This window comes from Hyphomonas sp. UBA3195, assembly GCF_002366485.1.
Classification (GTDB): domain Bacteria; phylum Pseudomonadota; class Alphaproteobacteria; order Caulobacterales; family Hyphomonadaceae; genus Hyphomonas.
In genome coordinates this window covers 1-56,076 of the sequence record NZ_DEXB01000019.1, presented here as the reverse complement: position 1 = coordinate 56,076, position 56,076 = coordinate 1, and the positions used below count along the sequence as shown (strand labels likewise).

The window sequence follows — 56,076 nt, the reverse complement described above, 5'->3', positions numbered from 1 at the left end:
ACCTTGTCTCCGGTATTGGCATCATAAGCCGAAAGATAACCGCGCACACCGAGCTCGGCACCGCCATTGCCAATCAACACTTTGCCATTCACCACACGCGGCGCACCGGTGATCGTATAGGGCTTGGACTGATCAACGGTGACCTTGCTCCAGACAACTTCGCCCGTTTCGGCATCAAGCGCTTCGAGCCGCCCATCAATCACGCCTACGAAGACCTTGCCGTCATAAACAGCCACGCCACGGTTTACGACATCGCAACAGGCTTTCACGCCGACGGCGCGGTCCACATCCGGATCGTAAACCCACAATTCCTCACCCGTCTTGGCATCAAGCGCATAGACCAGCGACCAGGCAGAGGTGACGTACATCACGCCGTCCACGACAATCGGCGTCGATTCCACGCCGCGATTGGTGGCAAGGTCATAAGTCCACGCGACGCCCAGGTCTGCGACGGTTTCCTTGTTCACATCTATCAGGCTCGAATGGCGCTGCTCGTCATAAGTCCCACCATATGTCAGCCATTCGTCAGCTGCGCTCGCGGTACTTATCCGGTTCGTGTCGACCGCCGCAAAGGCTTCCGGTTCCGAAAGTGTCTCAGTGTCTGCTGTTTTTGCCTGCCCGCAGGCGGCAAGGATTGCGAAGGATGCTCCCGCAATCAAGGTGGACTGCCAGTTCGCCATGGCCGTTTCACTCCCCTGTCTGTTTCCTCAAAACGGTCTTACGCCGCGCTCAGAGGAAAGAGTAGATGAGGCAGGCCGATTGTCGAGGCCTGTCTTAAGGTCAGCCCGACGCTACAGGCACGCGTCCGGCATGCATGGAGAGATCGGTCTGAGCAGCTTCAATGGCGGCCACAATAAGCGCGTGCCAGTCGGCTTGGCTTTCTACGGTGTCTGATCCGGCCGGGAATGTGACGGAACGCGATGCATTCACGACGCCGCCTTCGAGGCGATTTGAAACCGCCTTGAATCCCGCAAGCGCATCTTCGGCCCCGCCGCCCTGCGCGCCATAGCCCGGCACCAGAAACAGCGCGTCCGGCGCGAGCTGTCGCAATTGGCGGGCCTCATCCGGGCCCGTCGCGCCCGCCACCAGCATCAGGCTGGACCATTCGCCCGCCCCCTTCAGGCGCTGGATCGCCGGGGCGAGCGCCTCAACGACGCGTGCATAGAGTGGGGCGCCCTCAAGATCTTTCGCCTGAAAATCGGCTGAGCCGGGATTCGACGTGCGCGCGAGCACGACGACCCCCTTGCCGTTTGCCTCGGCCTCTTCGAGGAAGGGCTCCAACGTATCGAGGCCCATATAAGGGTTTACCGTCACGGCATCGGAGGGGAACGGCGCCGCTTCTGACAAGTATGCGGCTGCATAGCCTCTGGCTGTTGTCCCGATGTCGCCGCGCTTGGCATCCGCGAGAACAAGAAGGCCCGCCTCTCTTGAAGCTTCGCAGACGCGTTGCAATGCGCGCATTCCGTCAGGCCCGTGCCGCTCAAACAGGCCGACTTGCGGCTTGACCACGCAGGCGCGTCCGGCCGCCGCCGCCACGACTGCTTCGCCCCAAGCGGCCACCCCTTCGGGCGTGTCCCCGCCGAACAGGTCCGGGATACGGCCAGGATGCGGGTCGATACCCACGCAGAGTGGGCCCAACTGGCGCGCGCCAGCGATGAGGCGAGAGGCAAAGCTGGTCATGGGGTGACCCGGCAGGCCACTTTCACGACCTGAAGACGGCGGCGGGCATTGTCTGACATCGGGCCGTAAGTCTCCTCGGCAAAAATCTCGGTCGGGCCATCCTCGCGTTCCACGCTCAGGCTGGTCAGGAAGGCATCTATAGATGTCGGCGCAGCCGTATAGATACGCCCGCGCCGCGGGCTCTCGGCCACGATCACGCCGCGCACAGTTCCCCCCGCATCAAAGACCGGTCCGCCAGAAATTCCCCCCAACGAACCGTTCAAGCCACGCGTCCGGCCAATCTCGGCCCAGGCAAGAATAGGTTCAGCGCCTTCCCGGCGCCCGCGCGTGATGAGTTTCGAGCGGGACATGAGTTTCGTGGCCACTTCTCCCGGTCGTCCCTGAGGGTAGCCAACATGATAACCATGCGTGCCGATGCGAAGCGGAGATACGAGATCAAGTTTTACCGAGTTGGGGCTGCGACCTGTTGAAAGAAGGGCAAGGTCATGATCCGGATCAACGACGATGCTGTCGACCGGCACATATTGCCCGGGCGCCACCAGCAGGCCGACAGAGTTGCAACCGTCCACGACATGCCGGGCCGTGATCCACTGACCATTCTTGTTCACGGCAAAAGCAGTGCCGATCCCGTCCTTGGGCTCGCTGACCTGGACAAGCACCTGTTCGTCCAATGGCGACGGCGGCGGCAGGGTCGGACCTTCGGATTCCAGGACGGTTGGCGGCGGCTCAGGTGCGTCAGCTTTTGGATCCTGCGAAAACATGGTCCAGACGACGACGCCCAGAACCAATGCATAGATCACCCAGTCAAACGAACGCATCACTGCCTGAGTACCTCCGTTAGAACCTCTGCAGGACCGGGTCCCAGAGACCCGCTGCAATGATCAGGGCTGATGCCAGCTTTGCCGCAACAAGGACGACGGCTGCGCCAGCCTCCTCCTTTTCGATCCGTTTGGGAATATCGGTGAGCAAGACATCGACGAGACGGTAGACGAGGAGCTGGATCAGGAGTGAGACGACACCCCAGATGGCCAAGTCTATCAGGGTGACACTGGAGGCCAGACAGGAGGCAATGGGGATCGCAAGACCAACAATGGCCCCGGCCAATGCAAATCCTGCGGCCGAATTGCCTTCCTTTACGAGCGCCAGCTCCTTCCACGGGGTCAGCAGCACGTATATGGTGCTGGCGATGGCAAGCATCGCGCCAGCCGCTGCTGTCCACAACAGAAAGCGTGGGAATGCCTCGACAAAGGCAAGAGTTTCACCGCCCATAAACGCTCACTATTTCCTCTAATATCAATCGGCTCTATCAGAGCCAGACCTATTCCTACCCATAGCACGCCACAGCCTCAAGGAGACATATTCATGATCAAGGGGAAAACCGCCCTCGTTACCGGCTCCACCAGCGGGATCGGGAAGGCTATTGCAGACCGTCTTGCACAGGAAGGCTGCAATGTCGTGCTGAACGGATTTGGCGACGCCGATGAGATCAAGGCCCTGCAGGCTGAAATGGGAAAGGAACACGGCGTACAGATCGGCTATTCAGGCGCTGACCTGACCAATCCGGACGCGATTGAAGAGATGATGGCCTATGTGACAACCGATTTTGGCGGTACCGATATTCTGGTCAACAATGCCGGCACGCAATTTGTGTCACCCCTCGAAGAATTCCCAGTGGCCAAATGGGATCTGATCATGGCGCTGAACTTGTCAGCTGCCTTTCACACGACCCGGATGGCGATTGGACCCATGAAAGAAAAAGGCTGGGGCCGCATCATCAATACCGGCAGCGCCCACGCCAAGGTCGCCTCCCCGTTCAAATCAGCCTATGTCGCGGCCAAGCATGGGCTTTCCGGCCTGACCAAGGTGACGGCTCTGGAGGGTGCGGAACACGGCGTACGGTGCAATCTGGTCTGTCCCGGCTATGTCCACACGCCGCTGGTCGATGGCCAGATCGACGATACGGCAAAGGCGCGCGGCATGACGCGTGATGAAGTTGTGAAAAACGTGCTGCTCGCCGCACAGCCAACCAAGGAATTCGTGACTGCCGAGCAGATTGGCGGCTTCGTTGCCTTCCTCTGCTCGCCGGATGCTGACCAGATCAATGGTGCCGACCTCTCCATGGACGGCGGCTGGGTGGCACAATAGCTCACTGAAAGGTCATTTGACGGCGCAGCTATCGTGCGAGATAGAAAACGACGATGTTCCAAAGGATCGCCCTTCTTTGCCTCAGCCTGTTGCTGATCGCATCCGGTACGGCAAGCGCCGCGCAGGACAGCTGTCCTGCATCGGATGCGGGCCAGATGACGCATGTGATGCCTGCAATGAATGGGGATTGCGACATGGGGATGGGGTCCATGGACCACTCCCAGCCAAAAGATCAGGACGGGCCATCGCACGATACGGCTTGTTGCTGTCCGGCCATCGTTGCGGCGCTGCCGAGTGCTGCTGCCCCTGAAGGCCATAGCGACCTTTACCCGCCCCTGTTCAACATTCCTCTGGATGCGACGCCAATCTCGGTCGCATCCGTTCCGGAGCCGCCTCCTCCCCGGGCCTGATGATCCTCTCATAATCTCAGGATCAACCCGGAACAAAGGAGAAGGCCTTGTCCTTCCTTTCCCGCGCCGCGCCTTTCGCGGCCTGTCTAACATGGGCGGCGCTCGCTCCCATGGCAGAGGCCCGTCCCGTCTCCTACCCAGGCGGCTGGACGGTCATGCAGATGAACAATGGGGATTCCTCCTCACTGCATGCACACTATTCACCCACCGCATCGGACTCGATCGGGTTCTATGCAGAGCGTAACTGGGCCGAAGACGTCCAGTTCACCGGCCTACAATACAACCGGCTGCTGAAACGCTGGAACGGCCCTTCAAGCCAGGCGAACACCTATTTGAAATTGGGTGTGGGTCAGGCCGATCCGTTCGGGAGTGAGTCTCCTGAACTGTCCGGTTTTGCCGCTTTCGCCGCGGACTGGGAGACCCGCCGCTGGTTCACCTCCTATGAGGCAAAAGCCACCGACTATGCCGGCAACAAGAGCGTGCGCCATAGCGGCCGCGTCGGCGTTGCCCCGTATATCGGCGACTATGGCGACCTTCACACATGGTTGATGCTGCAGGTGGATAACCACCCCGAAAGCAATGAGCCCGTTACCACAACCCCCCTCGTCCGGTTCTTCAAGGGCGTCCAGATGGTCGAGCTCGGCTACACGCTGGAAACCGAAGAGCTGCTCGCGAACTGGATCGTCCGGTTCTGACTTTCAAAGGATACTACTCATGAAACTGATTAAACCCGCTTTCGCGTCCCTCGCTTTTTGCCTGCTCGCCGCTCCGGCACTGGCTGATGAAACGATGGATCATTCCAAGATGGACCATTCCAAGATGGATCATTCGGCGCATGCCGACATGGTCGCTGAACCCAATACCGATGCCGACCCGGCCGCTTCAGCCCAGACCGTCACCGCCAAGGTGAACGGCCTCGTCTGCGATTTTTGCGCACAGGCCGTCCGCAAGGTGTTCAAGAAGCAGGACGCCGTCGAAAGCGTCAATGTCGACCTGGACAATGGCGAAATCGTCCTTGGCCTGAAGGCTGGCGCGACGATGGATGATCAAACGATCGAAAAGCTGATCCGCAAGTCCGGTTATTCGCTCGTCAGCATCGACCGTGGTGGCGACGCATGAGCGAAGACGTAAAATCTCCCAGCACCCTGCCTGCCTTCCTGTCGCTGTTCACTTCAACCGGAACACTGATCTGCTGCGCCCTACCGGCCCTGCTGGTCAGCATCGGCGCCGGCGCGGTGATGGCAGGCCTGATCGAGGCCGTGCCGCAGATCACCTGGCTCGGCAAGAACAAGGGTCTCGTGTTCGGCATCGCAGCGTTGATGATCGCGTTGGCTGGGGCCTGGCAATGGCATGCAAGGTCGCTGCCCTGTCCAATTGACCCGGTGAAGGCACGGGCGTGTACGCGCGCGCGCCAGCTCAGTTGGGTCGTCTGGTGGGTCAGCGTTGTCGCATTTCTGGTTGGCGGGTTCTTCGCCTTCTTCGCGGCAAGCCTGTTCATCTAAGAGGTTCAGGGCCCGGCTGGAAAAGTCGGGCCCTTCAGCCTAGTCCTGCAGGATCTCTTCGAGACAGGCCGAGATGGTTTCAGCCGTGTCTTCATGCGTGAAGAAGGTCTTCAACTGCCAGTTCTCATCCATCAGATAGAGCAGCGACGTATGGTCCATTGTGTATTCGGACTGGCTTTCAGATTGCTCTACGCGAGAAAAGTCCGACAGGAACTCATCCGCGGCCGCGCGAACTTCCTCTGGCGTGCCCGTCAGGCCGACGAGGTTTTTCGGAAAGCGCGGCGCCTTCACATAGCTAGCCAGAACTTCGGGCGTGTCCCGTTCCGGATCCACCGAAATGAGCAATGTCTGCGGCGGCTCAACACTTTCGGGCAGCTGCTCATAGGCGCGCTCCACATTGACGAGCGTCATCGGGCAGACGTCCGGGCAATAGGTGAACCCGAAATAGATCAGCGTCGGACGACCTTTGAAATCGGCTTCCGTCACGCGCGCCCCGGAATCGGAGACGAGTGAGATCGGCCCGCCAATCTCCGGATAGGCACGGCTGAGGCAACTGGCCTGCGCACCTCCGGACTTTACCGCTCCGGCGGAGTCTTTCTCCGGCGCGCTGGCGGGAGAGCAGGCGGCCAATACGGCGGAGGCGAGCAGGGCGGATGACGTTGCAATCGATCTGAGCATCATAGGGGGGATATGCGCCGCAAGCGGCGCTTGGCGCAAGCGTCACGCTGCCGCATAAGGCGCTAATGGATGATTTGGCCCGCGACGGACACATAGATCTCGACGATGCGATCTTCACCCTTCCCCCAGAAGGGTTGGGTTCGGCGCAATCCGCCCTCGGGCGCACGCGCCTGCGCACGTTCATCACGCTGCGCTGGCTGGCCGTGGCCGGGCAAACGGCAGCGGTATTGTTCGTGGCGTTCGGACTTGGCTTCGACATGCCGCTTGCGCTCTGCCTGTCGATCATTGCGGCATCGGCCTGGCTGAACGTGTTCCTGTCTTTTGCCTTCCAGAGCCAGCGCCTGACGCGCGGGTGGGAGGCGACCCTGCAATTGGCATTCGATACGGTACAATTGGCTGCGCTGATCGCCGCGACGGGTGGACTGTCAAACCCGTTCCTGTTGCTTCTGGTTGCCCCCGTAACTGTTGCTGCGCTCAGTCTCAGCTCGTTCAGGGCCTCCCTTATCGCTTTGCTTGCCTTGGTATTGGCGGCCCTGATGCCGCTTATTCACATGCCCCTGCCCTGGGGTGTGGCGAACTCTTCGATTGCGCTGCCGCCTCTGTTCCAGCTTGGCCAGTTCGCAGCCCTTGCTGTCGGTGTGGTCTTCTTTGCCTTGTCAGCGGCGCGGGTCAGTCAGGATGAGGCCCGGCTCGTGCGCGCGCTCGATGCAGCGGGGGTCGTCATGGCGCGCGAGCAACGCCTGTCCGCGCTCGGTGCAATGTCTGCAATGACCACACATGAGTTGGGAACCCCGCTTGCCACGATCCATCTCGTCGCGAAGGAATTGCAGGCGGATCTCGACCCCGAGGATCCGCGCGCCGAGGACATTATCCTGATTGCCGAACAGGCCGACCGGTGCCGCGCGATCCTCGCCACGATCCGTGAAGCGCGCGAAGCAACCGACATCGTGCATGCGCGAATCCCGCTGGATGCGCTGGTGGCCGAGGCCGCTGCGCCCTTCAAGGGGTTGGGCGTGGATCTGACCGTCCGGGCGGAACCTGCTGAAGATGGCACACCACGTGCGCCGACCCTGAAACGCAGCCCGGAAGTTTTGCACGCGCTGGGTGCCTTCATCGAAAATGCGGTGAGTTTCGCCGATACGCGCGTGAACGTCGTGGCGACTTGGACTGCAGACCAGATCATGATCACAATCAGCGATGACGGCCCCGGCTTTGCCGCCGAAGTGCTGCCGAAACTGGGCGAGCCCTATGTCTCGCAACGCGGCGAGGCGCATCTGGGCGGGGGTGACATGGGGCTTGGATTCTTCATCGCAAAAACGCTTATTGAGCGCACCGGCGGCCGCATCGCGACCCGAAACAGGACCCCGCCGAAAAAGGGCGCGGTCGTCCAGACTCTATGGCCCCTTGGCATTTTGCAGGCGCCTGACTTGGATTAATGACCGGTTCAGACCTATATGACGGTTGTTACATCAAGGAAAAGCCAATGGAACGGCCCATCACTGTGAATTTGCACGAGAGCCTCAAGGATGTTGAGGATCGCTCATGTCTCGTAATGGACGATGATGGTCCGTTTGTGCAACGCATGGCCCGCGCGCTCGCCCAGCGCGGTTTCGTAGTCTCTGCCGTCTCGACCGTGTCCGAAGGCAAGGATATTGCCCGCCTGAACCCACCGGCCTTTGCCGTTCTGGACCTGCGCCTGGAAGATGGCAGCGGGCTGGATGTGGTGGAAGTACTGCACAAGCACCGCCCGGATGCCCGCGCTGTTATCCTGACCGGGTATGGCGCCATTGCGACAGCCGTCGCCGCTGTCAAAGCTGGCGCTGTGGACTATTTGTCGAAGCCTGCAGATGTGGAAGACATCATTCGCGCGCTCGCCGCATCACCTGACGAAAAGCCCGCTCCGCCAGAAAATCCAATGTCGGCCGACCGGGTTCGCTGGGAGCATATTCAGCGCGTCTATGAGCTGTGCAATCACAACGTTTCGGAAACCGCGCGCCGCCTGAACATGCACCGCCGGACGCTGCAACGCATCCTTGCAAAACGCGCCCCGCGCTAAACCTGTATCCTGTAATAGTGTTGCCAGAATACGTCGCTTTGGCTGACGCAGCCTCGGCATCAGCTAAATGCAGTTGCGTCGCATTCTGAACGGCTGGTAATCGCCGCTCATGAAAAAATTTCAGTGCTCAGTCGCCCCGCTCGCCCTCCTCGCTTTTGCCCTCCCAGCCGCGGCCCAGTCCGATGACCCGGTGAACCGGCTGGACACGATCGTCACCACCGCCACCCCGAGCGCCACGCCTCTGACAGACATTCCGATGTCCGTCAGCGTGATTGATACCAGGGATCTGTCGCTGGCGGATGCTTATGTCAGTGCCGAGGACATGACTGACCTGCTGACCGGGGTTGAGGCCGCTGTCGCAAACGGTACGCAGGTCGCCTTCCAGATTCGCGGCATCGGCGCGGTTGACCATCAGGCCCTGACGCCCACCGCCGCTGCGGTCTATTCCGATGGCGTCTATCTGGCGACCAACGTCCAGACGGGCCTGATGCTGTATGATCTTGCCCGTGTGGAAGTTCTGAAAGGCCCGCAAGGCACGCTGTATGGCCGCAACGCGTCCGGGGGCGCGATCAATTTCATCTCCGCGAAACCTGGCGAGGACCAGCGCCGGTATGTTCGGGCGGGCTATGGCAACCTGAATCGCGCTGACCTGGATGGCGCCTATGGGGAGCACTACGATAATGGCTTCAGCTATCGCCTCGCCGGGCGGTACCTGTCGCGCGACGCCGCACTCGACAATGTTGCCGGCCCGGAAGATGCGGGCGGTGTGCGGGATGAATTCGGTTTGCGCCTCGGCCTCAATTGGGACAAGGCGTTTGGTGGGTCCCTGCTCGTGCGCACGCACTATGAGGAAGACAATGGCGTCAATGCCGCGCCGCGCAATGATACGCTTGACCTTAACGACCATGAGATCGCGGTGGGCCGTGACGGCGTTCAGGATACCGACAATGAATTCTATGGCGTCTCGGCCCAATATGAGCGCGCTGTCGGGCGGTGGACGCTGACATCTCTCACGGCCTTCGAGGGGTACAATCAGGATTACGGGTTTGATTTTGACGGGGCTGTCGCCCTGTTCGACAATCCGAACTTCAACGCCAACCTCGCCTATATCCGCGACTTCCGGCAGTTCTCGCAGGAATTCCGCCTGCAGACAGACTGGGACGGCGCCAGCACCATGATCGGTGTATCGGGATCGCTGGAAGATTTCAGCCAGACCTATACGATCTGGTGCGGCGACCTGGATGCCGACACGCTGCTCGGCACCTGTCCTTATGTCGGCGCCGCCAGCCGGGCAGGGCCAACCCCGACCTCAGATGCACGCGCGATGACTCTGGTCACAGATATCAGGCAGGACCGTTCGGCTCTGGCCGCCTTCACCTATAATGAATTCGACCTCTCTGATCGGTTGACCGCTACACTCGGCGCGCGGGTAACGCATGAGCGGATTGAGGGTCAGGGAAGCGGCCGTCACATCTTTGAGGATGGCACGATTGGCTTCAATAATGTCGGGGGTCTCGGCCTGGCGGCAGGCGCGAACGAGATCGAAGAGACGCGGCTTTCGGGCAACGCGGCCCTCTCCTACGAACTCGGCCAAGGCAACGCTTATGTCTCGGTTTCCAACAGCTACAAATCGGGCGGCTTCAATGGCGAAGTCCAGAATAACGCCACTCATTTCGCTGATGCGGGCTTGTTCGACGCAGAGACCGTCACAGCCTATGAGGTCGGCTACAAGAGCCGACCAGACGATACGTTCACTTACAGCATCGCTGCATTTCTTCAGGATTATCAAGACCCGCAGGCGCGCATCTTCGTGAACTTCGCCTTGCCCGACGGTTCAAGCATTACGTCCAACTCGCTGTCCAATCTCGATGAAGCGACATCCTACGGGGTGGAAGTCGATTTGGCATGGCAGGCTACGGAGCAACTTTCGCTGGATGGTGGCTTGACGCTTCTGGAAACCGAGATTGATCAGTCGTCCGACATTGGCGGAAATGCCGACACATTTGACGGCAACCCCCTCCCCTTCGCACCAGATGTCTCCGCCACCCTCGGCGGACGCTACGAGTTCGCGGTTACGGAAACGATCGAGGCCAGCCTCGCCGCACACGCCAAGTATCGCGGTGATTACTATCTCGACCCAGAGGGCCTGGACAGCCGCATGCAGGACGGCTTCACGACCCTGCAGGCAGAGGCGAACTTCGTGTTTACAGATACCGGTCTCAGCTTGACCGTATGGGGACGGAACTTGACCGATGAAGACTATGCCGTCTCAGGCTATGGCTTTATCGGGTATGACACATTCCGTTCCGACCCGCGCACCTATGGCGTGCGGATCGGCTACGAGTTCTAGAAATCAACCTGGGCAGTCGCCATAATCGAAGCGGAGGACCCGGAAATTGACCGGGTCCCCGTTCGAATAATTCAACGCATAGTAAGGCTCGGTCTCGGTGACACAGAGGCGCATCTGGTCGGCCTGAGCGCGCAAATGGCGGATCTCGTCTTCGATCGGCGGCTCGGCCTTGCGATCCTCGAAATTGACGAGATAGACAACCGGATAAGCGGACGGGTCTTGAGGCAGGTCGAGCGGGGTTTCCGGCGGGTGGAGATTCTGCGTGCCAAGGGTCAGCACATAGGAGGGCTCGGCATAGCCAAGCGCCAGGATGCGTTCCGGCGGCTGCCAGTCACACGCCTCGCCCGGCACACCGCAGACATCCTCCAGCGCCAACCGCGCCGTTTCGGTCGGCTGCACCCAGACCTGGCTCGGCAGCATGAAGATGCGGATATGCCAGCCGATTGCGACGGCCGCATAGATGGCGAACATGGCAGCATTGCACTCATGGCGCCGACTGAACTCGATGATGGCAACTCCACAAAGGCCAAAGCCGATCCACCAGAACCAAAGTGGGAACGCCCGATAATCCGCCCATGATGCGAGCACGTCTTCGGGAAAGGCTGTCGAGAAATCGCCCGCCGTTTCCGCCATGAAATAGGTTGTCACACCGGGGAATGAGGCGGCAAGTAAGAGGATCGCCCCCAACGCGAACAGGATCAGGGACGCCCATCGCGTGACGGGCCACAATTCCCCTTCCATCATTTTAGCCGCTGCATAGCCTGCGAGCAGTCCGAAGGCAGGATAGGCCGGAAGGATGTAGTGACTGAGTAGGGTCGGCATCAGTTCGAAGAAGGCATAGGTCAGGACCGCCCAGGCCACAAGCATGCGGACCGCGCGCGTCTCGTCAGGTATGATCGCTTCTCCGACCGGATGCTTCGCCATCCATGTGTCGCGCCCCGACACCCACCAGAAATAGGCGAGCAAGACTGCTGGCCATGCTGGCAGCGGCTTGAGGGTGGCAATTGTGTTCAGCGCTTGTGCTGCCAGTCCCGTTCCTGCCGGGCGCGGCAGGAAGGGCAGCAGATAACTCAAGATCAACAAGACCGCGAACAATGCCGCGCCCACCAACAAAACGTGCTTCAGCCATGCCGCGCCTTGCGGCTTGATGGGCTTCAACGTCTTCCACGCCGCCACAAAGCCGGGAATGATGAACAGGGTCGCCGGGAAGAACCAGGCCGGAATATGGGTAAGATGGTAGAATGGCCAGCCACCATGCCCCTCAGAGGCGCCGGTGAACTTGTCTTTCAGATCCTTGCCGACCGCGCCCTTGATGTATTGCCCATCAGTCGCAGCCTGAATCCAGAGAAACCAGGGCAGCACCATTGCCACGAAAATCGCTGGCCCCGGCCACCAGAGCAAAACGCGCCACCAGTCGCCTCCCTTACCATCTGTCGCCTTGGCCCAAACCCATGCCCCGATCCCGGCATAGGCGGCCACCATCGGCGTCACTGGCCCCTTGATCAGGAAGCTGGTGCCCATGCAAAACCAGAAGAGCAGCGCCATCTTTTTCGACTGGTCACGGCGCATATAAAGGCGCGCAAGCGCACCTATGCTGAGCGTTGTCAGGAAAACGAGCATTCCGTCTGTTTTCGAGATGTGCGCTTCCGATGTCAGAAGGAGCGTCGCGCCGAACAGGGCTGAGCCGACAAAGCTGGCCCTTCGCCCAACCAGGACCAGTCCGGCCCAGAAACAGGCAAGCGTTCCGAAGGCGGCCCCCAACCAGCTCGGCACGCGATAGGTCCAGATCTGCTTTGCCTCGGGCCCCGTAAACACTGCCGTCGAGGCGGCCTGCAGCCAGTGAATGCCTGCCGGCTTCTTGTTGCGGAGCTCATCCTGATACTGGATGCGGATATAATCCTGCTCCTCCAGCATTTCCTTCGAGGCCTGCGCAAACCGGCTCTCATCCCTGTCGAGGGCAGGCAAATTGAACACGCCGGGCGCAGCAGCGCCGAATGTGAGGATGAACAGGACGAACCAGGGTTTCCAGCCGGTGGAAAGTCGATCAAGCAAAGTCATGATTGCCATTTACCTTGTTCATGTCCGCGCGTCTTCAGGGTTTTGCGCTGAGATTCCTAGCGTGACAAATGCGCCGCAGGGCTCGCCTTGCGTCAAATCGCTTTGTATGAGCGTGCGAAACCTGCCTCGCGCGCTCGCGAGCCCCTGCCTGAAAGGTGCCAGCCGTGGCCCAGTCGCTTGAATTTTCCATCGTTGTTCCGGTTCATAATGAATCCGGCAATGTCGAATCCCTGATCACCGAGATTCACCGCGCGCTCGATGGGCGCGCATTCGAAATGGTGTTCGTCGATGATGCGTCGACCGATGACACGCGGGCACGCCTGATCGAACTGAAGGAGCGCTTTCCGATGTTGCGCGTGATCGGGCACCGCAACAATGCCGGGCAGAGCCGGGCCATCCGTTCCGGAATAATGGCGGCGCGCGCGCCGGTGATTGGCACGCTGGATGGCGATGGACAGAACGATCCAGCCGATCTGCCAGACCTGTACCGCCAGCTGACGCGGGCAGATGCGCCGGAATCGCTGAAAATGGTTATGGGCCGCCGCACCAAGCGTAAAGACACTGCCTGGAAGCGGTTTGGCAGCAGTTTTGCCAACAAGATCCGCAAACGCCTGCTGCGGGATGATTGCGACGATGCCGGCTGTGGCGTGAAGGCGATCTATCGGGAAGCCTTCCTGAGGTTGCCCTATTTCGATCATATCCATCGCTACGTCCCTGCCCTGATGCAGGCCGAAGGCTTCGATGTGGAATATCGCGACGTGAATCATCGCGAGCGTCGTAGCGGAACATCGAACTATACGAATTTTGGCCGATTGGCCGATGCCCTGTCCGATTTGCGGGGCGTTATGTGGTTGGTCCGCCGTCGGCGCAATCCGGGCGGCATGGACGAGCTTTAGCCGTAGGTCGCGACAGCGATACAGATTTCGCCATCCTCATCGAAAATAAAAGTTTCAGCCGCGTTCTGGCCGCGATGGTTGGTGTAAAGCAACGTGATCGCGTCTGATCCGGTCAACACGTCTTCCAGTTCAAAATACAGATCACTCGCGCTGGCCATTGCGGCCTGCCAGTATTTGCGCAGCCCCGCTTTTCCAGTCAGGAAATCCTCATCCGTCCCCATCACCAGCGCAATGCGCGGCGAATGGAACACGACCCCGTCGGCATAGTGCGACAGCACAGCGTCGAGGTCGTGATCATTCCAGGCTGCTACCCATTCACGGGCAAACGAATCAGCGTCCGGTCTGGCCATACGGCCTGTTACTAGGCTTGGCCGTTTACCGCCAGAACATCTTCAACCGTTCGGAGACCCGGCTTTGGTGAGGTCACCAGAACAGCCATGTTTCCAGGCAGATGCTTGTTGTCCAGCATCTTGTCGTGCGCGGCCGGAATGTCTTCCCACGGGAAGACTTCGGACATGCCCGGATCAATGCGCCGGTTGATCACCAATTGGTTCGCGGCGCTTGCCTGTTTCAGGTTTGCGAAATGGCTGCCCTGTACCCGCTTCTGCCGCATCCAGAGGAAGCGCGCATCCATGGTCAGGTTGAAGCCGGTCGTGCCGGCGCAGATGACGACCATGCCGCCACGCTTCACAACGAACACAGACACAGGGAAAGTCGACTCACCCGGATGTTCGAAGACGATGTCGACATCCTTCTTGTCAGTGAGTTCCCAGATCGCCTTGCCGAACTTTCGGCTCTCTTTCATATAGTCATTGAATTCCGGACCATTCACCGTTGGCAGCTGCCCCCAGCAATTGAAGTCCTTGCGGTTGAGCACGCCTTTGGCACCGAGACTGAGCACATGCTCTTTCTTGTCATCGCTTCCGACGACCCCAATCGCGTTCGCCCCCGTGACAGCACAAAGCTGGACACCGAAGCTGCCAAGGCCGCCCGAGGCGCCCCAGACAAGGACATTGTCTGCCGGCTTCACGATGTGCGGGCGGTGGCCGAACAGCATGCGGTAGGCTGTGGCAAGCGTCAGTGTGTAGCAGGCGCTCTCTTCCCAGGTCAGATGCTTGGGGCGCGGCATGCATTGGCGCGCCTGCACGCGGCAGAATTGGGCGAAGGAGCCGTCTGGAGTTTCGTAGCCCCAGATACGCTGACTGGGCGAGAACATCGGGTCGCCGCCATTACATTCCTCGTCGTCGCCATCATCCTGGTTGCAGTGGATGACCACTTCGTCACCCGGCTTCACGCGTGTCACTTTGCGACCGACAGCCCATACGATCCCGGACGCGTCGGACCCTGCAACGTGGAAATCCTGCTTGTGAACGTCGAATACGGACATCGGCTCGCCAAGTGCGGCCCAGATGCCATTATAGTTCACGCCAGCTGCCATCACGAGCACCAGCACTTCGTCGGAATCGATTTCCGGAACCGGAACCTGCTCCAGTTGCATCGCCGTTGATGGACGTCCGTGACGGTCCCGGCGGATCGCCCAAGCGTGCATCATCTTCGGAACGTGGAACTCCGGCGGGATCTCGCCGAGCTCGTAAATATCTTTGGTTTCCCTTGCCATGGCAGGGGGGCCCTCCTCCTTGATTACATTTCCGGGATGGTCTGGCGCACAATTATTCGTGGCTTCACAAACCACCCGGTTCCCGCCACCTTGGCCGCTGAACGAAGAGCTTGCAAGAATTTTGTTGCGCTGCACAAATTTCGAAAAAGGGGCGTTGCAATCATGTCTATCGGCGACACGGTTTATCTGAACGGAGTCTTCACCCAGCGGAAAGACGCCCTGATCTCCCCGCTGGACCGGGGATTCCTGTTTTCCCACGCAGCCTATGAAGTGACCGCTGTTTACGGCGGAAAACTGATCGATTTCGAAGGTCATGTGTCGCGCCTCGGCAACACGCTGGAAGCAATTTCGATCCCTAACCCACATGACGCGGCCGCGTGGGAGGACATTCACAGCCAGTTGATCGCCCGCAACGGCCTTTCAGAGGGACTGATCTATCTCGAAGTTTCAGCAGGCGCCTACGACTCCCGGGATTTTGCTGGCCCGGAGACCTTCACACCCACAATTTTCCTGTATGCGGATCATCGCCCCCTGATCAGTGAGAAAGCCGAGCAGGGCATTCGCGCCATCTTCCTGAACGACATTCGCTGGCGTCGGCGCGATATCAAGACAACTCAACTCCTGTCGCAGGCCCTCGCCTACCGCGCTGCGCGCGAAGCCGGCGCCGAAACCGCGTTCATGGTCGAGGACGGCCACGTCACCGAAGCGGCCTCAGCCAATACATGGATCGTGACCGAGGAGGGCCGGATCATCACGCGCAATCTGTCCAGCGACATACTGCCCGGAATTACGCGCGCCCATGTCATTGCCCGGCTTCGCAATCAGGGACTGGATATCGAGGAGCGCGCCTTCACACCGGATGAGGCATACGCTGCCAAGGAGATTTTCACGACCTCAGCGGGGGCTATGATTGCGCCTGTCATACAGCTGGAGGATCGACCGGTCGGCACCGGCAAGCCGGGCGCTGTTACGCGGCAAGTACAGCGCCTCTATTATGAGGCGATTGGCGCTGATGTGGAAAAGGTCGCGGCTTGGGCTTTGGCCTGAAGCGAGTGACGCACTTTGAGGGCCAGGATCATACTGGCCAACAGCAGCGTAACGCTATTGGCCACGATCATGGGGAGCGATCCCAACAGAATGCCATAGACCAGCCAACCTGCGACGCCGGTAGTGAACATCGCATACATGATCAGCGAAATCCCATCAGTCCTTCCGGTGCGAATGACCATCAGGGCCTGAGGCAGGAAAGACAGGGTCGTCAGAGCTGCGGCCATCAGGCCAATCATGTCAGACATTGAGGGGAAATTCCTTTAGAGCCCGCGCCGTATAGCCGATTTGCAGCCCTCACGAAACCGCTTGGAATCGCATGGTGCTCATGAATGTTTGCGGTAACGAGACCATACCCGTTTCAGTCGCGGTCGATCACTTCGCCTTCGATGATTTCACCCGGCCCTTCGCCAGCCTGAGACGCCCCGCCCGGCGGCGTGATATTGGCGTTCATCTGGGCCACGACACTCGACACTTCCCGGGTCGCCATGCGCGCGCTGATGGCATTGGCCAGCAGAGCAACGCCAGCCACGGCAGAAAAAAGACCAAGATCAGTCAGACCGAGCCCCCGCGCCAGAATGGTCTCACGAAACAGAGCGAGCACGCCAAGGCTGACAATGAACAGGCCAGCCAGAAAGCCTGCTCGCACAGCAAAGCCGGGCCATAATCCCGTGATGGCGGGGTACCCCTCATTCCCGGACAACCGGTGCAGTCGAAACCGCTCGACCCAGCTGACCGCCAACATGCCCGCTGCGAGCAAGGCGACCATGAGCACACTACGCTCCATCAGCGCTGCAATCACCACACCGACCGGAAAGGCCAGGATAGCGACAATCCGCAAAAGCAGGGCAGTCTGGATCACATTGGTCGGTGGGTTCACGGCAATCTCCTCTCGCCTACATCTGGTTGTTCAGACATCCTGACGCAAGCAGCAGCGCTTGCCTTGTGACGTTGCACGCGGCATGCTGCGCCGCAACATAACAAGGGGAGAATTCCGTGGCAGACATGGATAAAGCATACCAGCACGCACCGGACCGCCCGTGGATTTTCCGGACCTATGCCGGACATTCAACGGCAACAAAATCCAACGAACTGTATCGCGGCAACCTCGCCAAGGGTCAGACAGGCTTGTCGATTGCCTTCGACCTGCCCACCCAGACCGCGTATGACGCAGACCACATCCTCTCCAAGGGCGAAGTTGGCAAAGTGGGCGTGCCGGTCAAGCATCTCGGCGACATGCGCCTCCTGTTCGACCAGCTGCCGCTGGAAGAGATGAACACATCAATGACGATCAATGCGCCAGCCGCCTGGATGCTGGCGCTGTATGTGGCACTGGCGGATGAGCGCGGAGATGATCGCAAGAAACTGCGCGGCACCACTCAGAATGACATTGTGAAGGAATACCTCTCGCGCGGCACCTATGTATTCCCGCCGGAACCGAGCCTGCGTCTGATCTCGGATATGGTCAGCTGGTGCTACACCGAGGTCCCGAAATGGAATCCGATGAATGTCTGCTCTTACCATTTGCAGGAAGCGGGCGCGACGCCGGAACAGGAACTCGCCTATGCTTTGGCCACGGCAATCTCGGTGCTGGATACCGTAAAAGCCGGAGGGCAGGTTCCGGAATCAGACTTTGAAACGGTCTTCGGTCGAATTTCCTTCTTCGTGAACGCCGGAGTTCGTTTCGTTACGGAACTTTGTAAGATGCGTGCCTTTGTGGAACTCTGGGAAGAGATTGGCCGCGAACGCTATGGCGTGACCAGTCCGAAGGCGCTGCTATTCCGCTATGGCGTGCAGGTGAACTCGCTTGGCCTGACCGAGCCGCAGCCTGAAAACAATGTCTATCGCATCCTGATCGAGGCAATGGCCGTCACCCTGTCGAAGAAGGCTCGCTGCCGGGCCCTGCAGCTGCCGGCCTGGAATGAGGCGCTGGGCCTGCCACGCCCGTGGGACCAGCAATGGTCGCTGCGTCTGCAGCAGATCCTCGCCTATGAAACAGACCTCCTGGAATACGAAGACATCTTCGACGGCAGCCATGTCATCGCATCCAAAACAGAAGAGCTGAAGGCGCTGGCCCGGGATACGCTGGCTGACCTCGATGCGCGGGGCGGCGCAATCCAGTCCATCGACCATATGAAGGAGAGCCTCGTCGGCGCACATATTGATCGCATCAAGGCGATTGAGAGCGGTGATCTGACCGTGGTTGGCGTCAACCGCTATGTCGAGACGGCGGAGAGCCCACTCGCAGGCGGCGACGGATCGATCCAGACGGTCGACCCGGCAGAGGAATCCGCTCAGGTTCGCGACCTGAAAGAATGGCGCAGCAAACGCGATGCAAGCGCCGTTGAAAATGTGCTCGCAGCGCTGAAGCAAGCCGCACAGGACGGGACCAATATCATGGAGCCCTCGATTGCCTGCGCGAAGGCCGGCGTCACGACAGGTGAATGGGGTACGGCAATGCGGGACGTGTTTGGCGAATTCCGAGCACCCACGGGCGTCGCCATGGTTATCAAGACCGATGGCGAGGAAGATGCGGCCGCTGTCCGCAAGGACGTCGAGCGTGTTTCCGAAGCGCTCGGGCGCCAGCTGACCTATGTGCTCGGCAAGCCGGGCCTCGACGGCCATTCCAACGGCGCCGAACAGATCGCGGCACGGGGCCGGGAAGTCGGCATGAATGTCGTCTATGAGGGCATCCGGTTCACGCCGTCGGAGATTGCTGCGCAGGCCAAAGAAGCGAATGCACATGTCGTTGGGCTGTCCATTCTCTCTGGCAGCCACCTTGATCTGGTACGCGAAACAATTGCCGAGCTGCGCGCGGTCGGCCTCGGAGACGTGCCGGTCGTCATCGGCGGCATCATTCCGCCGGAAGATGCCCGTGCCCTGCGCCAGATGGGCATTGCCCGTGTCTACACGCCCAAGGATTTCAAGATCACCGAAATCATGGGCGACGTGGTCGGAATCGTCGAGAAAGCCTGGCTGGTCGAAGGCTGATCCGCTGCGTTCTGCGGATAAGAGATTGAATACCTGCCGGTTCACCTTTATCGGGCGCGAACTGGCAGGAAGGCTTTCATAATGTCGCAATCAGACCCGTTCCAACTCGGCTGGGAAGAGTGGCTGACTCTGCCCGATCTCGGCTTGCCCGCGATCAAGGCGAAGGTGGATACCGGCGCGCGCACGTCTGCGCTGCACGCCAGCGTCATTGAGCCATTCGGGCCTGCCGATGCACCACAGGTGAGATTCCTGATCCAACCGGACCCGAGTGATCCGGGCTTGGAAATCACATGTTCCGCGCCGGTTGTAGACCGCCGCGACGTGACCAGCTCCAATGGGGACACCGAGCTGCGTTATGTGATCCAGACCGATGTCGAGATGGGCGGACGCCGCTGGCCGATCCAGCTGACGCTGACCAATCGCGAGAGCATGACCTACCGCATGCTGTTCGGCCGCGGCGCGATTCAGCCGGACATGATCGTCAACGCAAACGCGTCTTTCCTTCAGCCGAAACTCGACTTTGCAGCCTATGCGGGCCTGCCAAAAAAGAAGCCCGTCAAACGTCCATTGCGCATTGCGTTGCTCACGCGCGAGCCGCGGAATTATTCAAGTCTGCGCCTCATCGAAGCGGCACAGGAGCGAGGCCACGTGATCGAGGCCATCGATACCGCACGCTGTTACATGCAGATTGGCACGACACATCCGCAAGTCCACTATGATGGCAAGGCACTGCCCCGCTATGACGCGGTGATTCCGCGCATCGGGGCAGGGATTACAGATTACGGCTTGGCCGTGCTGCGACAGTTCACCAATACCGGCGCATTCTGCTTGAACAGTGCCAGTGCGATCGGCCATTCGCGCGACAAGCTGATGGCGCACCAACTGCTTGCCCGCGCCAAGATCGACATGCCGGTCACGGCCTTTGCGCACAGTCCGAAAGACACCAAGGATCTGATCTCGCTGGCGGGAGGCGCGCCTGTGGTGGTGAAATTGCTCTCATCCACGCAAGGCAAGGGCGTCGTGCTCGCCGAGACCCGCAAGGCTGCGGAAAGCCTGATTGATGCCTTCCGGGGTCTGGAAGCAAACTTTCTGGTACAGGAATTCGTCGAAGAAGCTGCAGGCACCGATGTTCGGGCGTTCGTCGTCGGCAACAAAGTGGTCGGCGCAATGAAGCGCCAGGCCCAGAAGGGCGAGTTCCGCTCAAACCTCCATCGCGGCGGAACAGCCTCAACCATCAGGCTGTCCCGCACCGAACGCGACACGGCCCGGGAGGCCGCCAAAGTACTGGGTTTGCGCGTCGCAGGTGTCGACCTGCTGCAAACCGAAAAAGGCCCCAAAGTGCTGGAAGTAAACTCTTCGCCGGGTCTCGAAGGCATCGAATCGGCCAGCGGCAAAGACATTGCCGGCCTGATCATCGAGCATCTGGAAAGCCAGGTTCGGCCCTTGTCTCGCATTCGCGAACCGGCCGCCCGAAAGCGCCGGCAAGCCAAGCTCAGCGAGAGCTGAACAATTTGCCCTTCTCGGTGATCAATACGATCACGAGCGAGCCCACCCCAAGACACGCAAACCCGAGAACGAGCGGCACCGTCGTGCCATTGTAGTAGCTTCCGATCAGAATTCCGAGAATGCTCGAAACTGTCGTCGTGGCGAAGCCGTAAGCTGCGGAAGCCGTGCCTGCAATCTTGCCTAACGGCTCCATGGCGAGCGCCGAGAAGTTTGCACCCATCAGGCCAAAACAGGCAAATGTCATCGCGAACATCGGGAAAAACCATAACAGGCTCTCGCCGAAGAAATGCGTCACCAGCGCCAGCGACGTCGACATGATGATGAAGAACACCATTGCGGCATGACTGATGCGGCGCATGCCAATTCTTTCAACCACGCGGGAGTTGAACAGATTTGCGCATGCGAGCGCACCTGCCACACCAGCAAACCAGAACGCGAATGTTTCTTCCTGGCCGAAGACATCCCGAAAGATCTGCTCTGAAGATCCGATAAATGAGAACAATGCGCCGAATATGACACCGGAAGCGCACATGTAACCGAACGTGATGCGACTACGTATGACTGCCATATAGCTGCTGGCGGCAGACGAAACATTCAGAGGATTGCGCGCCTCGGGCGCCAGGGTTTCTGGCAAGCGCAACCATGTCCATGCAAGCAAAAGCCCGCCGAACAAGGCAAGGACGCCGAATATCCATTGCCAGGGGGCGACGAACAGGATCAGCTGACCCATGGCAGGCGCGATCATGGGCACAACCATGAAAATGGTCATGACCAATGACATGAAACCCGCCATACGCCGGCCTGCATAAAGATCACGGACGACCGAAACAGCCACAAGCCGGGCGCCTGAAGCAAAAACGCCCTGCAGGAAACGCGCAGCAAGCAGCGCATGAAAATCCTTTAGCGCGATACAGAGTAGCGCAGTCAGCGAGTAACCAACCAATCCGACGAACAAGGGGACGCGCCGACCGAAGCGGTCGGAGATCGGCCCCCAAACGAGTTGAGGCGCGCCGAAGCCCAATACATAGGAAAACACAATCATCTGCTGACGATTGGCATCCTCCGGGGAAGCACCTGTCAGACCGATCGAATCCGCGATCTCACCCAGTGCAGGCAGCATGATGTCAATGGCGAGCGCGTTAAGCGCCATCAGCGCCGCAACCATGACGACCATCTCCGTGCGCCCCGGCACAGGTCGACCATGGGCACCTTGCAAGGTGCGCGGCTCAGGAACGGGCATTTCAGAGTCCGGCATGGGTTCGACAGGCTTTCTTGAGATTCTCAAGGGCCCTATCTGGGCCTCCTGCAAAGGAATGGCCAGTGTCCAGACCAGAAAAAAGCCCCGCCAAATGGCGGGGCTGCAATGCGAATTCGCGGGTCGACGACTATTTCAGCTCCGGTCTCATGATGTTTGGGCTGAGATTGAAGACAACTTGCTCTGCATCAAAATAGGCGGCATCGGCGGGCTTTTCGCCCTTACCCATAAGGATTTCTGCAGACGCGACATAGCTCGTCCGCTCACGGTATTCCCGTGGGCCGCCCCAATAAGCGTCATAAGGTCCAAACGCAGAATAGCGAGACCGACGGAATGGGTCATGATAGTAGGCCGCATAAGGGCCGAAGTATCTGTAATTCAGGTGGAAATGGTCGTAATAGGGCGAGCCTCCGCCAACCGGCACAAGGCGGCTTTCAGAATCTGTGTCGCGGCGTACGACCCGGAAGTGGTCATACCCGTTCAGTCGGGTCAGCTCCGCAGCCCGGTAGAGCAAATAGGTCTCTACGGTCTTTCGATCTGTCAGGGAGTTTCCGGAAAACTCGACCTGGAACCGATTGTCCTCGATCTTCATTTCCGAATAGCCGCGATCGCCATCCAGAGCGGCCTGATATGGCGTTGCGGTCGCGCAGGCGCCGAGCACGGCCAAGGCAGCGATTGCACCTGTAAGCTTGAATTTGGGCATGGAATATCACCCTCCAAAGCGATGTTTCCTGTAATGTATGGGGGAAGTTAGCTGAACACTAGTTGAATTGGCTTCACAATTCAGAGAGCCGCCTGATCGATGTCAATCAGGCAAACAAAAAGGGCGACCCGAAGGCCGCCCCATAATATTTTCAGCCGTGAAACCGACTAGGCGGCCTTGTAGCCCATGACTGCCTTGACTTCGAGAAACTCCTCAAAGCCATGCTCGCCCCATTCCCGGCCGTTGCCGGATTGGCCGTAGCCACCGAATGGTGCCGTGAAGTCTGGCCGCGCACCATTGACCTGAATCTGACCGGCACGAATGCGGTTGGCCACTTTGCGGGCTTCATCTTCAGCGCCCTGCACATAGCCTGCCAGGCCATAGACTGTGTCATTGGCCATTTCGACAGCGTCATCCACATCCTCATATGGGATCATGACGAGCACTGGCCCGAAGATTTCCTCACGCGCAATGGTCATGTCATTGGTGACATTCGCAAACACGGTTGGACGCGCGAAATAGCCCTTGTTGAAGCCTTCCGGACGGCCTGGTCCACCGGCGACCAGCGTCGCGCCTTCCTTGATGCCGGTCTCGATCAGATCCTGAACCTTCTGGTACTGGTTGCCGTTCGAAATCGGACCGATAGCGCCCGGTGAGGCTTCACCTGGCATCATCACTTTTACCGATTCAGCCGCTGCCTTTGCGATCGCAATCGCCTGGTCCTGCTGGTCCTTCTGGACGAACATGCGCGATGGCGCGTTACAGGACTGACCCGTATTCGTCATCATCTGCATAACACCGCCACCGACAGCCTTCTCGAGGTCTGCGGATGGCAGGATAATATTCGGGCTCTTGCCGCCGAGTTCCTGTGCGACGCGCTTTACGGTCGGCGCAGCCGCCTGAGCCACAAGCACACCTGCGCGTGTGGAACCGGTGAAGCTCATCATGTCGACGTCAGGGTGTGAGGACAGCGCCGAACCGACACCCGGACCATCTCCGTTGACGAGGTTGAATACGCCCTTCGGCACACCGGCCTCGTGCATGATTTCCGTCAGGATCATCGCGTCGAGCGGCGCGATTTCGGACGGCTTGAGCACCATGGTGCACCCTGCAGCAATTGCCGGAGCAACCTTGCAGGCGATCTGGTTCAGCGGCCAGTTCCAAGGCGTGATGAATCCGCAAACGCCGATTGGCTCCTTGCGAAGCAGCGTCGTACCCTTCAGCTCCTCGAACTGATAATCACGCAGAATGGCTGCAGTGGTCGCAAAATGCCCCATACCGGCAGGCACTTGCGCCGCATTGGCAAGCCACATCGGCGCGCCCATCTCGTTCGAGATCGCTTCTGCCATTTCCGGCATACGCGCCTGAATGCCTGCAGCGATCTTTTCGAGCAGCTCGGCGCGGTATTCCACGCTGGTCTGCGAAAATGCCGGGAAAGCCTTCCGAGCTGCGGCAACGGCCTTATCGACATCGGCCTTGGAACCAATCGAAATGACCGCGAAGTTTTCTTCAGTGGCTGGGTTCTCGATTTCCAACGTGCGCGGCTCAACGGGATCAACCCATGCACCGTCGATATAGAACTGCTTGTATTCCTTCATGCCGTTCGGGCCTCCCTGTGGTCCATATGCTTGGTATGACTATAGGTGAGCCACTCGCCGCCTGCGAGTCCTGACGCTGGGGAATTTCGTGACGATGACGTTAGCCGCCGTGCACGTGATCCACATCAAAGGCCGCAATCGTTGCGAGGTTCACAATGTCACCGACCGTTGCGCCGAGCGATGCAATCTGTACCGGCTTTTCTAGACCCAGCAGCATTGGCCCAATCACCGTGGCGCGGCTCATCGATTCCAGAAGCTTGGTCGAGATAGATGCGGCGTGAATGGCTGGCATGACCAACACATTTGCCGGACCAGTCAGGCGCGAGAATGGGTAGAGCAGCTTGTGGCTGGTGTTCAACGCAACATCCGCGCTCATGTCACCTTCATATTCGAAGTCGACATCCTTCATGCCATCCAAGATGGCAACGGCATCGCGCACCTTTTCGCCGCGCTCGCCCATCGGGTTGCCGAAGGTCGAATAGGACAGGAATGCCACGCGCGGCGAGAAGCCAAGTGAGCGGACGCCTCGGGCGGCCTCTATGGCGATATTGGCAAGGTCTTCGCCCTGCGGCAGCTCGGTGACGCTAGTGTCTGCGATGAAGACCGTCCGCCCCCGGTTAATCACCATCGACATGCCAATTATGGCCTGTCCCGGTATCGGATCGAGCACCAGCAGCGAGTCGTTCAAGGCGACGTCATAGTTACGGGTCACACCCGTGACCATGCCATCAGCGTCGCCATTCTTCAGCATGCAACAGCCGAAGACATTGCGGTCCTGGTTCACGAGACGCTGGGCATCCCGCTTCAAATAGCCGTCGCGCTGGAGGCGAGCATACAGCATGTCCGTGTAGACCGGATTGTTGTCAGACAGGCGCGCATTTAGAATCTCAAGTGTACCGGGCTGGATACCCATCTGCTCCATGGCGCGCTCGACCTGAGCCTCGCGACCAATCAGGATCGGATGACCAAGCCCCTGGTTCTTGAAGCTGAACGCGGCGCGAACGACGGCGGGCTCTTCACCCTCAGCAAACACGATGCGGCGCTGCAGCTCCTTACAGCGAGCCTGAACCCCCTGAATGAAGGAAGCGGACGGATCCGCGCGGCGGGCCAGCGAATGCCGGTAGGCTTCCATGTCATCAATCGGTTTGCGAGCCACGCCGGTATCCATGGCGGCCTGCGCCACGAAAGGCGGAATGAAGCTGATCAGGCGCGGATCAAACGGGGTTGGGATAATGTATTCACGCCCGAAGCTTGGGCGCGCGCCATGGTATGCAGCCGCCACTTCATCCGGCACGTCTTCGCGCGCCAGCTCAGCGATTGCCCGTGCAGCTGCAACCTTCATCTCTTCATTGATGCCACGCGCACGCACGTCCAGCGCGCCGCGGAAGATGTACGGGAAACCCAGAACATTGTTGACCTGATTGGGATAATCCGACCGGCCGGTGGCAATGATCGCATCATCACGAACCGACTTGATATCTTCCGGCGTGATTTCAGGGTCGGGATTGGCCATGGCGAAGATGATCGGGTCCTTGGCCATCGACTTGACCATCTCTTTCGAGACAGCGCCCTTCGCGGACAGGCCCAACAGCACGTCAGCGCCTTCGATTGCTTCTGCGAGCGTTCGCTTTGTGGTTTTTACGGCAAAGGCGGACTTGAACTGGTCCATCTTCTCGGTGCGTCCCTCATAGACAACACCGCTGGAGTCACACATCAGGATATTCTCAGGCTTCACGCCGAGATGGCGAATCAGTCCTGCACAGGAAAGACCGGCGGCCCCTGCCCCCGAGACGGCGACTTTCAGATCTTTCAGTTCCCGACCCGTAATGTGGCAGGCATTGATAAGGCCGGCCGCGGCAATAATCGCCGTGCCGTGCTGGTCATCATGAAACACCGGAATGTCGAGGTCTTCGCGCAGACGGCTCTCGATGATGAAACAGTCCGGAGACGAGATATCTTCCAGGTTGATGCCGCCCCACGTGGAACCGATGTTCCGGACCGTCATGATGAACTCTTCGACGTCTGTCGTGCTGACCTCGACGTCGAAACTGTCGATATCGGCAAACCGTTTGAACAGGACAGACTTGCCTTCCATCACCGGTTTGGACGCCATCGGCCCAAGATTGCCGAGGCCGAGGATGGCAGTACCGTTGGAAATGACCGCGACCAGATTGCCCTTGGCGGTATAATCGTAGGCCCGGTCTTCGTCTTCCGCGATGGCAAGCACGGGCACCGCAACGCCGGGACTATAGGCCAAAGACAGGTCACGCTGCGTACCCATAGGCTTGGTCGGCGCCATGGAGATCTTGCCGGCGTGTGGCTGCGAGTGAAAATCGAGGGCTTCCTGGTCTGTGAAGCTCGGCCGTTTAGTGGTCATCGCGCGGCAAATCCGTTTTTGCAAAAAGTTTCAATTGAGGCGGCAAACTAGGCCGGTGCGAAAGCCATGCCAACCGTAAAACGGGCCATTCGGTGCGATATGATCACTTTGTCGCGCGCAAGCTGGTGCGAGGCTTTGCGAATCTCCGGCACTGACGATAGCGTCCCGGCCCATGGCCGACACTTCTGCTCCCTCGAAACCCACTCCTGCGCCAAGCCCGTTCATGGCGCAATACCTGTCGATCAAGGCGCGGCATGAAGATGCCATGCTCTTCTTCCGGATGGGCGACTTTTACGAACTGTTCTTCGACGACGCGGTTCAGGCCTCGAAAGTGCTCGGCATAACGCTGACGTCACGAGGCGAGTACGAAGGCAAACCCATCCCCATGGCAGGCGTGCCCTATCATGCCGCCGAGGGTTATCTGGCGCGCCTGATCAAGGCCGGATGCCGGGTTGCCGTTTGCGAGCAGACAGAGAGCCCCGCAGAGGCCAAGAAGCGCGGATCGAAATCCATCGTAAACCGGGACATCGTCCGCATTGTTACGCCCGGAACGCTGACCGAAGACGCCCTACTGCCCGCTAATCAGGATCAGGCGCTGGCCGCGATTGCCATAGGAGGCGGCGGAGCCGAAGCGGCCATCGCCGTCTGCGATGTCTCCACCGGACGATTTGATGTCTCCGCGCTCGCAGCGAACACGCTTGCTGACAGCCTGATGGCTTATCCATTGTCTGAACTGTTGGTGTCCGAGGGCGATATCGACAAACCTGCCATCGCAAATGCGACTGCGCTCTCCACCGCACCAGTGACCTTCCGGCCCGCCCGCAGCGCGACGTACAAATCAGGCGAAGCCCTTCTCAAAGAAACATTCGGAATCGCTGCGCTGGAAGCGCTCGGCGACTTCGGCCGCGCAGAACTCGCAGCAATCGGCCTATTGCTGGATTACGTGAAGCTCACCCAAGCAGGCAGCGACATCCGATTGGACCCACCCATTCGAGCACGCGCAGAGGGCTATCTAGCGATTGATCCAGCAACCCGCACGAGCCTGGAGATCGACCGATCCATGCGCGGCGACCGCGACGGATCCCTGCTGGGCACAATCGACCGGACCGTCACCGCACCGGGCGCGCGGCTTCTGGCCTCGCGTCTTTCGCGTCCCTGTGTCGACCGGGTGGAGATTGATGCGCGGTATGACGCTGTGGCTTGGTTTGCGGATGATCGCGACGCGGTGGAATCCGTCCGTGCCAGCTTGAAGGCTGCGCCGGATCTGGAACGTGCGCGGACACGGTTGCGCCTCGGTCGGGGTGGGCCGCGCGACCTCGCCGCGATCGGGCGCGCACTGACTGCCGCACATGAAGCGGCAAGCCAACTGACAGCCAGCTCTGCGGGCCTGCCGCACAAAATCGATGAGGCTGTTGCCGCACTCGACCTGAGCAAGGACGAAGACCTCGCCACACTCGCGCGGGATTTGGAGACAGCCCTTTCGGAAAACCCACCCACGCTCGCCCGAGATGGCGGGTTCGTTGCACCCGGCTGGGACGAGGCGCTCGATGAAGCCCGTGGCCTGCGCGATGACAGCCGCCAGATCATCGCAGCGCTACAGGCTCGCTACGCTGACGAAACCGGCATCACCGCGTTGAAGATCAAGTTTAACAATGTGCTTGGCTATTTCGTCGATGTCCCGGCCCGCTATGGCGACCCGTTGATGAAGCCGCCTCTGTCCGAAACCTTCATCCATCGTCAGACCCTGGCCAGCAATGTGCGCTTCTCTACGCAGGAACTTTCTGAACTCGCGGGCAGGCTTTCCCGCGCAGAAGACGAAGCAAAAGCGCGTGAAATGTCCGTCTTCGAAGGGTTTTGTGAGCGAATCGATGCACTAAACTCGCCTCTATCCCGCACTGCAGGCGCCATTGCGGACCTCGATGTCGCGGCAGCCTCAGCAGAATGGGCGTTTGAGGTCGACGCGATCAGACCCGTACTGACAGAAGAAACCACATTTCACGCCACGGGGCTGCGCCACCCGGTGGTCGAAGCTGCGCTCAAGAAAGATGGCAAGGGATTTACCGCCAACGACCTGGGACTAAGTGCCGAGGGCGATTTCGGAACGCGCCTCCTGCTCGTGACTGGTCCGAACATGGCCGGTAAGTCCACCTATCTAAGACAAGCCGCGCTGGCCGTTATCCTGGCGCAAGCAGGGCTCTTCGTGCCTGCGCGATCCCTGACATTGGGCTTGGTCGATCGGATCTTTTCGCGCGTCGGCGCGTCCGACGATCTGGCACGCGGGCGATCCACCTTCATGGTGGAAATGGTTGAGACCGCCGCCATTCTCAATCAGGCTACGGAGCGCAGTTTCGTCATCATGGACGAGGTCGGCCGGGGCACATCAACCTGGGACGGTCTCGCCATCGCCTGGGCGGCAGTCGAGCACCTTCATTCGGTCAACAAGGCCCGGGCCCTGTTTGCCACTCACTATCATGAGCTGACCAAACTGGTTGAGGACTTGCCCGGTGCGGCCAACGCTTCGCTCCGCGCCAAGGAATGGAAAGATGACCTTGTCTTCCTGCATGAAGTTCAGGCCGGGCCGGCTGACAAGTCTTACGGCGTACAAGTGGCCAAGCTTGCAGGCCTTCCAAAGAAGGCCGTCAAACGGGCGGCGCAAATCCTGAAGCAGCTTGAGGCTGAACCTGACGCGCCCGAAAACCTGCCCCTCTTTGCTGCCGCATCTCTTGCGCCGATCACGGACGAGGACACTGCGGATCAGATAATTGGACCATCAGAATCCGACCTGTTGCTGCAACAGATTGACCCGGACTCCCTGACACCGCGTGAGGCGCTTGACTTGCTGTACCGCCTCAAATCACTCGGCAGTGAATGATACATCGCCAGCCTTGAGCCCAAGCCTGTTGAGCGGCCTGCCCATTCCACCCGACACCATGGCGGCGAGCACTTTCGGTGCGGGCGGTATCTTGCTGATCGGGGCCGCCAGCCAATCGCGTAACCATGCAAGCATCGTGGAATCGGACTGGTAGACCGGCGTGAAAAGCCAGCTCATAGTCTGGAACATTCTGACGTGTCCTGAGCGCATTGAAGTGTAGTGGCGCAATTGCCTGTCCAGATCGTCGTGGACGCACAATGCCCGCGACAGCGCATAAGCATCAAGCAAGGCCATGTTGGCCCCCTGGCCCAGTTGCGGGCTGGCCGCATGCCAGCTGTCGCCGATGTGCACCAGCCGCTGGTTTACGGCAGGCGCGTGTGTGCGATGGTCATATTCTGCATAGGTTAGCTGAGCGTGACTCTTCAACTGGTCCAGCAAGACAGCCGTTTCCGGCCAGAGCGCGACCGCCTCTGCTTTCCAAGCTGACAAGGAAGCCTGCTTCCATGCCTGATACTGATCCGTTCGGATGGACCAGAAATAGGTGAGCGTGTCCACGCCCTCTTCCTCTGAGCGGCCTGATGGCATAACCCCCGCCATCTGACGGGCCTGCCGGTAGCGTTGTGCCAAGGCGTTCCGCTCAAACCCATGTCCCTCCTGCCACGGAAGGGTTGCCCAGAGCGCGCCATATGCGAGCTGGCTGCGCGGACGAGATGAGAGCGGGGAGCGCACACCGAGTGCATCAACCACAAGATCAAACGGCCCCAACGTCTTTCCGTCCCCTGTGGTCAGGTAACCTCCCACGGCCTGAGCCGCGATGATCCGTGTGGACGGGACAATATTCGCGCCTGCCTCTCTGGCTGCTTGATACACCAGGTCAAACAGGACGGGACGCTGGATGGATATGCCCCGAAGGCTGGGCCGGATGGCATCATATCGGACATCCAACACGGTGCGCCCGGAATTGACCGCCTGACCATGCAGGCGCCGAATAGGCGCGCCCAGCGTTTCGGCTCGCTCACGCAAGCCGAGCTCGCCCAATATCGTCAGCCCCGTTTCTTGCAGGATCAGGCCAGACCCAACAGGTCCTGGCGCATCGAACTGGTCATAGACGGTGACGTCGTGGCCAGCTCGGGCAAGCAGAGCTGCCGCGGCCAGTCCCCCAATGCCGGCACCGGCAATGGCTATCTTTCGCAATGAAGTCATGTCAGCCGGCAACCTTCACCGGATTTCGCTCACGCACCAGTTGCTTGACGAACTCGACATGACTGCGAAGCCGGTAAAGATCGTCCGTATAGGAAAGCGGCACTTCAACGGCACCGATTTCTGCCTGCAGGGTTTCGAGTTCCTCCTGCACCTTGTCACGTTCCGCCTTGTTGTCCGTCGAACGTCCACGCTCTTCGAGCGCACGCAAGTCTTCATACCAGACATAGATTTTCCGGCGCACACGCCAGCGATAGATGGGGGGTGCGACCCGGACCAACGGGAAGAGCAAGGTCAGCAACGGGATTGCAAGCACCCAGGCCCTGTCCAGAAAATTCGCGACGTCGAACGAAAAGTAACGGCGCAGGAATGACGGACCGTCCTTGTAGTATCGACGTGCCTGTTCGCTGATGGGCAGATCGATCAGGTCCGGATCAGGATACTCCCCCGCCGGGGCCAGCAGCGTACCTTGGGAATGAATCGCCGTTGCAGCATCTATGAGAAGCGCTTCGATGGCCGGGTGCAAGTCCTTGCGGACGACGAGTTGAGCGACAGGTGCGACCAGGGGGATGTCTGTTGCTGGCAGATTCTTGCCGATATCCACAACGCCTCTCAGAAGGACAATATCTGACAGCGCCTCGTGTCGGCGCGCCAGGGCCGGAGCGCGGTCAAACGGAAGCAGTCGGACAACATCCGGACTGTTCAGCAATCGGTCCACATAAGATGCCTCCACCGAGGCAGAGAAAGCAGCAGCGTCCAGACTCCCGGACAGCAGGGCGTCCGCCGCCGCATTGCCCGAAAGCGGCAGCCGAGACGTTTCATCCCATTCGCCCCCGTAATCGGCCTCTAGCTCCAGGGCGAGCATGCGCGTGCCTGACCCGGCACCGCCAACTGCCATTCGAGCATCGTGAAGATCGCCCAACGTGTCAGCGGGAACATCATTCCGGACAAACACCCAGAAAGGCTCCGGAAACAGTCCTCCAATTGAGCGCAACTCTTCCTCATCGGACACAGTTGAGAGTCCGCCCTGCACAAGGCCGACATCAACCTCGGAATCATCCAGCAGGCGCAGATTGTCGATTGAGCCCTGCGTCTCCACCAGCACAACCTCCACCCCCTCTTCAGCGAGAAGACGCTGATAGCGTTCTGCAAAGGCATGATAGGCACCGCCCGGGCTGCCAGCGGCGAACCGGATGGTTTTCGGTGGCGCAGGGTCCATCAGCACCAGAGCCAGGAGCACGCCCGCAAAGGCAACGACGACCAGAGGCCAATAGACTTTCAGGAAGTCCTTCAATCCCGACATGGTAACCGCCTCCCACCGCGCTAGTTCGGTCGACTACTGCTCTAGGCCGGGAAATTGCAAGGATCAACAAAGTGTAAGGCTCTGCCCTGAAATCGCCTCATGCGTGCCGCGCATGGAACCTATTCCGTTACAAGAGTGTTCATCAATGTATCGAGGCACCATCTGGAGCCCAAGCGACCAGAAAGGACGATCCCGTGAGCCATCCCATATCCATCACACGACTATTGTCTGTTGCCGTTTTAGGGGTAATCGCGGCCGTAACATTTGCCATGGTCCTGATGCCACAGCCTTCACTCTACGCAGGTTGAGCCTTAATCCTTGTGATAAGGCGTCCCGGCGAGGATCGATACAGCGCGGTAAACCTGCTCTGTCACCATCACCCTGACAAAACGATGTGGCCAGGTCTGGGGTCCAAAAGCCAGAGTATCCGGAACGGCTGACTTCACCGCGTCGCCATAGCCCTCGGCTCCCCCAATCAGGAAAACGAGGTCAGGCACGCCCTGATCGCGCCATTTGGCGAGATTTTCAGAAAATTCGCGAGATCTTTGTGCCCGTCCGAACTCGTCCAGTCGGATACATTTGGCACCTGACGGTAGTTTGGCGAGAATCCGGTCCGCTTCAGCGTCCAGTCCGCCGCCGCTGGGCACTTCGATCTCTTCAATGCCGCGAAAGCCGAGGGATCGTGCGATCGGCCCTGCACGCTTGATATATTCATCGACAAGTTCGCGTTCCGGCCCGGCCTTTAGCCGCCCGACGACCAGAAAGATGATCCGCATGGTCGCCCGCTAATTGGCTGGCGCACGATGGGCATTGTCAGATGCCCAGATCTTTTCGAGATTATAGAATTCCCGGACTTCCGGGCGGAACAGGTGGACGATGACATCCCCGGTATCGATCAGCACCCAATCTGCATTCGGCATACCTTCGACACTGGCCGGGCGACCGGTCAGTTTCTTTACGTCTTGTGCAAGATGGTCTGCGAGAGCCGCAACATGCCGGCCGGAACGACCGGATGCGATGATCATGAAATCTGCGAGCGAAGATCTTCCATCAAGGTCAATGAAGAGAATGTCTTCAGCCTTGTCATCCTCAAGGGCCTTGGCGAGGGCTTCGGCCACATTACGGATTTCTTCGAGCGTGGCCTGCTGGGCGGGCTGGAGCCGCGGGGCGCTGGGGGTCAGGGGTCCGGTTCCTTCTTGTTACGTCCTCTTCAGATAATAGCATCTACGGGGCCGAACAACCAGCCATTAAAGGTCTGTCGCCGTCATATCGAGTCTGAATTCGCACCAAATTGCACCTTATGCGCAGTTTGCCAGATTTTCGCCGCATGTTCAGGGCATATTCCGACGTCATTCTTGTTGCTGATGGAGTAGAGTTTCATGCGCATGCAATTTGCTGCTGCCGCCGTTTTGTTTGCTTTGCCGCTCGGGGGTTGCGCCGTTGCAGCGCTTGGCACCGCCGGGGCCGTTGGCGTTGCCGCCGCCCAGGAGAAATCGCTCGGTGAAGCTGTGGACGATGCCACCGCGTCGAATGAGATCAAGAGTAAACTCCTGTCTGAAAGCGCAAACAAGTTTGGAGAGGTCGATGTGGAGGTCACCGGGGGACTCGTCCTGCTCTCCGGCCGCGTAAACACTCCGGAAGAGCGTGTGAAAGCCGAAGGTATCGCCTGGACCTCTCACCTCACGCGCGATGTCGCCAATGAAATTCGTATCCAGCCTCCGGGCGGTTTCCTCGCAAATGTCTCCGATGAAGTCATCACGGGTCGGGTCCGCGCACGCCTGGTTGGGTCCAGCACGGTCAAAAGCCTCAACTTCAACATCGAAACCTATAATGGCGTTGTCTACCTTATGGGCATCGCGCGGTCGGCCGAGGAGTTGAAGCGCGCAGCCGAGGAGGCCAGTGTGGTGGGCGGCGTGAAACAGGTGGTTTCCTATGTCCGCATTCGTGACAATACCCGCACCCAACAAGCCGCGCCAACGACGCAGGGCACGCCCCCTTATCAAACAGCACCCGATGCCTCATATGACTATCAGGCCGACGGGGAACTGATCGGCGCCAATTACTAGCCGGGTCAGGTCGCGCGGGCGGCGGCCCATGAAGGGAGCCGCCTCATGAGCCTTCGCGTTGCGATCCAGATGGATCCGCTCGAATCCGTCAATATCGACGGAGACACCACTTTTGCCCTGGCCGAAGTCGCACAAGCGCGCGGCATGGAGCTTTTCGTCTACGGTCCCGATGACATGAGCATCGAGCAAGGCCGCGTAACGGCCTTGGTTCGACCCGCGCGCGTTCAACGTGTGAAGGACGCACCCGGCCTGTTTGATGCGCCCGTTCGGCTGGATCTTGCAAAAGACGTTGACGTCATCTTGATGCGTCAGGACCCACCCTTTGACATGAGCTATATCACGGCCTGCCATCTGCTTGAGGAAATCGCAGATGAAACCCTCGTCGTGAACGACCCGGCTGGCGTCCGATCCAGTCCAGAAAAGATTTTCCCGCTAATGTATCCAGACCTGATGCCGCCAACCCTTATGTCGCGCGACTTGTCTGTCATCGAAGCCTTCCGCGCAGAGCACAAGGACATCATCATCAAGCCGCTCTATGGGCATGGCGGCGCAGGCGTGTTTCGCCTGAAGCAGGACGATTCCAATTTCGACTCGTTGACTGAGCTCTTCTTCAGTCGCTCGCGTGAACCGGTCATGGTTCAGGCATTTCTGCCGGCCGTCAGTGAGGGCGACAAGCGCATCATCTTGATCGATGGCAAAGCCGCCGGCGCGCTCAACCGGCGCCCCAAGGAAGGTCAGGTCCGATCGAACCTCGTTGTCGGCGGTACGGCCGAGGAGACAGATATGAGCGACGCGGATATGCGGATTTGCGAAGCCATCGGGCCGGAATTGAAACGTCGCGGACTCGTCCTGACGGGCATCGACGTGATTGGCGGGCGTCTTACCGAGGTGAATGTCACCTCCCCCACCGGTGTTCAGGCCATCAAGAAACTCAGCGGCATTGATATCGCTGCCGATTTCTGGAACGTTGTGCAAGACAAGCTTGCGAGCCGCTGAAGCTCCCGGCAAGAATGGGGACATGATCATGAAACTGACAACGTCTATCGCCATCGTGTCTTTCTGTCTGGCAGGGACGGCCTGTTCTGAAAATTCCAGCAGTGAAGACGCAGCTGTCGTCGCTACCGAGACCGCCCAGGTCGAGGACGAATATACGGGCTCCCTCAATCTGAACCTGCCAAGTTCATCAGCGGCTCAGGACACTGGCAGCGGTACGCTGAATTTGCGAATTGGGCAGTCGGACGAAGATGATGGTCTGCTGATCGGGTCCGGCGGTTTTGGCGGAGGCCAGTTCGAGGATGCTCCTTCGCTTGGCCTGTCCCTTCCCGACGATACTGCAGAGCCGGCATCGTCAGAAGACGACGTCATTCGGCTTGATCCGAAATAGTCGTCGGCCCAATTGATCATCCTGCATGAGGATGTTGGCTCTGGCCGCCTCGAAAGATAAAGCACAACTCGACACACAATCGCAAGTTGCGTGCGGGCATTCTTTGGGCTTGAAAACCACTCAGGATTGAATATTGTCAGCCCCTGATTTCAATGGGTGCGCGGCGCATTGCGTCAGACACCCGGCCTCAGGGACCCAGGATGCCGCATGCCCCATCTCCCCAGGACGTAAGAAAACCCACAGATGCAGACCGCTTTATCGGTCGGCAAGTCCGACAGGCGCGTCGTGAAGTGGGAATGACGCAAGAGGCGTTGTCCGAAAAGTTGGGCCTTACTTTTCAGCAGGTTCAGAAGTATGAGGCCGGCCGCAGTCGTTTGTCAGCTGGCAGGTTGAGGGACGTGGCCATCGCCCTCGGTAAGCCGATCAACTATTTCTACGAGCCATTTCCTGCGGCACCCGAGGTCCGCGACCTTGAGCATGCAAAGATAGGTTTGCTGAAGCGGGAGGCGAAAAAACTCGTCGACTCCCTTGTACGGGCAGATGATCTGGAAACAGCCATTCAGATTCTGGCCGCGCTGGGGCCATCTCGTCCCTAGCGTTGGCAGGCACTACAGAAGAAACTCGACCTACCTGATTGGACGATGCGTTGGATCGGCTTGGTGCAGTTGCGGCAAGAGTCCCCTTCCCGGTCATAGACGGCGAAAGTGTGCTGGAAATAGCCAAGCTCCCCACTCGCGCTGGCGAAATCTGAGATGGATGAGCCGCCTGCCGCTATAGCTTCGGCTATAACGTCATTGATCGCTGGCACGAGGCGTGCGGCGCGCTGGCCCGGCACGGTCGCTGCACTCCGGCGCGGGGATACACCCGCACGCCACAACGCTTCGCACACATAGATATTACCGAGCCCGGCAATCACCGACTGGTCGAGCAGCGCCGATTTGATCGGCGTCTTGCGCCCCCGCAGAACTGTATTCAGATACGCCTCGGAAAACCCATTGGAAAGTGGCTCCGGCCCCATCGCCATTAACCTTGGATACGCCTGAAACTGCTGCGCGGGCCAGAGTTCCATGAAACCAAATCGACGCGGATCATTATAGGTTACGCGCGCGCCGCTTTCGAGCTGGAAGACAACATGGTCATGGCGTGGGTCTGTGCCGGTCTCGTGATGGAACGCACCGAGTTTGTCGTCCGCCACCGTGAACCGTCCAGTCATGCCGAGATGCATGACGAGGACCTCATCCGTCGACAGGGCAAGCGTCAGGAACTTCGCCTTGCGGCCCAGATGGGTGATACGCGCACCGCTGAGGCGTTCGGCGAACCGGTCGGGGAAGGGAAACCGTAGATCAGCCCGGTTGTGGACAAGACGCTCAATACGCTGGCCCTCCATGACTGGCGCAAGTCCGCGGCGAACTGTCTCGACTTCGGGTAATTCAGGCATGGCTATGGCATATAGCCTAGGGTGATCGAGGCAACTATGGTGGCGCGCATGTCTGCAGATAGAGATACGGAACGCAAGGTGTCGTTCGGCTTCGAAGAGGTCACCGAGACGGAGAAGGTCGCCCGCGTGAAAGGCGTCTTCCGCTCTGTCGCGTCCCGCTACGACCTGATGAACGATCTCATGTCCGCAGGCGTCCACCGCCTCTGGAAGCATGATGCGATGAATCAGGTGAACCCACAGCCCGGCGAGCGCCATCTGGATGTTGCTGGCGGCACCGGCGAATTGGCACGCGCCTTCCTCACCTTGGCTGACAAGGCGGGCAAGCGCAGGAGCATCGACACGCCCGCCACCGCAATCGTGTCCGACATCAATGATGCCATGCTGGACGCAGGCAAAGCCCGTGCGGACAATGCTAAATGGGAAGGTCGGCTAGACTGGATTTGCGCCGACGGCCAGAAATTGCCCTATCCCGACCGAGTATTCGATGCCGTCACCGTGTCGTTCGGAATTCGCAATTTTGCGGATCGTCTGGAAGGATTACGGGAGTTCCGCCGCGTGTTGAAACCGGGCGGCAGATTGGCCGTTCTGGAGTTCAGTCATATGACGGTCCCTGCCCTGCAGGCCGCATACGACACATACAGTTTCAATGTGATCCCGCGCCTCGGCAGCCTGATTGCGGGAGATGCCGATAGTTATCAGTATCTTGTTGAATCAATACGGAAATTTCCCACACAGGACGCCTTCCGCAAAGAAATCGAAGATTCAGGCTTTTCTCGTGTGAGTGTCACGAATTATTCGGGAGGCATCGCCGCCCTGCACTTCGGCTGGGCGGTCTGATGCGGGTCAGCTTGGGCTCGAATCCGGCGTCAGACTGGAGCGCTGTGCAGGGTCCAGCAACAGCTGGTCTGGGGCTTGGCTCGGCTCGGCATAATAGATCGCCGCAGCAATCATTGCAGCCACAAGCAGTCCACTCGTCACAAAGTATAGAGTTCCTTTGTTTTTTGGTGCTTTTTTAGTGGCCATGACAGCCTCCTCTGTAAACATATCTTCCCTCATCAAACGCCGTCCGGGCCTGCCGGTTCCCGTTGGCGCGCGGAGCATGGCATGGGACTGATTGGAGATTATCGCCGCCTGATGCGCGCTGGCATAGCACTCGCGCGACACGATGTGATCCTGCCGGGCGCTTACCAGACCCGCCTGCCTCTGCCTGCCCGCATCGCCGGGCGGGTGCTACGTGTCTTTGGTGGCGGCGCGCGGGGACGCCCCGGCGAGCGCCTCGCCCGCGCGTTGGAAAAGCTGGGACCGGCCTATATCAAGCTTGGGCAGTTTCTGGCCACGCGCCCGGATGTGTTCGGCGCTGAAGTCACCCAGGATCTGGGCCGTCTGAAGGACAAGCTGCCGCCCTTTTCGATGAAAGCGGCGCGCGCCGCCCTTGCGGAAGAGTTTGGTGAGGCTGACGCCGCGCGCCTGTTTGCCGAATTGTCAGACCCGGTTGCGGCCGCGTCCATCGCGCAGGTCCACAAGATGTCCCTGCCGGAAGGCGAACGCGCCGTGAAAATCCTGCGGCCGGGAATTGAGCACAAATTGATGGTGGAGCTTTCTGCCATGAAACGCGCTGCGCGCACCATCGAAGGCATCTCAGCCGAGAGCCAGCGTCTGAAACCTGTGGCTTTCACTGAAACCATTGCGAATGCCATGATGCGCGAAACCGACCTGCGCCTCGAAGCAGGCGGCGCAGACGAAATGCACGAAATCAGCCAGAAATCCGGCCATTTCGTCATTCCCTCCGTCGATTGGGACCGCACCGGTCGCCGGGTTCTTACCATCGACTGGATCGACGGAGTTTCTCTCACCGATCCAAAAGCGCTGGACCGTCCCGGCATCGACCGCAAGAAATTGGCGAACGACATCACGCAGGGCTTCCTGACCCATGCGATCGAATACGGCGTGTTCCATGCGGACATGCATGAAGGCAATCTCATCATCACGCCGGAAGGCAAGGTGGCCCTGGTGGATTTCGGAATCATTGGCCGGATCGGCCTGGTCGAGCGCCGCTTCCTCGCCGAAATCCTTTGGGGCTTCCTGAAGCGCGATTACCGCCGTGTTGCCGAAGTCCATTTCGAGGCCGGTTATGTACCGGCCAACCAGTCCATCGGGGAGTTCGCACAAGCTCTCCGTTCCATCGGCGAACCCGTACATGGCAAACCGGCCGAAGAAGTCTCGATGGGTCGCGTCCTGCTTCAATTGTTCGACTATACGCACACATTCGGAATGTCCCTGCGTCCGGAACTTGTCCTGCTCCAGAAGACCATGGTCCAAGTGGAAGGCGTCGCCCGCGCGATCGACCCGTCGCACAATATATGGTTTGCGTCCGAACCCGTGGTCGGCACGTGGATCCGGCGCAGCTTTGGTCCAGAGGGCGCCGCAAAACTTGTCGCAGGCAATGTGAAAGAGATCACCAACCGGTTGAAGCGTCTGCCAGAAGTCATGGACAGATTTGAGGCCTCACTACTCGAACCGGTTTCGCCCCCGCCGCTTCCACGCCGGTTTGCGCCTTGGTGGGGCTGGTTTGGCTTCATCGCGGTCTTGGTTGCGCTGGGCATCTGGGCAGCGAAATAGCGAGTTTCGGGCATTTCCCTGCTGAAACCCGCGAAAACCTTAACCGAGCCGCCAAGTTCACAGGGATTTCATGGGGTAACGGCAAGAAATTTGCGATAAGACACGCGTAACAAACAGAGCCCGGCCCATGACGCAAAAACGCATCCTTTTGATCATTTCCGGCGGTATTGCCGCCTATAAGAGCCTGGAACTGATCCGGGAGTTGCGCCGGCGCGACATTGCCTGTCGGTGCATCGTGACGAAGGGCGGCCAGGAATTCGTCACCCCTCTCTCGGTCTCCGCCCTGTCCGGCGACAAGGTCTATACCGAGCTGTTCAACCTCAGTGACGAAGCGGAAATGGGCCATATTGAGCTTTCCCGCTCGGCCGATCTCGTCGTTGTCTGCCCGGCTACCGCAGACCTGATGGCCAAGGCCGCAGGTGGCCTCGCCAATGATCTTGCCTCCACCACACTTCTGGCGACTGACAAACCTGTCCTGGTCGTGCCCGCCATGAATGTGCGCATGTGGCAGCACCCAGCCACGGTGCGGAATGTCGAAACGCTCCGCGCGGATGGCGTGACGGTGATGGAGCCGGACGAAGGCGCGATGGCCTGCGGTGAATTCGGTCCTGGCCGCCTTCCGGAACTTCCGGTCATCGCCGAAGAAATCGAACGCATGCTGGCAGGAGACGCCACCGGCGCACTGGCGGGAACCCACGCGCTTGTCACAGCAGGCCCGACACGCGAACCGCTGGATCCTGTTCGGTTCTTGTCCAACCATTCTTCCGGCAAGCAAGGCTATGCGATTGCCGAAGCGCTCGCGCGTCTGGGTGCGCAGGTCACTTTGGTCTCCGGTCCGGTCGCCCTGCCCGCACCACGGGGAGTGAATTTCGTACCGGTCGAGACTGCCCGCCAGATGTTGAAGGCCTGCGAGGACGCTCTGCCTGCTGATGTATTCGTTTCTGTGGCCGCGGTTGCTGACTGGCGCCCGGCACGGGCCGCAACCAAGAAGCTGAAGATCAAGGGCGCAGGCAGCGAACATCCGTCCATGGAACTGACCGAAAACCCGGATATCCTCAAGACGCTGGCCAACAAACGCAAGAACCGACCCGCCCTGGTGATCGGCTTCGCCGCAGAGACGCATGATGTCGAGGAACACGCTGAAGCGAAGCTCGCCCGCAAGAATTGTGACTGGATCGTCGCCAATGATGTCTCCGGGGATGTGATGGGCGGCTCGGAAAACGAGATTGCCCTGATCACCCGGAACGGATCCGAACGCTGGCCCCGCATGGGCAAGACCGAAGTGGCGCGCCGACTGGCGCACAAGGTCGCTGAAACGCTGAATGATGAAGGCGACGGGCTGAAACTCGCCGCAGAATAGGGATTAGGCGGGCGGCTCACCATTCTGCGCGAGCACCTCCCCTGCCAGATACAGAGATCCGCAAATCAGGATCCGGTCGACGCCGGTTGTCGCCGCAGCCTTGAGCGCCGCTTCGAGACTGTCGTACGCGGCAGCTTTCAGCCCCGCATTGGTGGCCGCTTCCGCCAAGGCCTGAGGCTCGGCGCCCTGATGACCCGGCGCATTCGGCAAGGTGAAGACCTCAGGTCGCACCTGCCGGAACGGCATGAAATAGCCGGTCGCATCCTTGGAGGCGAGCATGGCTGCGACCAGTGCGGTACGCCCGGGCATGTTGTTCAGCTGTCTCGCAATGGCGCGGGCCGCATGCGGATTGTGTCCGCCATCCAGCCAGATTTCCTGATCGGGAGCGAGCGCCGTAAGCGGCCCGTCTTTCAGGCGCTGCATACGCGCAGGCCACACCACGTTGCGGGCGCCTTCGAAGATCGCATTCTGGTCGATGATTGTGGAATTCCCGAACAGCTGCACGGCCATGGCGGCCAGAGCCGCATTGGCCCGCTGGTGTTCGCCCAACAGGCCAAGGTCTTCCGGCATTGCATCAATGAAGTGCACTTTCAGGCGATAGAGCGGCGCGCCAACATCTTCGGCCCGTTTTACGATGACATTGTCACAGATCTTGCGCTGGATCGCGGTCAGCGCCGGGCGACCGGACTTAATGATTCCCGCTTTCTCACCCGCAATCTTGCGAATATCCGAGCCGAGAAAGGCCTTGTGATCAAAGTCGATCGGCGTAATGACGCTCAGCGCGGGCTGGTCGATCACATTGGTCGCATCATAGCTGCCACCAAGTCCGACTTCGAGAATCAGTACATCAGCCGGCACTTCCGAGAAGGCGAGCAGGGCCGTGGCCGTCGTCGCTTCGAATTGTGTGATCTCCTGCCCCTTGATCGCGTCATGGGTTCGCTCCAGCCAGTCGATCAGGCGCGCATCATCCACGATCTCACCGGCGAGCCGGATACGCTCGTTGAAACGCACGAGGTGCGGACTGGTAAAGACATGAACGCTAAGGCCCGCTGCTTCCATCATGGCCCGCATGAAGGCGCAGGTGGACCCTTTGCCGTTGGTTCCGGCCACATGTATCACGGGCGGCAGCCTGTCTTGCGGCCGCCCAAGCAACTCAAGCGCATTCAAGACGCGCCCGAGCGATAGTTCAATCGTGTCTGGATATAGCCCTTCGAACCGCCCCAGCGCCTCGGCCAGGGCCGAACTGTCACCGATCAAGCAGAGCTGCCCTTACTCTTGTTTGGGGTCTTGGCGGCATGCGTTTTGGGTGGCGTCAGAGAAACCGGCAGGCGATCTTCAGCGCGCCGCACATTTGGCATCAGCATCGACAGGACATTTGAGATCGTGTCCTTCAGCTTGCGCCGGTCGCAGACAATGTCCACCTGACCCTTTTCGCGCAGGAATTCGGATCGCTGGAACCCTTTCGGCAGGCTTTCGCGAATGGTTTGTTCAATCACACGCGGGCCGGAAAAGGCGATCATTGCGCCAGGTTCGGCAATATGGATATCGCCAAGCATCGCATAAGATGCCGACACGCCGCCCGACGTCGGATCAGTCAGCAGCACAATATAAGGTAGTTTGGCTTCGGCCAGTTCATTGATCGCGAGCGTCGTGCGCGGCATCTGCATCAGGCTCAGCGTGCCCTCCTGCATGCGAGCGCCACCGGACGCCGTGCACACAACAAAGCCCGCCTTGCGGGCCAACGCCATCTGCGCAGCCGCTACAAAGCCTTCCCCTGCCGCCATGCCCAAGGATCCGCCCATAAAGGCAAAATCCTGAACCAATACGACCGTGGGCACGCCGCCGATCTTTCCATAGGCCGCCACCATACAGTCTTCCTGGATGATCGGTGCGCCACCATTTTCGGACTCTTTCTTGTCCCGGGCCGCAATCTTGGCCTTCGCAGCCTTCAGGCGCGACGGATAAGGCTTGTCATCCTTGAATTTCAGGGGGTCATGCGGAACCGATGGCAGGGCCAAAGGCTCCCAGCGCTCATCATCGAACAGGAGGCGCAGGCGGGTGCGCGGGCTGATCCGCAGATGCGCGCCAGCAGGTGTGACATGCCAGTTTTCTTCCAGATCGGTCTTGTAGACCAGTTCGCCGGACAGAGGACATTTCACCCACAAATCGTCGGGCGTGTCCTTCTTCGCGAGCATGGTCTTCAGGCCCGGCGGGGTGACCTTGGTAATCCAGTTCATGCCAGAACCTCCTCGGCGGCAATCAACACTTAAGGCTTGGTGATCGTTCTGATCGCCGAGCTCAACTCCTTCGCCAACGCGCCCATTCCCCGCGGTGCACTGGCAAAATCCCCCGATTCGTGGGCCTTTTCTGCATGCTCCACGAAAGCGGAGCCTACGACAACCCCATCGGCAATTTTAGCCATTTCTGCAGCTTGAGCGCCAGTTTTGACGCCAAAACCCACACAGACCGGCAATCCTGAAACACGTTTGGCCATTTCAATGTTGCCGGCAATCGCCTGCGGATCCGCGCTGCCAGCGCCTGTAACGCCTGTCACAGCGACGAAATAGAGGAATCCGCTGGCGCCTTCGGCAACTTTTTTCATGCGGTTTTCATGGGTGGTGGGTGTCGCAAGCCGAATCACGGAAAGATCGTATTGCGCATAGGCCTCGCGCAGTTCGCCATCTTCTTCCGGCGGCAAATCTACCAGGATCGTTCCGTCGACACCGGCCGCATGAGCCGCCTTGGCAAACTCAACATATCCCATGCGGAACACAGGATTGGCATATCCCATGATAATGACAGGCGTTGTCTGGTCCTCGGCGCGAAACCGGGCCGCCAGCGCCAGCGTGTCAGCGAGCTTTGTTTTATTGGCGAGCGCGCGCAAGCCCGCCTTCTGAATGGATGCCCCATCGGCCATCGGGTCGGTAAAGGGCGCGCCAAGCTCAATGATATCGGCGCCGTTGTCGCGCAGCGCGCACATGGCAGCATAGCTCGTCTCAAGGTCGGGGTCGCCGGCCATAAGGTAGGAAACCAGAACGGCGCGGGATTCGCCGCTTGCGCGGGCGAAGGTGTCTGTAATGCGGGAAGTTGGCATCAGGTGTCCGTATTCTCGTGAACCCATGCCTCATAAGGCGCATTCGCCTGAATGCAAGGCAATGCGACCATAGCGGGTACTTCATAGGGATGGTGCGTCAGGACGAGGGCTTCGATCCGATCCCAATTCGCTTTCGGCGCTTTCAGCCACAACACGAATTCGAAGGCCTGCTCCACCACACTCTTCCAGCGATAGGTGGACGAGACCGGCCCTTCGAGATTGGCGCAGGCAGCAAGGCGGTGCTCGATGGCCGCATCGCCAATTTCCTCGGCCACGCGGCGGGAGGGACAGGTGACTCGAATGAGAAGGAGATCAGTCAATTTACTCTCTCGACAAAAGATAAAGTGAAGGCGCAGGGGAACATTTTCTAGCCGCCTCGTCCATCAGGATCGTGGCAAACGATGCAAATCTTGTTTCCATCGAGATCTCGGAAATATGCCCCGTAATAATTCGCGTGATATTGCGGGCGCAGGCACGGGGTACCCTCATCCTGAGCGCCGCGAGAGATGGCAATTGCGTGCGCCTCATCTACGCTTGGCCGGTCGGGTGCGAGCAGGGCGAGCATCTGGCCATTGCCCGGCTCGTGTCGCTGGTCATTGAACGGCCGCACCAAAGCGACCAGCGGGCGGTCATCGCCCGGACGCCGCCACATGATAAACGGATCAGACCGCTCGAATGGTACACGCGGATTCCCAAGCGCCTGCATGATCGGCTCGTAAAAGGCAGCTGCATTTTCCAGATCATTCGTGCCCAAGGTCACATGCGAGATCATCGGCCTCTTCCCTACATATCGACGCCGAGGGCCTTGGCGACCGAGAAAACGTCCTTGTCGCCGCGACCACACATGTTCAGGATCATCAGCCCATCCTTGCCGAGTGCCTGAGCGACCTCACCTACGCGCGCGATGGCGTGTGAGGGCTCGAGCGCCGGAATAATACCCTCAAGCCGCGTGCACAGTTGGAAAGCTGCAAGCGCCTCCTTATCCGTGCACGACAAGTATTCAGCGCGACCGGAATCTCTCAGGAAAGCGTGCTCTGGCCCGATGCCCGGATAGTCCAGTCCCGCCGAGATCGAATGCGCATCGATGATCTGGCCGTCATCGGTTTGAAGGAGATAGGTCTTGTTCCCATGCAGGATGCCCGGCTTGCCGCCATTCAGCGCGGCAGCATGCTCTCCTGTCTCAATTCCGTGGCCAGCGGCCTCGACGCCGATCAGGCGAACGCCCTCATCTTCAAGGAAAGGGTGAAACAGGCCAATCGCGTTCGAACCACCGCCGATACAGGCCATGACCGCGTCGGGCAGGCGCCCTTCCCGCTCAAGCATCTGGGCGCGAGCCTCCTTGCCGATAATGCTCTGGAAGTCGCGGACAAGCTCCGGATACGGATGGGGCCCCGCAGCCGTGCCAATGCAGTAGAAGGTGTCTTCGACATTGGTGACCCAGTCACGCAGTGCTTCATTCATTGCGTCTTTCAGGGTGCCTGTGCCGGAAGAGACCGGGACGATCTCTGCGCCGAGCAGTTTCATGCGGAAAACGTTCGGCTTCTGGCGCTCGACATCCGTCTCGCCCATGAAGACAACGCAATCCAGTCCGAAGCGCGCGCAGATTGTCGCCGTGGCAACACCATGCTGACCGGCGCCCGTTTCGGCGATGATGCGGGTCTTGCCCATACGCCTGGCGAGCAGGACCTGGCCGAGGCAATTATTGATCTTGTGCGCGCCCGTATGGTTCAGCTCATCGCGCTTGAAATAGATTTTCGCGCCATCGAAATGCTCGGTCAGCCGCTCCGCAAAATATAGAGGCGATGGACGCCCGACATAATGGGCCCACAAATCGTCCATTTCCGCCTTGAAAGCTGGATCTTCCTTGGCCTTGCGGTATTCGGCCTCAAGTTCGAGGATCAATGGCATCAATGTCTCGGCGACATAGCGCCCACCAAAGTCTCCAAAGCGGCCATTCGCATCTGGCCATTGATCCCATGTGTTCCGCAAATCCATCGTCCTGCTTTCCTTGCACTACCGGCCCGTATCTAGACCGAAGGACGTGCCAAGGAAAGCGCGACGATGCGCTCGGCCCCGTGACGCGTCAGCCCATGGGGGAATAGAAAAATTCCTCTCGAACGATCTTCCCGTCCTTGACCGTATACACGCCAACCTCCTTGGCTTGCATCCGCTCGCCGGACTCCTTGTTGGTGACATCCATGTCGAAGACGAGAGAAAATTGGTCATCCCCAAACAGGAACGGCCCCTCGGCGCTGACCTGGTGCACATCGTGCGCACCATACCACCAGTCGTGCTTGCCCTTGATGGCGTCGAGCCCCTGAGCTTCGCGGCCCGCATCGCCCATTGCAAGCGCTTCGACCGACACACAATCTTGTGCGTAAAGTGTCTCCAGCGCTTCGGCCTCGCGGCCAGAATTGCAGCATTCCGCCAACTTGCCAGCGACACTCGTCAGTTCTTCTGGAAACATGACACGTCCTCCCATTGCCAATAGGAGCCATATTAGCACAGAACAAAAACGGAACAATCGGTTTGTTATGAATTTTTTGAGGCGTCGATGAATGTCTTTACCAGTACCCGGTCCTTCAGGCCGCGAACACGCTCTACGCCTGAAGAGACATCCACTGCTGGCGCACCGGTCAGACGCACGGCATCGGAGACATTGTCCGGTGTCAGCCCCCCAGCAAGAATCCAGGGTGCCGGTCTCTGCCAGCCTTTCAGCAAATTCCAGTCAAATGACAATCCGTGCCCGCCTGTCCGATCAGCGCCCTTAGGCGGTTTCGCGTCCACCAGAAGCCGATCGGCTGCCGTGTAGGCCTCAGCCCGCTTCAGATCGTCTGAATCGTCAATTCCCACGGCTTTCCAGATCTCCAGACGCGTCCGCGCCTTGACTTCGGCGACGCGCTCAGGGGATTCCGAACCGTGCAATTGCAATATCGGAAACCCCAGCGCCACGATCCGGTCGATCTGCGCGTCGTCCGGGTCAACCAGCAAGGCCACCGGCGTGGCGGACCCTACCTGCATCAAAAGGTTGGCCGCCGCTGCTTCCGTTACGTGCCGCGGGCTGGCCTCGGCAAACACGAACCCAATCCAGTCTGCCCCGGCTTGCGCGGTATAGCGCACGAGGTCGGGATCGGTCAGGCCGCAGATTTTTACGAGTGTCATGCCGCAGGCGTTACGCTAACGGCCTTGCGTCCGTCAATTCAGGGGCTGACGGGACGCGTATTTTCCTTGAGGACCGCCGCAAAGAAAATCTTGCCTGAATCTTTCGGACCAATCTCACGATTGAAGGTCCAGCGCATATGCGTGATCTCTTCCGGCATGGGCACGCTCACCGGCTGGATCTCATCGAGACCGGATTCCGCGATCAGTTTTTCACGCGGCACGTATGTCGCCCCACCGTCCATGGAGAAATCAACAGAGGCCTGATCATATTCGGCCATGGCAGAATCTTCGAGCAGGCTCACATCTGCCGGCACTGGCAAGGTCAGAACAGCGTCCCTTGCCGGGGTTTCGCCCGGGTTTGAATATGTCACGGAATAAAACAACTGCTCACCCGGCTTCACTTCCTCAGCAGGCAGCAGCTCCATTTCCAATCCGCCCTCTTCGTCTTCGATGACGATCACACGTTCAACCTGTTGCTCGACGATGAGTTCCTGGGCGAACGCCGGAAGTCCGATGAGGAGAGTTCCGGCAAGAGTGGCAGCTGCGCGTATCAGCATGGCGTTAATCCTTGGCAGGGACGGTTAAAGGTTCAGCGTCAAGAATTGCGACAATTAGTTAACATTCGCTCAAAATCCATAAAGCATTTGCAGAGTTTCCAGTCTGACATTGCCAGATCCTCAACACGCGCCTTAGTGTCGCCACAGAGGCGCCAATCCGGGGACACCGATGTTGCACACCGACACCATTTCCCGGGGAGCTGACAAACCCTCGGCACAGGGATCTCCTAATCATGGTGAACCACGCATTCTCAGGATCAGGACTCATCCCATGCTGAATAAAAAGTTGAAAACCCTCCTCGCTATCGGCCTCGTATCCAGCGCAGCCGCATTCGGGCCCATCGCCTCTGCCCAGGCCCCGCGCGAAAATCCGCAAAGCGCCGCCAGCCATCATGGCATCCGCTATGTGAAAGCGGAAGCTGTAAACGTGCGCGGCGGCCCTGGAGTCAGTAACCCTATCATCACTGTACTGAACCTTGGTGCGGAAGTGTCCATGTATGTCACCAAAGGTGACTGGGCGCGGATCTCTGGCCCGGGTCAGCCGGAGAATTGGATTTACGCGCCACTTCTGCAGGACAACAAACCCCAACCGGTGAAGGCGGCAAAAAAGCAAACAGCGGACCGGCCAACGCAGAAAGCATCCGCCAAGCCTGACAGTCACCAGACGCACGAGCCTGAAGCGTCCCCTTCAAAGAAGGTAGAACATCCGACGGCTCAGAAGGAAAAGCAGGACGCACGGCCTGCACGGTAGACTGCCGCAACTTCACCTCGGCGACGCGCGGGAACGACAGTTGGTGGATTCAGGGCCTTAAGGGAACATCTTGTTGATGAAACCTATAACCAATTCGACGGCTTGCAGTTCAGAGACTCCGAATAAGCTCGAATGGAATTCACTTTCCGATCCCTTGATTGAAAATTCACATTCCCACGCCGCCTTCTCTTCCGAAAAGGTAGGCGACCGTATGATAACGTTGGCACCGGCAGCAACCCCGATGTTCAGGTAATCTTTCCCGGCTGGCTCCAAGCTTAATTCTAACAATGTCGATGTCGCCTGAAAGCAACCGGATATCAAGACAATTCAAAAGGGATTACAATCTACTTATTGGATTCTTGTGCGCTCAGCATATCGCCGACGACAGTAGAGTCCTGAACGCCCTCAGCCTTGACGAACGCATCGTTTGGACCTGGGATCTGCTGGCGGTGAGACAGGGATTCGAACCCTGGAGACTATTGCTAGCCTACACACTTTCCAGGCGTGCGCCTTCGACCACTCGGCCACCTCACCGTACTCAGCAGAGGGGAGCCAATAACCGAAGGCCTGCAAGATCGCAAGACTGTGATTGCCGTTCCCGGCAGACAAACCCATATGAGACACAGAAAGGGAGACCCCTCATGTTGTTCTCGAAGAAAAAACTGACCATCCCGGATGCCGAGAGCGCCCTGCCCGGCCGCCCCGATCCGATCCCGACCGCCACCACGCATTATGTATTCGACCGTGACCTGCAGGGCCCCGTTCCGGCGGGATACGAAACGGCCGTATTCGCCCTCGGCTGCTTCTGGGGCGCTGAGCGTGTATTCTGGCAGCAGGATGGCGTTTGGCTGACCCGGGTAGGTTATGCTGGCGGATCGACCCCGAACCCGACCTATGAAGAAGTCTGCTCAGGCGGGACCGGGCACACGGAAATCGTTGAAGTGGTTTTCAACCCTGCCGAAGTGACCTTCGCCGCACTCGTGAAACTGTTCCTCGAAAGCCATGACCCAACCCAGGGAATGCGTCAGGGAAATGACATCGGCACGCAATACCGCTCGGCAATATACACGATATCCGAGGCACAAGCCGAAACTGCGCGTGAGATGATCGCAGTATATGAGAAGTCGCTTGCCCAGAGCGGTCATGCCAGCCAGATCACAACGGAGCTTGCGCCGCTGGACAAGGTTTATCTCGCCGAGGAATACCATCAGCAATACCTTGCAAAAAACCCGAACGGGTATTGCGGGATTGGAGGCACGGGCGTGTCCTGCCCAATCGGCCTGGGTGTGTCGACCTGATCGCGAAAGCTGGCGCTAGCCGCCGAAATTCACGGCAAACCTTTTGCGTGTCTCAAGCAGGTTCTGCGCCTTGTACATGGCGTCAGAAGCGGCTTGGGCGCGCTTTATGGTCGGGTCTGCCTGCAAGGCCTCAATCACTTTGGTGAGGTGACTGATCGCCTCCTCGACGGTCTTGCGATCGAACTGGTTTGTCGCGCGCGCCAGCAGGGCCCGGCCGAGATCCATGTGCGCCTGAACGGCCCGCGATGTGTCGCCATCACTCTTGATATCCTGGAGATGGATTCTCCGAAGCGTGATCACGTGGTCGAGCGCATCCATATCTCCAGACTGTTCGGCAACGTGCACCAGAGACGCGCAAAAATCGGCTTCGATACGGCTGCGCAGAGCGACCGGAAGCGTAGGCGAGTCCTCAAGGATTTCAGCCAGCGCATTAGACAGGATCTTTATCTTTTCGGGCCGGAAGGATTGCGGATTGGCCAGCGCAGGCTGCAATTCCCGCGCAAGGAAGTAAGCGGCCACGCGTGGCATCTGCCCCTCAAGGTCGATCATCTTTCCGGGCATTAGCAGCGTGAACAGCTTCGCTTCCGTGGCTGTCAGGCCACCACCGCGGCTTAGGCCGTGAATGACAAAGCCATCTTCGCGCCGACCCGTCCTGTCTGCCCAGACCAGCATGTCCGCATCTGCCACTTCCAGTCGCCGACGGGCACGCTGGACCGCGCGCGTTTCGATGCCGCCGTGAATAGTGCCCGTGCGGAACACTTTCAGGGGCGCACCGAAATTGAATTCGGAGAGGTGGGAATTGAGCGCCGAGAGCAGCCATTTCCATGCGCGACCCGAGCCTTTGCCAGCCGGGCGGGCGACAAGCACGCGGTATCCGGGCGACTTGTCATTGCGCGCAGCCCGGGCCCCGGACGCATTGCGCAAAGTCTTCAACAGCGAACCCAGCAGGCTGAACATCAGGACGACCAGTGCAACGAGCAGGACACACAGCATCACGAATCCAAACGTGGCGAGCTCTGTCGCATCCACCACATTTGTTTCGAACCAGCGCTCGGCTGTTGTGAACCAAGTATCCACAGGCATTCGAGATGACCTCCTGTATGTCTGTGCGATACGGTTCCTGCCCTGTGCTTGCAACAGCTAAACGCTGTTCAGCCTGTGCGGGGGATGGTTAGATTGCCTGAGAGACAAGCTGATTCAGGGGGTCGCATGGGTGCCGGGGAATTTGTCACGCGGTTCGCACCGTCCCCCACCGGGCATTTGCATCTCGGTCACGCGCTCTCGGCTTTCCATGTCTGGGACACTGCCCGCGCCCATGATGGAAAGGTGCTGTTGCGGATTGAAGACATTGACCAGACTCGATGCCGTCCAGAGTACGAAACCTCCATTCTCGCCGATCTTGAATGGCTCGGACTGGACTGGGATGGCCCCGTGCGACGCCAGTCCGACCACTTCGCGGAATATGAGTCCGCGCTCAACTCCCTGAAGGCGCGCGGGCTGGTTTATCGATGCTTCAAGACCCGTCGAGAGATCGCCGCCGCGCTGCCTGCCGGGGCCAGTCCCGATACGGCCGGCTTCACTGGCAAGTCGCTCCCTGCGGACAAGGAGCGGGAACTGCTGGACCGGGGACACGCCTATGCGTGGCGGCTATCCCTCTCGGCTGCCCGCGCCCAACTCGGCCCTGTATATGATGCGTTGAGCTATACGGTTTTCTCAAAGTGCGGCCAGCACAGGGTGAAAGCTGACCCCGCACCCTTTGGCGACGTGGTGCTGGCGCGCAAGGATACGCCAACAAGCTATCACCTCGCCTGCTGCTACGACGATGCCTTGCAGGGGATCACGCATGTCATACGCGGCGAAGACATCCGGGAGATGACATCGGTACATGTCCTGCTGCAGGCGCTGATGGACTGGCCACAGCCTCTTTATACGTTTCATCCGCTCGTTTTGGGGGCAGATGGCAAGAAATTGTCCAAGCGCGCGGGGGACCGGGGATTGCGCGCATGGCGTGAAGACGGCAAGACGCCTGAAGACATTCGCGCCATGACGGGCCTCATTTAATGACATCCACAGAAATGACAGCGCCGGCACGCCGGGAATGGCTCGGCGTGCTTATGTTGGTTGGCGGCGCGGTTGCGATCGGATTTGCGCCGATTGGCTTGCGCTTGGGTCTCGACGACCTCGGCCCGCAGGCCATTGCTTTCTGGCGCTACACATTTGCCCTGCCCGTGCTGACTGCGCTCGTCTTGCTGGTCGAGCGGCGCGCTCCGCGCAAACCGAACATATATGTCATCCTGGCCGGGATCTGTTTCGCTGTGGACATTGGCTTCTGGCACTGGTCCCTCACCCTGACCAGTGTGTCCAATGCCACCTTCATCGTGAATCTCGGAAACGTCTGCGTCGGCTTCCTCGCATGGCTGTTCCTGAAGGAGCGCCCCGCGCCGATGTGGTTCTTCGCCGTAATCCTGGCGATTGGCGGCGCATCGGCCCTGTCACTCGGCGGTACCGCCGAAGGGGGAGCCAGTTTTGTCGGGGATCGGATTGCGATCATCGCGGCGATCAGCGTATCGGGGTATTTCCTCTGCTCGAAGCTCGCCCGGCGAACACTGAACGGTCTGGAGACTTTGTTCTGGCTGACACTTGTGGAAGTGATTGTCGGAGCCATCATGGTCATGGCTTTCGGCGAAAACTTCCTGCCGGAGAAATTGTCGGGTTTCGCCGTGCCCCTGTTCCTCGGGATCGTGATCCACGTCGTCGGTCAGGGTTTGATCATCACCGGGCTTGGCAGCACGCCAACCTCCATCGCGGGTGTCATCATCCTGATCCAGCCCGTCATGGCTGCCGCGATTTCTTGGCATCTCTTTCAGGAACCTCTCACAACCTTGCAGGCAGGCGGCGGTATGCTCATTCTTGTCGCGGTCTGGCTGGCCCAGCGCGGCCACAAGGTGGATCCAATCGACTGAGTGCAGCAATAGTGTCACGAACTCAGTCTATGCCCGCCCCAGACCTGATATTCCGGAGACTAATCATGCGCCGCGCTGCTCTATCCCTTGCTTCACTCACCGTCCTTGCTGTCGCGGGCTGTTCAGCGCCGTCTGATACCGCCGTGGCACAAAGCGAAGCTTCATCGGCGCCGCTACGCGAAGGCACGACACCCATCCAGGCAAGTGATTCCTATTATCAATCTGCCGCTGAAGCCGTAGAAACACGCATTCAGGAGCGCGGCGTAAAATCGGCGAAGAACATCATCCTCTTCGTTGGCGATGGCATGAGCATTCCGACCATCACCGCCGCCCGCATCTATGCTGGCCAACAACGTGGACTCGACGGCGAGTCCTATACGCTGGCCATGGACACGCTGCCGTACATGGCCCTGTCCAAAACCTACAGTCACGACTATCAGGTTTCCGACTCCGCTTCGACGGCAACTGCGATGGTGACCGGTGCCAAGGTCAATTCACGAACGCTCGGCATCCTCAAGGAAGCCGGCTTCGGCAATTGCGCCAGCGTCGAAGGGCGCACGACAGAGTCAATTTTCGAACTGGCCGAACGGTCAGGCCTCGCAACGGGTCTCGTTTCCACCGCCCGCCTGACCCATGCAACGCCGGCGTCCACCTTCGCCAAGACCCCCAGCCGCGACTGGGAAGCTGACAGCGATCTGAAAGGCGGAGACGCAGGCGACTGCAAGGATATTGCCCGCCAATTCATCGAGTGGTCGGAAGGCGACGGATTTGAAGTGGCAATGGCCGGAGGCCGCGCGCCCTTCACAACGACCGAACAGTCAGATGCCGAGGACGCCAATCGCACCGGAAGCCGCACGGATGGTCGCGACCTGACCGCCGAATGGACCGCAAAGTCCGCCGACCATGTCTATGTCACCGACAAGGCTGGTTTCGAGACCATCGACTTCGCCTCGAATGCAAAAGTACTCGGCCTGTTTGAAGGCTCGCACATGAAATTCGCGCTCGATCGGGATGAAGACCCAGCTGGCGAACCTTCTCTGGTCGATCTGACAAAGGCGGCTATCACGCGCCTGTCCCAGGATGAGGACGGTTTTGTACTGATGGTCGAAGGCGGCCGAATTGACCATGGCCATCATGGCGTCAGTGCCGCCCGGGCCCTGTCGGAAACCGATGAACTGGACCAGGCCCTCGCCGCAGCACTGGAAATGACCGATGCGGACGAGACGCTGATCATCGTGACGGCGGACCATTCACACACGATGACGATTTCTGGCTATCCAAAGCGCGGCAATCCGATCCTCGGCAAAGTCGTCAGCGGGCTGGATAACGCGCCGATGAAGGCACAGGACGGCAAACCCTACACAACGCTCTCCTATGCCAGCGGCATGACCGCGTGTCATTTGGTCGACGGCGAACCGGATTGCACCCGAGAAGACCTCTCCGAGATCGACACGACCGAAAAGAACTTCCAGCAACCCTCCCTCGTCTTCATGCCGTCGGAAACGCATGGGGGTGATGATGTGGCCATCTTCGCAACCGGCCCTGGGTCGGAACTGGTCTCCGGTGTGATGGAGCAGAACGAGATCTTCCACGTCATGGGTCGCGCTTCCGGTCTTGTGGCCGCGCCCACCGAATAACCCCTGCCCCTGCGTAGGGCCTGTTCAGGCAGCGCATTCTGAGGGACACTTCCTCCCATATTCGGTCATCTGCGCCAGCAAGAGCGCGGAGACCGGGCCAAAGGAGGAAGACCCATGAAGGCTGCTGTCATGCGCGCGCCCAATGCGCCGCTATCCATCGAAGATGTCACGATTTCCAAGCCCGGACCGCGCGAAGTGCTGGTCCGGCTGAAGGCGGTCGGCGTCTGCCATTCGGACGTGCATTTCTGGGACGGGAACTTCCCCGCCGAATTGCCGGTCATCCTCGGGCATGAAAGCGCCGGCATCGTGGAAGAAGTCGGCTCCATGGTCTCAGCGGTCAAGCCGGGCGACCATGTAATCTCGATCCTGTCGCCCTTCTGCGGCACCTGCGAGTACTGCCTGACAGGCCACATGTCCGTCTGTCACACGGTGAACAAGGAGCAGTTCCAACGCCAGCCCACCGAAGCGCCTCGCCTGTCCATCAAAGGCGAGAAAGTCGGCCAGTTCCTGAACCTCTCTTCCTTCGCCGAACAGATCCTCGTCCATGAGAACGCGCTATGCGCAGTCGACAAGGATATGCCAATGGACAAGGCCTGCCTGATCGGGTGCGGCGTCATTACCGGTGTCGGGTCAGTCTTTCATTCCGCCAAGGTCGAGCCGGGTTCCACGGTTGCCGTCCTCGGCTGTGGCGGCGTCGGGCTTGCCGCGATCAATGGCGCAGCCATCGCAGGCGCCAGCCGTATCATCGCGGTAGACCTGTCAGACGAGAAACTCCAGATGGCTGTCCGTTTCGGCGCGACCGACACCGTCAATCCAGGCAAGGTCAATGCGATTGAGGCCGTCAAGGAACTCACCAAGGGCGGCGTCCACTACTCCTTCGAATGCGTCGGCCTGAAACAGACGGCTGAACAGGCCTACCACATGCTGCGGCCACGCGGCGTGGCAACCGTGATCGGCATGATTTCGCCCGGCGTTAACATCGAGATCCCCGGCATTGAATTGCTTGCGACAGAAAAACGCCTGCAGGGGGCGATCATGGGGTCTAACCGGTTCCGGGTGGATTTCCCGCGCCTGATCGAACTGTACAGACAGGGCAAGCTGCACCTTGATGATCTTGTCTCTGACCGGATCGGTCTTGAGGGGATCACCGGCGCCCTCCAGAACCTCAAGGACAACAAGGGCACGGTCGCGCGGCAGGTGGTCGTGTTCGACTAGGCTTCGGAACTGCCCGGCTCGCCCGGCATTGTTGTGATCACTGAGCATGATCACAACAGAAAGCGGGCCTTGATGTCGGAGAGTTTGGAATGGATCGCAATGGGCACCGGCATTGTCGCGGCCATCATGGTGTCGGCCGATCTTGGGCGACGCATTACCGGCTTCGCCTTTATCGTGTTTGCGGTCTCTTCCACATGCTGGGTCATGATCGGCCTCTCGGATGACGAGGCCCCGCTCATGTACCAGAACATTGTCCTGACCGTGATCAACTTCATCGGCATCTACCG

58 protein-coding genes and 1 tRNA gene (1 of these 59 only partly in view) are annotated in these 56,076 nt (G+C 59.4%); 27 read left to right on the top strand and 32 right to left on the bottom strand.

All coding sequences use genetic code 11. The features are described from left to right. From B2344_RS06575 to B2344_RS06560, 4 genes are all read right to left on the bottom strand, one after another. Positions 1-680: the 5' end (the start) of a PQQ-dependent dehydrogenase, methanol/ethanol family gene (locus B2344_RS06575; RefSeq protein WP_290484873.1), read on the bottom strand. The gene continues 1,477 nt to the left of window position 1, outside the view; 680 of the gene's 2,157 nt are visible here — the first part of the coding sequence; the start codon lies at positions 678-680; its stop codon lies beyond the left edge, outside the window. 100 nt (positions 681-780) lie between these two features. Beyond that, positions 781-1,680, bottom strand: a complete 900-nt coding sequence (pyrF, locus tag B2344_RS06570; RefSeq protein WP_206991943.1) for an orotidine-5'-phosphate decarboxylase — start codon at positions 1,678-1,680, stop codon at positions 781-783. Continuing rightward, positions 1,677-2,498, bottom strand: a complete 822-nt coding sequence (locus tag B2344_RS06565; protein WP_034817667.1) for a S1 family peptidase — start codon at positions 2,496-2,498, stop codon at positions 1,677-1,679. Before B2344_RS06565 ends, pyrF begins: the two co-directional genes overlap by 4 nt. Before the next feature lie 19 nt (positions 2,499-2,517). Beyond that, a complete protein-coding gene (locus B2344_RS06560) occupies positions 2,518-2,949 on the bottom strand; it encodes a DUF350 domain-containing protein (RefSeq protein ID WP_206991942.1) in 432 nt (143 codons plus the stop codon). Positions 2,950-3,042: 93 nt separating this feature from the next. Between B2344_RS06560 and B2344_RS06555 the strand changes: the two genes are divergently transcribed. Genes B2344_RS06555 through B2344_RS06535 form a run of 5 tightly spaced genes read left to right on the top strand, consistent with a single transcriptional unit; the run spans position 3,043 to position 5,737 of the window. Beyond that, on the top strand, positions 3,043-3,825 hold the full coding sequence (locus tag B2344_RS06555) for a 3-hydroxybutyrate dehydrogenase (RefSeq protein ID WP_206991941.1): 783 nt from the start codon (positions 3,043-3,045) through the stop codon (positions 3,823-3,825). Positions 3,826-3,878: 53 nt separating this feature from the next. After that, positions 3,879-4,235 carry a hypothetical protein gene (locus B2344_RS06550; protein WP_290482562.1) on the top strand — a complete coding sequence of 119 codons (357 nt, stop codon included), beginning with the start codon at positions 3,879-3,881 and terminating at the stop codon, positions 4,233-4,235. 47 nt (positions 4,236-4,282) lie between these two features. Then, on the top strand, positions 4,283-4,930 hold the full coding sequence (locus tag B2344_RS06545; protein WP_290484872.1) for a hypothetical protein: 648 nt from the start codon (positions 4,283-4,285) through the stop codon (positions 4,928-4,930). A 19-nt stretch (positions 4,931-4,949) separates the two neighbouring features. After that, positions 4,950-5,354, top strand: a complete 405-nt coding sequence (locus B2344_RS06540) for a heavy-metal-associated domain-containing protein (protein WP_290480417.1) — start codon at positions 4,950-4,952, stop codon at positions 5,352-5,354. Continuing rightward, positions 5,351-5,737: a hypothetical protein gene (locus B2344_RS06535; protein ID WP_206991937.1), complete on the top strand. Its 387-nt coding sequence runs from the start codon at positions 5,351-5,353 to the stop codon at positions 5,735-5,737. Before B2344_RS06540 ends, B2344_RS06535 begins: the two co-directional genes overlap by 4 nt. 39 nt (positions 5,738-5,776) lie before the next feature. On the opposite strand, the gene B2344_RS06530 is transcribed toward B2344_RS06535, so the two are convergent. Further along, positions 5,777-6,418, bottom strand: a complete 642-nt coding sequence (locus tag B2344_RS06530; protein ID WP_290482563.1) for an SCO family protein — start codon at positions 6,416-6,418, stop codon at positions 5,777-5,779. A gap of 62 nt (positions 6,419-6,480) precedes the next feature. Between B2344_RS06530 and B2344_RS06525 the strand changes: the two genes are divergently transcribed. From B2344_RS06525 to B2344_RS06515, 3 genes are all read left to right on the top strand, one after another. Then, on the top strand, positions 6,481-7,851 hold the full coding sequence (locus tag B2344_RS06525) for an ActS/PrrB/RegB family redox-sensitive histidine kinase (protein WP_290484871.1): 1,371 nt from the start codon (positions 6,481-6,483) through the stop codon (positions 7,849-7,851). Between the two features lie 47 nt (positions 7,852-7,898). Further along, a complete protein-coding gene (locus B2344_RS06520) occupies positions 7,899-8,471 on the top strand; it encodes an ActR/PrrA/RegA family redox response regulator transcription factor (RefSeq protein WP_051608054.1) in 573 nt (190 codons plus the stop codon). A 109-nt stretch (positions 8,472-8,580) separates the two neighbouring features. Beyond that, a complete protein-coding gene (locus B2344_RS06515; RefSeq protein ID WP_290484870.1) occupies positions 8,581-10,821 on the top strand; it encodes a TonB-dependent receptor in 2,241 nt (746 codons plus the stop codon). A 3-nt stretch (positions 10,822-10,824) separates the two neighbouring features. Here B2344_RS06515 and B2344_RS06510 read toward each other — a convergent pair whose 3' ends face one another. Beyond that, complete coding sequence (locus B2344_RS06510; RefSeq protein ID WP_290484869.1) at positions 10,825-12,879, bottom strand: ArnT family glycosyltransferase; 2,055 nt, start codon at positions 12,877-12,879, stop codon at positions 10,825-10,827. Positions 12,880-13,043: 164 nt separating this feature from the next. Here B2344_RS06510 and B2344_RS06505 point away from each other — a divergent pair, with 164 nt between their 5' ends. Next, positions 13,044-13,775, top strand: a complete 732-nt coding sequence (locus tag B2344_RS06505; RefSeq protein ID WP_084333547.1) for a glycosyltransferase family 2 protein — start codon at positions 13,044-13,046, stop codon at positions 13,773-13,775. Here the strand turns inward: B2344_RS06505 and B2344_RS06500 are convergent. Both B2344_RS06500 and ccrA read right to left on the bottom strand, forming a co-directional pair. Further along, complete coding sequence (locus tag B2344_RS06500; protein ID WP_034817639.1) at positions 13,772-14,125, bottom strand: nuclear transport factor 2 family protein; 354 nt, start codon at positions 14,123-14,125, stop codon at positions 13,772-13,774. The genes B2344_RS06505 and B2344_RS06500 overlap by 4 nt on opposite strands. Positions 14,126-14,136: 11 nt before the next feature. After that, entirely contained in the window at positions 14,137-15,393 is a 1,257-nt protein-coding gene (gene ccrA / locus B2344_RS06495; protein ID WP_034817636.1) for a crotonyl-CoA carboxylase/reductase, read from the bottom strand. 162 nt (positions 15,394-15,555) lie between these two features. On the opposite strand from ccrA, the gene B2344_RS06490 reads away from it, so the two are divergent. Further along, complete coding sequence (locus B2344_RS06490; RefSeq protein WP_290484868.1) at positions 15,556-16,440, top strand: aminotransferase class IV; 885 nt, start codon at positions 15,556-15,558, stop codon at positions 16,438-16,440. Here the strand turns inward: B2344_RS06490 and B2344_RS06485 are convergent. Together B2344_RS06485 and B2344_RS06480 are read right to left on the bottom strand one after the other, a co-directional pair. Further along, positions 16,386-16,688, bottom strand: coding sequence for a SemiSWEET transporter (locus B2344_RS06485; protein ID WP_034817631.1), 303 nt, complete (start codon positions 16,686-16,688; stop codon positions 16,386-16,388). The genes B2344_RS06490 and B2344_RS06485 overlap by 55 nt on opposite strands. Positions 16,689-16,801: 113 nt before the next feature. Further along, positions 16,802-17,320 (bottom strand): hypothetical protein, encoded by a 519-nt coding sequence (locus B2344_RS06480; RefSeq protein ID WP_290484867.1) that lies wholly within the window; start codon positions 17,318-17,320, stop codon positions 16,802-16,804. A 125-nt stretch (positions 17,321-17,445) separates the two neighbouring features. Here B2344_RS06480 and B2344_RS06475 point away from each other — a divergent pair, with 125 nt between their 5' ends. Together B2344_RS06475 and rimK are read left to right on the top strand one after the other, a co-directional pair. Next, the gene (locus B2344_RS06475; RefSeq protein WP_290483387.1) at positions 17,446-19,431 is read left to right on the top strand and encodes a protein meaA; all 1,986 of its coding nucleotides are present in this window, start codon (positions 17,446-17,448) and stop codon (positions 19,429-19,431) included. Positions 19,432-19,512: 81 nt separating this feature from the next. Beyond that, on the top strand, positions 19,513-20,937 hold the full coding sequence (gene rimK / locus B2344_RS06470; protein ID WP_034817624.1) for a 30S ribosomal protein S6--L-glutamate ligase: 1,425 nt from the start codon (positions 19,513-19,515) through the stop codon (positions 20,935-20,937). On the opposite strand, the gene B2344_RS06465 is transcribed toward rimK, so the two are convergent. The 4 genes from B2344_RS06465 to B2344_RS06450 form a co-directional block, all read right to left on the bottom strand. Continuing rightward, positions 20,924-22,192, bottom strand: a complete 1,269-nt coding sequence (locus B2344_RS06465) for a multidrug effflux MFS transporter (RefSeq protein WP_242517444.1) — start codon at positions 22,190-22,192, stop codon at positions 20,924-20,926. The two genes, rimK and B2344_RS06465, sit on opposite strands and share 14 nt — an antisense overlap. Before the next feature lie 130 nt (positions 22,193-22,322). Beyond that, positions 22,323-22,895, bottom strand: a complete 573-nt coding sequence (locus B2344_RS06460) for a CC0125/CC1285 family lipoprotein (protein WP_034817622.1) — start codon at positions 22,893-22,895, stop codon at positions 22,323-22,325. 167 nt (positions 22,896-23,062) lie between these two features. Beyond that, positions 23,063-24,493 carry an aldehyde dehydrogenase family protein gene (locus B2344_RS06455; RefSeq protein WP_034817621.1) on the bottom strand — a complete coding sequence of 477 codons (1,431 nt, stop codon included), beginning with the start codon at positions 24,491-24,493 and terminating at the stop codon, positions 23,063-23,065. 100 nt (positions 24,494-24,593) lie between these two features. Beyond that, positions 24,594-26,870: an NADP-dependent malic enzyme gene (locus B2344_RS06450; RefSeq protein ID WP_290483380.1), complete on the bottom strand. Its 2,277-nt coding sequence runs from the start codon at positions 26,868-26,870 to the stop codon at positions 24,594-24,596. 172 nt (positions 26,871-27,042) lie between these two features. Between B2344_RS06450 and mutS the strand changes: the two genes are divergently transcribed. Continuing rightward, positions 27,043-29,742 (top strand): DNA mismatch repair protein MutS, encoded by a 2,700-nt coding sequence (mutS, locus tag B2344_RS06445; protein ID WP_290484866.1) that lies wholly within the window; start codon positions 27,043-27,045, stop codon positions 29,740-29,742. Here the strand turns inward: mutS and B2344_RS06440 are convergent. The 4 genes from B2344_RS06440 to rsfS form a co-directional block, all read right to left on the bottom strand. Then, on the bottom strand, positions 29,725-30,945 hold the full coding sequence (locus B2344_RS06440) for an FAD-dependent oxidoreductase (protein ID WP_082823436.1): 1,221 nt from the start codon (positions 30,943-30,945) through the stop codon (positions 29,725-29,727). The genes mutS and B2344_RS06440 overlap by 18 nt on opposite strands. A gap of 1 nt (position 30,946) precedes the next feature. Beyond that, positions 30,947-32,245: a TAXI family TRAP transporter solute-binding subunit gene (locus tag B2344_RS06435; protein WP_067327325.1), complete on the bottom strand. Its 1,299-nt coding sequence runs from the start codon at positions 32,243-32,245 to the stop codon at positions 30,947-30,949. A gap of 311 nt (positions 32,246-32,556) precedes the next feature. Further along, the gene (locus tag B2344_RS06430; protein ID WP_067327323.1) at positions 32,557-33,021 is read right to left on the bottom strand and encodes a 23S rRNA (pseudouridine(1915)-N(3))-methyltransferase RlmH; all 465 of its coding nucleotides are present in this window, start codon (positions 33,019-33,021) and stop codon (positions 32,557-32,559) included. 9 nt (positions 33,022-33,030) lie between these two features. Then, positions 33,031-33,363 carry a ribosome silencing factor gene (gene rsfS, locus B2344_RS06425; RefSeq protein WP_231884219.1) on the bottom strand — a complete coding sequence of 111 codons (333 nt, stop codon included), beginning with the start codon at positions 33,361-33,363 and terminating at the stop codon, positions 33,031-33,033. 261 nt (positions 33,364-33,624) lie between these two features. Between rsfS and B2344_RS06420 the strand changes: the two genes are divergently transcribed. The 4 genes from B2344_RS06420 to B2344_RS06405 all read left to right on the top strand — a co-directional run bounded on the left by B2344_RS06420 (position 33,625) and on the right by B2344_RS06405 (position 36,291). Further along, entirely contained in the window at positions 33,625-34,311 is a 687-nt protein-coding gene (locus tag B2344_RS06420; protein WP_051608048.1) for a BON domain-containing protein, read from the top strand. Between the two features lie 45 nt (positions 34,312-34,356). Further along, a complete protein-coding gene (gene gshB / locus B2344_RS06415; RefSeq protein ID WP_067327318.1) occupies positions 34,357-35,307 on the top strand; it encodes a glutathione synthase in 951 nt (316 codons plus the stop codon). A 28-nt stretch (positions 35,308-35,335) separates the two neighbouring features. Then, entirely contained in the window at positions 35,336-35,695 is a 360-nt protein-coding gene (locus B2344_RS06410) for a hypothetical protein (RefSeq protein ID WP_156486770.1), read from the top strand. A 152-nt stretch (positions 35,696-35,847) separates the two neighbouring features. Next, positions 35,848-36,291, top strand: a complete 444-nt coding sequence (locus B2344_RS06405; protein WP_067327316.1) for a helix-turn-helix domain-containing protein — start codon at positions 35,848-35,850, stop codon at positions 36,289-36,291. On the opposite strand, the gene mutM is transcribed toward B2344_RS06405, so the two are convergent. Further along, on the bottom strand, positions 36,288-37,133 hold the full coding sequence (gene mutM / locus B2344_RS06400; RefSeq protein WP_067327313.1) for a bifunctional DNA-formamidopyrimidine glycosylase/DNA-(apurinic or apyrimidinic site) lyase: 846 nt from the start codon (positions 37,131-37,133) through the stop codon (positions 36,288-36,290). The two genes, B2344_RS06405 and mutM, sit on opposite strands and share 4 nt — an antisense overlap. 48 nt (positions 37,134-37,181) lie before the next feature. Between mutM and B2344_RS06395 the strand changes: the two genes are divergently transcribed. After that, positions 37,182-37,970, top strand: a complete 789-nt coding sequence (locus tag B2344_RS06395) for a class I SAM-dependent methyltransferase (RefSeq protein ID WP_067327364.1) — start codon at positions 37,182-37,184, stop codon at positions 37,968-37,970. 6 nt (positions 37,971-37,976) lie between these two features. Here B2344_RS06395 and B2344_RS06390 read toward each other — a convergent pair whose 3' ends face one another. Then, a complete protein-coding gene (locus tag B2344_RS06390; RefSeq protein WP_206991923.1) occupies positions 37,977-38,156 on the bottom strand; it encodes a hypothetical protein in 180 nt (59 codons plus the stop codon). 81 nt (positions 38,157-38,237) lie between these two features. Between B2344_RS06390 and ubiB the strand changes: the two genes are divergently transcribed. Both ubiB and coaBC read left to right on the top strand, forming a co-directional pair. Beyond that, positions 38,238-39,752: a 2-polyprenylphenol 6-hydroxylase gene (gene ubiB, locus B2344_RS06385; protein ID WP_290480405.1), complete on the top strand. Its 1,515-nt coding sequence runs from the start codon at positions 38,238-38,240 to the stop codon at positions 39,750-39,752. 127 nt (positions 39,753-39,879) lie between these two features. Then, entirely contained in the window at positions 39,880-41,112 is a 1,233-nt protein-coding gene (coaBC, locus tag B2344_RS06380; RefSeq protein ID WP_206991921.1) for a bifunctional phosphopantothenoylcysteine decarboxylase/phosphopantothenate--cysteine ligase CoaBC, read from the top strand. Between the two features lie 3 nt (positions 41,113-41,115). On the opposite strand, the gene B2344_RS06375 is transcribed toward coaBC, so the two are convergent. From B2344_RS06375 to B2344_RS06335, 9 genes are all read right to left on the bottom strand, one after another. Further along, positions 41,116-42,369, bottom strand: a complete 1,254-nt coding sequence (locus B2344_RS06375; protein WP_290484865.1) for a bifunctional folylpolyglutamate synthase/dihydrofolate synthase — start codon at positions 42,367-42,369, stop codon at positions 41,116-41,118. Beyond that, positions 42,366-43,349, bottom strand: a complete 984-nt coding sequence (locus B2344_RS06370) for an acetyl-CoA carboxylase carboxyltransferase subunit beta (RefSeq protein ID WP_034817593.1) — start codon at positions 43,347-43,349, stop codon at positions 42,366-42,368. The genes B2344_RS06375 and B2344_RS06370 overlap by 4 nt, the downstream gene beginning before the upstream one ends. Positions 43,350-43,378: 29 nt before the next feature. Continuing rightward, positions 43,379-44,206: a tryptophan synthase subunit alpha gene (gene trpA, locus B2344_RS06365; protein WP_206991918.1), complete on the bottom strand. Its 828-nt coding sequence runs from the start codon at positions 44,204-44,206 to the stop codon at positions 43,379-43,381. Beyond that, positions 44,206-44,526: a divalent-cation tolerance protein CutA gene (gene cutA / locus B2344_RS06360; protein ID WP_290484864.1), complete on the bottom strand. Its 321-nt coding sequence runs from the start codon at positions 44,524-44,526 to the stop codon at positions 44,206-44,208. Before cutA ends, trpA begins: the two co-directional genes overlap by 1 nt. Before the next feature lie 47 nt (positions 44,527-44,573). Continuing rightward, on the bottom strand, positions 44,574-44,978 hold the full coding sequence (locus B2344_RS06355) for a VOC family protein (RefSeq protein ID WP_034817580.1): 405 nt from the start codon (positions 44,976-44,978) through the stop codon (positions 44,574-44,576). 11 nt (positions 44,979-44,989) lie between these two features. Then, a complete protein-coding gene (gene trpB, locus B2344_RS06350) occupies positions 44,990-46,201 on the bottom strand; it encodes a tryptophan synthase subunit beta (RefSeq protein WP_290480402.1) in 1,212 nt (403 codons plus the stop codon). 88 nt (positions 46,202-46,289) lie between these two features. After that, positions 46,290-46,673 (bottom strand): nuclear transport factor 2 family protein, encoded by a 384-nt coding sequence (locus tag B2344_RS06345; RefSeq protein WP_206991915.1) that lies wholly within the window; start codon positions 46,671-46,673, stop codon positions 46,290-46,292. Positions 46,674-46,738: 65 nt separating this feature from the next. Next, entirely contained in the window at positions 46,739-47,368 is a 630-nt protein-coding gene (locus B2344_RS06340) for a phosphoribosylanthranilate isomerase (RefSeq protein ID WP_290480401.1), read from the bottom strand. A 38-nt stretch (positions 47,369-47,406) separates the two neighbouring features. Further along, positions 47,407-47,925 carry a hypothetical protein gene (locus B2344_RS06335; RefSeq protein ID WP_290483296.1) on the bottom strand — a complete coding sequence of 173 codons (519 nt, stop codon included), beginning with the start codon at positions 47,923-47,925 and terminating at the stop codon, positions 47,407-47,409. Positions 47,926-48,196: 271 nt separating this feature from the next. Between B2344_RS06335 and B2344_RS06330 the strand changes: the two genes are divergently transcribed. Beyond that, positions 48,197-48,676, top strand: coding sequence for an SH3 domain-containing protein (locus B2344_RS06330; protein WP_290484863.1), 480 nt, complete (start codon positions 48,197-48,199; stop codon positions 48,674-48,676). 57 nt (positions 48,677-48,733) lie between these two features. Here the strand turns inward: B2344_RS06330 and B2344_RS16000 are convergent, their stop codons facing one another. Both B2344_RS16000 and B2344_RS06325 read right to left on the bottom strand, forming a co-directional pair. Next, positions 48,734-48,949, bottom strand: a complete 216-nt coding sequence (locus B2344_RS16000) for a DUF6968 family protein (protein WP_414651602.1) — start codon at positions 48,947-48,949, stop codon at positions 48,734-48,736. Positions 48,950-49,120: 171 nt separating this feature from the next. Continuing rightward, positions 49,121-49,210: transfer RNA gene (locus B2344_RS06325), tRNA-Ser, on the bottom strand. A gap of 107 nt (positions 49,211-49,317) precedes the next feature. Between B2344_RS06325 and msrA the strand changes: the two genes are divergently transcribed. Continuing rightward, positions 49,318-49,974 carry a peptide-methionine (S)-S-oxide reductase MsrA gene (gene msrA / locus B2344_RS06320; protein WP_206991910.1) on the top strand — a complete coding sequence of 219 codons (657 nt, stop codon included), beginning with the start codon at positions 49,318-49,320 and terminating at the stop codon, positions 49,972-49,974. 15 nt (positions 49,975-49,989) lie between these two features. Here msrA and B2344_RS06315 read toward each other — a convergent pair whose 3' ends face one another. Then, positions 49,990-51,057 (bottom strand): hypothetical protein, encoded by a 1,068-nt coding sequence (locus tag B2344_RS06315; protein ID WP_290483295.1) that lies wholly within the window; start codon positions 51,055-51,057, stop codon positions 49,990-49,992. 126 nt (positions 51,058-51,183) lie between these two features. Here B2344_RS06315 and gluQRS point away from each other — a divergent pair, with 126 nt between their 5' ends. The 5 genes from gluQRS to B2344_RS06290 all read left to right on the top strand — a co-directional run. Beyond that, a complete protein-coding gene (gluQRS, locus tag B2344_RS06310) occupies positions 51,184-52,035 on the top strand; it encodes a tRNA glutamyl-Q(34) synthetase GluQRS (protein WP_290484862.1) in 852 nt (283 codons plus the stop codon). After that, positions 52,035-52,937 (top strand): DMT family transporter, encoded by a 903-nt coding sequence (locus tag B2344_RS06305; RefSeq protein WP_290480397.1) that lies wholly within the window; start codon positions 52,035-52,037, stop codon positions 52,935-52,937. The genes gluQRS and B2344_RS06305 overlap by 1 nt, the downstream gene beginning before the upstream one ends. A gap of 65 nt (positions 52,938-53,002) precedes the next feature. Further along, positions 53,003-54,574 (top strand): alkaline phosphatase, encoded by a 1,572-nt coding sequence (locus B2344_RS06300; RefSeq protein ID WP_290483293.1) that lies wholly within the window; start codon positions 53,003-53,005, stop codon positions 54,572-54,574. Positions 54,575-54,688: 114 nt separating this feature from the next. Continuing rightward, on the top strand, positions 54,689-55,789 hold the full coding sequence (locus tag B2344_RS06295; RefSeq protein ID WP_290484861.1) for a Zn-dependent alcohol dehydrogenase: 1,101 nt from the start codon (positions 54,689-54,691) through the stop codon (positions 55,787-55,789). Between the two features lie 72 nt (positions 55,790-55,861). Further along, positions 55,862-56,076: hypothetical protein (locus B2344_RS06290; RefSeq protein WP_290484860.1), on the top strand; the 215-nt coding region annotated here is incomplete at its 3' end.

Excerpts from the sequence above, each read along its gene's own strand:
- pyrF (WP_206991943.1), bottom strand. The coding sequence starts at position 1,680 with ATGACCAGCTTTGCCTCTCGCCTCATCGCTGGCGCGCGCCAGTTGGGC.
- B2344_RS06565 (WP_034817667.1), bottom strand. The coding sequence starts at position 2,498 with ATGCGTTCGTTTGACTGGGTGATCTATGCATTGGTTCTGGGCGTCGTC.
- B2344_RS06560 (WP_206991942.1), bottom strand. The coding sequence starts at position 2,949 with ATGGGCGGTGAAACTCTTGCCTTTGTCGAGGCATTCCCACGCTTTCTG.
- B2344_RS06555 (WP_206991941.1), top strand. The coding sequence starts at position 3,043 with ATGATCAAGGGGAAAACCGCCCTCGTTACCGGCTCCACCAGCGGGATC.
- B2344_RS06550 (WP_290482562.1), top strand. The coding sequence starts at position 3,879 with ATGTTCCAAAGGATCGCCCTTCTTTGCCTCAGCCTGTTGCTGATCGCA.
- B2344_RS06540 (WP_290480417.1), top strand. The coding sequence starts at position 4,950 with ATGAAACTGATTAAACCCGCTTTCGCGTCCCTCGCTTTTTGCCTGCTC.
- B2344_RS06535 (WP_206991937.1), top strand. The coding sequence starts at position 5,351 with ATGAGCGAAGACGTAAAATCTCCCAGCACCCTGCCTGCCTTCCTGTCG.
- B2344_RS06530 (WP_290482563.1), bottom strand. The coding sequence starts at position 6,418 with ATGATGCTCAGATCGATTGCAACGTCATCCGCCCTGCTCGCCTCCGCC.
- B2344_RS06525 (WP_290484871.1), top strand. The coding sequence starts at position 6,481 with ATGGATGATTTGGCCCGCGACGGACACATAGATCTCGACGATGCGATC.
- B2344_RS06520 (WP_051608054.1), top strand. The coding sequence starts at position 7,899 with ATGGAACGGCCCATCACTGTGAATTTGCACGAGAGCCTCAAGGATGTT.
- B2344_RS06515 (WP_290484870.1), top strand. The coding sequence starts at position 8,581 with ATGAAAAAATTTCAGTGCTCAGTCGCCCCGCTCGCCCTCCTCGCTTTT.
- B2344_RS06510 (WP_290484869.1), bottom strand. The coding sequence starts at position 12,879 with ATGACTTTGCTTGATCGACTTTCCACCGGCTGGAAACCCTGGTTCGTC.
- B2344_RS06500 (WP_034817639.1), bottom strand. The coding sequence starts at position 14,125 with ATGGCCAGACCGGACGCTGATTCGTTTGCCCGTGAATGGGTAGCAGCC.
- ccrA (WP_034817636.1), bottom strand. The coding sequence starts at position 15,393 with ATGGCAAGGGAAACCAAAGATATTTACGAGCTCGGCGAGATCCCGCCG.
- B2344_RS06490 (WP_290484868.1), top strand. The coding sequence starts at position 15,556 with ATGTCTATCGGCGACACGGTTTATCTGAACGGAGTCTTCACCCAGCGG.
- B2344_RS06485 (WP_034817631.1), bottom strand. The coding sequence starts at position 16,688 with ATGTCTGACATGATTGGCCTGATGGCCGCAGCTCTGACGACCCTGTCT.
- B2344_RS06475 (WP_290483387.1), top strand. The coding sequence starts at position 17,446 with ATGGATAAAGCATACCAGCACGCACCGGACCGCCCGTGGATTTTCCGG.
- rimK (WP_034817624.1), top strand. The coding sequence starts at position 19,513 with ATGTCGCAATCAGACCCGTTCCAACTCGGCTGGGAAGAGTGGCTGACT.
- B2344_RS06465 (WP_242517444.1), bottom strand. The coding sequence starts at position 22,192 with ATGCCGGACTCTGAAATGCCCGTTCCTGAGCCGCGCACCTTGCAAGGT.
- B2344_RS06460 (WP_034817622.1), bottom strand. The coding sequence starts at position 22,895 with ATGCCCAAATTCAAGCTTACAGGTGCAATCGCTGCCTTGGCCGTGCTC.
- B2344_RS06455 (WP_034817621.1), bottom strand. The coding sequence starts at position 24,493 with ATGAAGGAATACAAGCAGTTCTATATCGACGGTGCATGGGTTGATCCC.
- B2344_RS06450 (WP_290483380.1), bottom strand. The coding sequence starts at position 26,870 with ATGACCACTAAACGGCCGAGCTTCACAGACCAGGAAGCCCTCGATTTT.
- mutS (WP_290484866.1), top strand. The coding sequence starts at position 27,043 with ATGGCCGACACTTCTGCTCCCTCGAAACCCACTCCTGCGCCAAGCCCG.
- B2344_RS06440 (WP_082823436.1), bottom strand. The coding sequence starts at position 30,945 with ATGACTTCATTGCGAAAGATAGCCATTGCCGGTGCCGGCATTGGGGGA.
- B2344_RS06435 (WP_067327325.1), bottom strand. The coding sequence starts at position 32,245 with ATGTCGGGATTGAAGGACTTCCTGAAAGTCTATTGGCCTCTGGTCGTC.
- B2344_RS06430 (WP_067327323.1), bottom strand. The coding sequence starts at position 33,021 with ATGCGGATCATCTTTCTGGTCGTCGGGCGGCTAAAGGCCGGGCCGGAA.
- B2344_RS06420 (WP_051608048.1), top strand. The coding sequence starts at position 33,625 with ATGCGCATGCAATTTGCTGCTGCCGCCGTTTTGTTTGCTTTGCCGCTC.
- gshB (WP_067327318.1), top strand. The coding sequence starts at position 34,357 with ATGAGCCTTCGCGTTGCGATCCAGATGGATCCGCTCGAATCCGTCAAT.
- B2344_RS06410 (WP_156486770.1), top strand. The coding sequence starts at position 35,336 with ATGAAACTGACAACGTCTATCGCCATCGTGTCTTTCTGTCTGGCAGGG.
- B2344_RS06405 (WP_067327316.1), top strand. The coding sequence starts at position 35,848 with ATGGGTGCGCGGCGCATTGCGTCAGACACCCGGCCTCAGGGACCCAGG.
- mutM (WP_067327313.1), bottom strand. The coding sequence starts at position 37,133 with ATGCCTGAATTACCCGAAGTCGAGACAGTTCGCCGCGGACTTGCGCCA.
- B2344_RS06395 (WP_067327364.1), top strand. The coding sequence starts at position 37,182 with ATGTCTGCAGATAGAGATACGGAACGCAAGGTGTCGTTCGGCTTCGAA.
- B2344_RS06390 (WP_206991923.1), bottom strand. The coding sequence starts at position 38,156 with ATGGCCACTAAAAAAGCACCAAAAAACAAAGGAACTCTATACTTTGTG.
- ubiB (WP_290480405.1), top strand. The coding sequence starts at position 38,238 with ATGGGACTGATTGGAGATTATCGCCGCCTGATGCGCGCTGGCATAGCA.
- coaBC (WP_206991921.1), top strand. The coding sequence starts at position 39,880 with ATGACGCAAAAACGCATCCTTTTGATCATTTCCGGCGGTATTGCCGCC.
- B2344_RS06370 (WP_034817593.1), bottom strand. The coding sequence starts at position 43,349 with ATGAACTGGATTACCAAGGTCACCCCGCCGGGCCTGAAGACCATGCTC.
- trpA (WP_206991918.1), bottom strand. The coding sequence starts at position 44,206 with ATGCCAACTTCCCGCATTACAGACACCTTCGCCCGCGCAAGCGGCGAA.
- B2344_RS06355 (WP_034817580.1), bottom strand. The coding sequence starts at position 44,978 with ATGATCTCGCATGTGACCTTGGGCACGAATGATCTGGAAAATGCAGCT.
- trpB (WP_290480402.1), bottom strand. The coding sequence starts at position 46,201 with ATGGATTTGCGGAACACATGGGATCAATGGCCAGATGCGAATGGCCGC.
- B2344_RS06345 (WP_206991915.1), bottom strand. The coding sequence starts at position 46,673 with ATGTTTCCAGAAGAACTGACGAGTGTCGCTGGCAAGTTGGCGGAATGC.
- B2344_RS06340 (WP_290480401.1), bottom strand. The coding sequence starts at position 47,368 with ATGACACTCGTAAAAATCTGCGGCCTGACCGATCCCGACCTCGTGCGC.
- B2344_RS06335 (WP_290483296.1), bottom strand. The coding sequence starts at position 47,925 with ATGCTGATACGCGCAGCTGCCACTCTTGCCGGAACTCTCCTCATCGGA.
- B2344_RS06330 (WP_290484863.1), top strand. The coding sequence starts at position 48,197 with ATGCTGAATAAAAAGTTGAAAACCCTCCTCGCTATCGGCCTCGTATCC.
- msrA (WP_206991910.1), top strand. The coding sequence starts at position 49,318 with ATGTTGTTCTCGAAGAAAAAACTGACCATCCCGGATGCCGAGAGCGCC.
- B2344_RS06315 (WP_290483295.1), bottom strand. The coding sequence starts at position 51,057 with ATGCCTGTGGATACTTGGTTCACAACAGCCGAGCGCTGGTTCGAAACA.
- gluQRS (WP_290484862.1), top strand. The coding sequence starts at position 51,184 with ATGGGTGCCGGGGAATTTGTCACGCGGTTCGCACCGTCCCCCACCGGG.
- B2344_RS06305 (WP_290480397.1), top strand. The coding sequence starts at position 52,035 with ATGACATCCACAGAAATGACAGCGCCGGCACGCCGGGAATGGCTCGGC.
- B2344_RS06300 (WP_290483293.1), top strand. The coding sequence starts at position 53,003 with ATGCGCCGCGCTGCTCTATCCCTTGCTTCACTCACCGTCCTTGCTGTC.
- B2344_RS06295 (WP_290484861.1), top strand. The coding sequence starts at position 54,689 with ATGAAGGCTGCTGTCATGCGCGCGCCCAATGCGCCGCTATCCATCGAA.